Annotated in this window: 59 protein-coding genes (2 of these 59 running past the window's edge); 26 read left to right on the top strand and 33 right to left on the bottom strand. The window is 60.1% G+C overall.

The features are described from left to right. From KCG45_RS10775 to KCG45_RS10765, 3 genes are all read right to left on the bottom strand, one after another. Positions 1–249 carry the start of a GGDEF domain-containing protein gene (locus KCG45_RS10775; protein ID WP_218317230.1) on the bottom strand. It extends 888 nt beyond the left edge of the window, so 249 of the gene's 1,137 nt are visible here — the first part of the coding sequence; its start codon is at positions 247–249; its stop codon lies beyond the left edge, outside the window. Between the two features lie 96 nt (positions 250–345). Then, positions 346–1,719, bottom strand: a complete 1,374-nt coding sequence (locus KCG45_RS10770) for a class II 3-deoxy-7-phosphoheptulonate synthase (protein ID WP_218317229.1) — start codon at positions 1,717–1,719, stop codon at positions 346–348. 122 nt (positions 1,720–1,841) lie between these two features. Continuing rightward, the gene (locus KCG45_RS10765) at positions 1,842–4,847 is read right to left on the bottom strand and encodes a M16 family metallopeptidase (RefSeq protein WP_218317228.1); all 3,006 of its coding nucleotides are present in this window, start codon (positions 4,845–4,847) and stop codon (positions 1,842–1,844) included. A gap of 107 nt (positions 4,848–4,954) precedes the next feature. Between KCG45_RS10765 and KCG45_RS10760 the strand changes: the two genes are divergently transcribed. The 7 genes from KCG45_RS10760 (at position 4,955) to KCG45_RS10730 (ending at position 9,362) form a co-directional block, all read left to right on the top strand. Next, positions 4,955–5,536 carry a NifU family protein gene (locus tag KCG45_RS10760; protein ID WP_218317227.1) on the top strand — a complete coding sequence of 194 codons (582 nt, stop codon included), beginning with the start codon at positions 4,955–4,957 and terminating at the stop codon, positions 5,534–5,536. 26 nt (positions 5,537–5,562) lie between these two features. Further along, positions 5,563–6,171, top strand: coding sequence for a malonic semialdehyde reductase (locus KCG45_RS10755; RefSeq protein ID WP_218317226.1), 609 nt, complete (start codon positions 5,563–5,565; stop codon positions 6,169–6,171). 49 nt (positions 6,172–6,220) lie between these two features. Further along, positions 6,221–6,847: a tRNA (adenosine(37)-N6)-threonylcarbamoyltransferase complex dimerization subunit type 1 TsaB gene (gene tsaB, locus KCG45_RS10750; protein WP_218317225.1), complete on the top strand. Its 627-nt coding sequence runs from the start codon at positions 6,221–6,223 to the stop codon at positions 6,845–6,847. Continuing rightward, a complete protein-coding gene (locus tag KCG45_RS10745; protein WP_218317224.1) occupies positions 6,847–7,317 on the top strand; it encodes a GNAT family N-acetyltransferase in 471 nt (156 codons plus the stop codon). Before tsaB ends, KCG45_RS10745 begins: the two co-directional genes overlap by 1 nt. Before the next feature lie 124 nt (positions 7,318–7,441). After that, the gene (locus KCG45_RS10740) at positions 7,442–7,876 is read left to right on the top strand and encodes a Ros/MucR family transcriptional regulator (protein ID WP_218317223.1); all 435 of its coding nucleotides are present in this window, start codon (positions 7,442–7,444) and stop codon (positions 7,874–7,876) included. 150 nt (positions 7,877–8,026) lie between these two features. Continuing rightward, on the top strand, positions 8,027–8,449 hold the full coding sequence (locus KCG45_RS10735) for a Fur family transcriptional regulator (RefSeq protein WP_218317222.1): 423 nt from the start codon (positions 8,027–8,029) through the stop codon (positions 8,447–8,449). After that, positions 8,442–9,362: a lysophospholipid acyltransferase family protein gene (locus tag KCG45_RS10730; protein ID WP_218317221.1), complete on the top strand. Its 921-nt coding sequence runs from the start codon at positions 8,442–8,444 to the stop codon at positions 9,360–9,362. Before KCG45_RS10735 ends, KCG45_RS10730 begins: the two co-directional genes overlap by 8 nt. Before the next feature lie 2 nt (positions 9,363–9,364). Here KCG45_RS10730 and KCG45_RS10725 read toward each other — a convergent pair whose 3' ends face one another. The 3 genes from KCG45_RS10725 to ybeY all read right to left on the bottom strand — a co-directional run bounded on the left by KCG45_RS10725 (position 9,365) and on the right by ybeY (position 11,783). Beyond that, a complete protein-coding gene (locus KCG45_RS10725; protein WP_218317220.1) occupies positions 9,365–10,249 on the bottom strand; it encodes a LysR substrate-binding domain-containing protein in 885 nt (294 codons plus the stop codon). 94 nt (positions 10,250–10,343) lie between these two features. Then, the gene (locus KCG45_RS10720) at positions 10,344–11,276 is read right to left on the bottom strand and encodes a hemolysin family protein (RefSeq protein ID WP_218317219.1); all 933 of its coding nucleotides are present in this window, start codon (positions 11,274–11,276) and stop codon (positions 10,344–10,346) included. Between the two features lie 21 nt (positions 11,277–11,297). Then, positions 11,298–11,783: an rRNA maturation RNase YbeY gene (gene ybeY / locus KCG45_RS10715; RefSeq protein ID WP_218317218.1), complete on the bottom strand. Its 486-nt coding sequence runs from the start codon at positions 11,781–11,783 to the stop codon at positions 11,298–11,300. Positions 11,784–12,124: 341 nt separating this feature from the next. Between ybeY and KCG45_RS10710 the strand changes: the two genes are divergently transcribed. After that, positions 12,125–14,074: a histidine kinase dimerization/phosphoacceptor domain -containing protein gene (locus tag KCG45_RS10710; protein WP_218317217.1), complete on the top strand. Its 1,950-nt coding sequence runs from the start codon at positions 12,125–12,127 to the stop codon at positions 14,072–14,074. Between the two features lie 40 nt (positions 14,075–14,114). Here KCG45_RS10710 and KCG45_RS10705 read toward each other — a convergent pair whose 3' ends face one another. Next, on the bottom strand, positions 14,115–15,158 hold the full coding sequence (locus KCG45_RS10705) for a PhoH family protein (RefSeq protein ID WP_218317216.1): 1,044 nt from the start codon (positions 15,156–15,158) through the stop codon (positions 14,115–14,117). 183 nt (positions 15,159–15,341) lie between these two features. Here KCG45_RS10705 and KCG45_RS10700 point away from each other — a divergent pair, with 183 nt between their 5' ends. Beyond that, positions 15,342–16,295 (top strand): hypothetical protein, encoded by a 954-nt coding sequence (locus KCG45_RS10700; protein WP_218317215.1) that lies wholly within the window; start codon positions 15,342–15,344, stop codon positions 16,293–16,295. Here the strand turns inward: KCG45_RS10700 and miaB are convergent. Further along, positions 16,278–17,612 (bottom strand): tRNA (N6-isopentenyl adenosine(37)-C2)-methylthiotransferase MiaB, encoded by a 1,335-nt coding sequence (gene miaB / locus KCG45_RS10695; protein ID WP_218317214.1) that lies wholly within the window; start codon positions 17,610–17,612, stop codon positions 16,278–16,280. The genes KCG45_RS10700 and miaB overlap by 18 nt on opposite strands. A gap of 124 nt (positions 17,613–17,736) precedes the next feature. Here miaB and KCG45_RS10690 point away from each other — a divergent pair, with 124 nt between their 5' ends. Continuing rightward, complete coding sequence (locus tag KCG45_RS10690; protein ID WP_218317213.1) at positions 17,737–18,462, top strand: hypothetical protein; 726 nt, start codon at positions 17,737–17,739, stop codon at positions 18,460–18,462. A gap of 20 nt (positions 18,463–18,482) precedes the next feature. Here KCG45_RS10690 and KCG45_RS10685 read toward each other — a convergent pair whose 3' ends face one another. From KCG45_RS10685 to KCG45_RS10675, 3 genes are all read right to left on the bottom strand, one after another. Beyond that, a complete protein-coding gene (locus KCG45_RS10685) occupies positions 18,483–18,935 on the bottom strand; it encodes a hypothetical protein (protein ID WP_218317212.1) in 453 nt (150 codons plus the stop codon). After that, entirely contained in the window at positions 18,928–19,707 is a 780-nt protein-coding gene (locus KCG45_RS10680; RefSeq protein WP_218317211.1) for an alpha/beta hydrolase family protein, read from the bottom strand. Before KCG45_RS10680 ends, KCG45_RS10685 begins: the two co-directional genes overlap by 8 nt. A 160-nt stretch (positions 19,708–19,867) precedes the next feature. Next, positions 19,868–20,335: a peptidylprolyl isomerase gene (locus tag KCG45_RS10675; protein WP_218317210.1), complete on the bottom strand. Its 468-nt coding sequence runs from the start codon at positions 20,333–20,335 to the stop codon at positions 19,868–19,870. Positions 20,336–20,429: 94 nt separating this feature from the next. Here KCG45_RS10675 and mgtE point away from each other — a divergent pair, with 94 nt between their 5' ends. From mgtE to KCG45_RS10660, 3 genes are read left to right on the top strand one after another with little or no spacing between them, the layout of a single operon-like run. Then, positions 20,430–21,875, top strand: coding sequence for a magnesium transporter (mgtE, locus tag KCG45_RS10670; protein ID WP_218317209.1), 1,446 nt, complete (start codon positions 20,430–20,432; stop codon positions 21,873–21,875). Between the two features lie 37 nt (positions 21,876–21,912). Next, positions 21,913–22,674: a glucose 1-dehydrogenase gene (locus KCG45_RS10665; RefSeq protein ID WP_218317208.1), complete on the top strand. Its 762-nt coding sequence runs from the start codon at positions 21,913–21,915 to the stop codon at positions 22,672–22,674. A gap of 30 nt (positions 22,675–22,704) precedes the next feature. Next, positions 22,705–23,097 (top strand): DUF1489 family protein, encoded by a 393-nt coding sequence (locus KCG45_RS10660; protein ID WP_218317207.1) that lies wholly within the window; start codon positions 22,705–22,707, stop codon positions 23,095–23,097. A gap of 10 nt (positions 23,098–23,107) precedes the next feature. Here KCG45_RS10660 and KCG45_RS10655 read toward each other — a convergent pair whose 3' ends face one another. From KCG45_RS10655 to KCG45_RS10635, 5 genes are all read right to left on the bottom strand, one after another. Continuing rightward, positions 23,108–23,773: a cytochrome b/b6 domain-containing protein gene (locus KCG45_RS10655; protein ID WP_218317206.1), complete on the bottom strand. Its 666-nt coding sequence runs from the start codon at positions 23,771–23,773 to the stop codon at positions 23,108–23,110. An 18-nt stretch (positions 23,774–23,791) separates the two neighbouring features. Further along, complete coding sequence (locus tag KCG45_RS10650) at positions 23,792–24,292, bottom strand: c-type cytochrome (protein WP_218317205.1); 501 nt, start codon at positions 24,290–24,292, stop codon at positions 23,792–23,794. A gap of 125 nt (positions 24,293–24,417) precedes the next feature. Next, positions 24,418–25,104 carry a DsbA family oxidoreductase gene (locus KCG45_RS10645; RefSeq protein ID WP_218317204.1) on the bottom strand — a complete coding sequence of 229 codons (687 nt, stop codon included), beginning with the start codon at positions 25,102–25,104 and terminating at the stop codon, positions 24,418–24,420. Then, positions 25,101–26,030 carry an NAD(+) diphosphatase gene (nudC, locus tag KCG45_RS10640; RefSeq protein ID WP_218317203.1) on the bottom strand — a complete coding sequence of 310 codons (930 nt, stop codon included), beginning with the start codon at positions 26,028–26,030 and terminating at the stop codon, positions 25,101–25,103. Before nudC ends, KCG45_RS10645 begins: the two co-directional genes overlap by 4 nt. After that, positions 26,030–27,346 (bottom strand): serine hydrolase domain-containing protein, encoded by a 1,317-nt coding sequence (locus KCG45_RS10635; protein ID WP_218317202.1) that lies wholly within the window; start codon positions 27,344–27,346, stop codon positions 26,030–26,032. The genes nudC and KCG45_RS10635 overlap by 1 nt, the downstream gene beginning before the upstream one ends. Before the next feature lie 106 nt (positions 27,347–27,452). Here KCG45_RS10635 and KCG45_RS10630 point away from each other — a divergent pair, with 106 nt between their 5' ends. After that, on the top strand, positions 27,453–27,674 hold the full coding sequence (locus KCG45_RS10630) for a hypothetical protein (protein WP_218317201.1): 222 nt from the start codon (positions 27,453–27,455) through the stop codon (positions 27,672–27,674). Here the strand turns inward: KCG45_RS10630 and KCG45_RS10625 are convergent. Further along, complete coding sequence (locus KCG45_RS10625; RefSeq protein ID WP_255548134.1) at positions 27,671–28,708, bottom strand: A/G-specific adenine glycosylase; 1,038 nt, start codon at positions 28,706–28,708, stop codon at positions 27,671–27,673. The two genes, KCG45_RS10630 and KCG45_RS10625, sit on opposite strands and share 4 nt — an antisense overlap. Before the next feature lie 23 nt (positions 28,709–28,731). Here KCG45_RS10625 and KCG45_RS10620 point away from each other — a divergent pair, with 23 nt between their 5' ends. The 4 genes from KCG45_RS10620 to KCG45_RS10605 all read left to right on the top strand — a co-directional run bounded on the left by KCG45_RS10620 (position 28,732) and on the right by KCG45_RS10605 (position 34,399). Next, positions 28,732–29,298, top strand: coding sequence for a DUF721 domain-containing protein (locus tag KCG45_RS10620; RefSeq protein ID WP_218317199.1), 567 nt, complete (start codon positions 28,732–28,734; stop codon positions 29,296–29,298). An 8-nt stretch (positions 29,299–29,306) separates the two neighbouring features. Beyond that, positions 29,307–30,053 carry a DsbA family protein gene (locus tag KCG45_RS10615; RefSeq protein WP_218317198.1) on the top strand — a complete coding sequence of 249 codons (747 nt, stop codon included), beginning with the start codon at positions 29,307–29,309 and terminating at the stop codon, positions 30,051–30,053. 142 nt (positions 30,054–30,195) lie between these two features. Continuing rightward, entirely contained in the window at positions 30,196–30,957 is a 762-nt protein-coding gene (locus KCG45_RS10610) for a thioredoxin domain-containing protein (protein WP_218317197.1), read from the top strand. A gap of 19 nt (positions 30,958–30,976) precedes the next feature. Further along, a complete protein-coding gene (locus KCG45_RS10605) occupies positions 30,977–34,399 on the top strand; it encodes a chromosome segregation SMC family protein (protein ID WP_218317196.1) in 3,423 nt (1,140 codons plus the stop codon). Positions 34,400–34,412: 13 nt separating this feature from the next. Here KCG45_RS10605 and KCG45_RS10600 read toward each other — a convergent pair whose 3' ends face one another. From KCG45_RS10600 to rpmF, 5 genes are all read right to left on the bottom strand, one after another. Next, entirely contained in the window at positions 34,413–34,829 is a 417-nt protein-coding gene (locus tag KCG45_RS10600) for a MerR family transcriptional regulator (protein WP_218317195.1), read from the bottom strand. A 54-nt stretch (positions 34,830–34,883) separates the two neighbouring features. Further along, complete coding sequence (locus tag KCG45_RS10595; protein WP_218317194.1) at positions 34,884–35,186, bottom strand: integration host factor subunit alpha; 303 nt, start codon at positions 35,184–35,186, stop codon at positions 34,884–34,886. A 125-nt stretch (positions 35,187–35,311) separates the two neighbouring features. Further along, positions 35,312–36,289 (bottom strand): beta-ketoacyl-ACP synthase III, encoded by a 978-nt coding sequence (locus KCG45_RS10590; RefSeq protein ID WP_218317193.1) that lies wholly within the window; start codon positions 36,287–36,289, stop codon positions 35,312–35,314. After that, complete coding sequence (plsX, locus tag KCG45_RS10585) at positions 36,286–37,374, bottom strand: phosphate acyltransferase PlsX (protein WP_218317192.1); 1,089 nt, start codon at positions 37,372–37,374, stop codon at positions 36,286–36,288. The genes KCG45_RS10590 and plsX overlap by 4 nt, the downstream gene beginning before the upstream one ends. A 30-nt stretch (positions 37,375–37,404) precedes the next feature. Next, a complete protein-coding gene (rpmF, locus tag KCG45_RS10580; protein ID WP_152435052.1) occupies positions 37,405–37,584 on the bottom strand; it encodes a 50S ribosomal protein L32 in 180 nt (59 codons plus the stop codon). A 226-nt stretch (positions 37,585–37,810) separates the two neighbouring features. Between rpmF and KCG45_RS10575 the strand changes: the two genes are divergently transcribed. Continuing rightward, positions 37,811–38,206 (top strand): MAPEG family protein, encoded by a 396-nt coding sequence (locus tag KCG45_RS10575; protein ID WP_218317191.1) that lies wholly within the window; start codon positions 37,811–37,813, stop codon positions 38,204–38,206. 7 nt (positions 38,207–38,213) lie between these two features. Here KCG45_RS10575 and KCG45_RS10570 read toward each other — a convergent pair whose 3' ends face one another. Then, positions 38,214–38,882: an MBL fold metallo-hydrolase gene (locus tag KCG45_RS10570; protein WP_305040794.1), complete on the bottom strand. Its 669-nt coding sequence runs from the start codon at positions 38,880–38,882 to the stop codon at positions 38,214–38,216. Positions 38,883–39,096: 214 nt separating this feature from the next. Between KCG45_RS10570 and KCG45_RS10565 the strand changes: the two genes are divergently transcribed. Beyond that, positions 39,097–39,675 carry a DnaJ domain-containing protein gene (locus KCG45_RS10565; RefSeq protein ID WP_218317190.1) on the top strand — a complete coding sequence of 193 codons (579 nt, stop codon included), beginning with the start codon at positions 39,097–39,099 and terminating at the stop codon, positions 39,673–39,675. Between the two features lie 15 nt (positions 39,676–39,690). Here the strand turns inward: KCG45_RS10565 and KCG45_RS10560 are convergent, their stop codons facing one another. Further along, positions 39,691–40,350, bottom strand: coding sequence for a S24 family peptidase (locus KCG45_RS10560; RefSeq protein WP_218317189.1), 660 nt, complete (start codon positions 40,348–40,350; stop codon positions 39,691–39,693). Between the two features lie 140 nt (positions 40,351–40,490). Here KCG45_RS10560 and KCG45_RS10555 point away from each other — a divergent pair, with 140 nt between their 5' ends. Both KCG45_RS10555 and KCG45_RS10550 read left to right on the top strand, forming a co-directional pair. Continuing rightward, positions 40,491–40,709, top strand: coding sequence for a hypothetical protein (locus KCG45_RS10555; RefSeq protein ID WP_218317188.1), 219 nt, complete (start codon positions 40,491–40,493; stop codon positions 40,707–40,709). After that, entirely contained in the window at positions 40,703–41,116 is a 414-nt protein-coding gene (locus tag KCG45_RS10550; RefSeq protein WP_255548133.1) for a hypothetical protein, read from the top strand. The genes KCG45_RS10555 and KCG45_RS10550 overlap by 7 nt, the downstream gene beginning before the upstream one ends. A gap of 16 nt (positions 41,117–41,132) precedes the next feature. Here KCG45_RS10550 and KCG45_RS10545 read toward each other — a convergent pair whose 3' ends face one another. The 4 genes from KCG45_RS10545 to cysS all read right to left on the bottom strand — a co-directional run bounded on the left by KCG45_RS10545 (position 41,133) and on the right by cysS (position 46,808). Beyond that, positions 41,133–42,572 (bottom strand): aldehyde dehydrogenase family protein, encoded by a 1,440-nt coding sequence (locus KCG45_RS10545; protein WP_218317187.1) that lies wholly within the window; start codon positions 42,570–42,572, stop codon positions 41,133–41,135. A gap of 25 nt (positions 42,573–42,597) precedes the next feature. Further along, positions 42,598–44,256, bottom strand: coding sequence for an acetolactate synthase large subunit (locus KCG45_RS10540; protein ID WP_218317186.1), 1,659 nt, complete (start codon positions 44,254–44,256; stop codon positions 42,598–42,600). A gap of 189 nt (positions 44,257–44,445) precedes the next feature. Beyond that, positions 44,446–45,384 carry a D-2-hydroxyacid dehydrogenase gene (locus tag KCG45_RS10535; protein ID WP_218317185.1) on the bottom strand — a complete coding sequence of 313 codons (939 nt, stop codon included), beginning with the start codon at positions 45,382–45,384 and terminating at the stop codon, positions 44,446–44,448. Then, positions 45,381–46,808 (bottom strand): cysteine--tRNA ligase, encoded by a 1,428-nt coding sequence (gene cysS / locus KCG45_RS10530; RefSeq protein ID WP_218317647.1) that lies wholly within the window; start codon positions 46,806–46,808, stop codon positions 45,381–45,383. Before cysS ends, KCG45_RS10535 begins: the two co-directional genes overlap by 4 nt. Between cysS and KCG45_RS10525 the strand changes: the two genes are divergently transcribed. Beyond that, on the top strand, positions 46,797–47,513 hold the full coding sequence (locus KCG45_RS10525) for a DUF998 domain-containing protein (protein WP_255548132.1): 717 nt from the start codon (positions 46,797–46,799) through the stop codon (positions 47,511–47,513). The genes cysS and KCG45_RS10525 overlap by 12 nt on opposite strands. 20 nt (positions 47,514–47,533) lie before the next feature. Here the strand turns inward: KCG45_RS10525 and KCG45_RS10520 are convergent, their stop codons facing one another. The 4 genes from KCG45_RS10520 to fsa are packed head-to-tail and all read right to left on the bottom strand — an operon-like array spanning position 47,534 to position 50,987. Then, a complete protein-coding gene (locus KCG45_RS10520) occupies positions 47,534–48,196 on the bottom strand; it encodes a nitroreductase (protein WP_218317184.1) in 663 nt (220 codons plus the stop codon). Then, complete coding sequence (locus tag KCG45_RS10515; protein WP_218317183.1) at positions 48,196–48,468, bottom strand: hypothetical protein; 273 nt, start codon at positions 48,466–48,468, stop codon at positions 48,196–48,198. The genes KCG45_RS10520 and KCG45_RS10515 overlap by 1 nt, the downstream gene beginning before the upstream one ends. Positions 48,469–48,473: 5 nt before the next feature. Further along, positions 48,474–50,315 (bottom strand): cobaltochelatase subunit CobT, encoded by a 1,842-nt coding sequence (gene cobT, locus KCG45_RS10510; protein ID WP_218317182.1) that lies wholly within the window; start codon positions 50,313–50,315, stop codon positions 48,474–48,476. A gap of 18 nt (positions 50,316–50,333) precedes the next feature. After that, a complete protein-coding gene (gene fsa / locus KCG45_RS10505; protein WP_218317181.1) occupies positions 50,334–50,987 on the bottom strand; it encodes a fructose-6-phosphate aldolase in 654 nt (217 codons plus the stop codon). Positions 50,988–51,173: 186 nt separating this feature from the next. Between fsa and KCG45_RS10500 the strand changes: the two genes are divergently transcribed. Continuing rightward, complete coding sequence (locus KCG45_RS10500) at positions 51,174–51,848, top strand: DUF2490 domain-containing protein (RefSeq protein WP_218317180.1); 675 nt, start codon at positions 51,174–51,176, stop codon at positions 51,846–51,848. A 6-nt stretch (positions 51,849–51,854) separates the two neighbouring features. Here the strand turns inward: KCG45_RS10500 and KCG45_RS10495 are convergent, their stop codons facing one another. Next, entirely contained in the window at positions 51,855–52,559 is a 705-nt protein-coding gene (locus KCG45_RS10495; RefSeq protein ID WP_369410777.1) for a DUF4197 domain-containing protein, read from the bottom strand. A gap of 49 nt (positions 52,560–52,608) precedes the next feature. Here KCG45_RS10495 and KCG45_RS10490 point away from each other — a divergent pair, with 49 nt between their 5' ends. Both KCG45_RS10490 and KCG45_RS10485 read left to right on the top strand, forming a co-directional pair. Beyond that, positions 52,609–54,774, top strand: a complete 2,166-nt coding sequence (locus KCG45_RS10490; RefSeq protein WP_218317179.1) for a primosomal protein N' — start codon at positions 52,609–52,611, stop codon at positions 54,772–54,774. A gap of 40 nt (positions 54,775–54,814) precedes the next feature. Further along, positions 54,815–55,209: the 5' portion of a cryptochrome/photolyase family protein gene (locus KCG45_RS10485; protein ID WP_218317178.1), read on the top strand. The gene runs 1,174 nt beyond the window's last position; only the first 395 of its 1,569 coding nucleotides appear in the window; its start codon is at positions 54,815–54,817; its stop codon lies beyond the right edge, outside the window.

Here is a 55,209-nt window from a genome sequence, read left to right as displayed (position 1 = left end):
GCTAACGGTCTTCACCAGTTGATCCATGCGCTGCCCGCGCAGGCGCGCCAGTTGCGCGCTGAAACGCGCCTCTCGGCGTGCGATTCGCGTTGCGACAAGAGCGGCCACCGCGAGTAGGAGAAGCACGATGCAGGCAAGAAACAGGATGTCGCTGCCGATGACCCGGCCAAGAACGCTGCGATCCGTTTCGAACATGACCCGATCGAGATTGGGCGCGAGCGCGGACGGCGAGAGCAAGAGGTCGTGCATCTTGCCGATGCTGTAAACGCGGACGGTTTAATCAGGCGCACCGAGCGGTTGTGTAATGCTACGTACCGCCCGCAAAGCCGGAGAGGCTGATGCAGCCTAGGCTGCGTCTGCCTGCTGCTGGCTCATCTCCGAATTGAGTGTCTCGGCAATCAGGAATGCCAGTTCCAAAGATTGTTCAGCGTTCAGGCGCGGATCGCAGTGCGTGTGATAACGGTCGCCCAAACGCTCTTCAGTAATCGCAACGGCGCCGCCGACACATTCAGTCACATCCTGCCCCGTCATTTCGATATGGATGCCGCCGGGATGCGTGCCCTCTGCGCGGTGGACTTCGAAAAAGCCTTTCACCTCGGTCAGGATGCGGTCGAATGGCCGCGTCTTGAAGCCCGTATCAGACTTGACGACATTGCCATGCATCGGGTCGCAGCTCCAAACGACCGGATGCCCTTCGCGTTTGACCGCGCGGACTAGCTTGGGGAGCCCATCTTCTACCTTGTCATGCCCGAACCGACTGATCAGCGTGATCCGTCCAGGCTCGCGCGAGGGGTTGAGCACATCAAGCACCTCAAGCAGCGCATCGGGTTCCAGCGAAGGTCCGCACTTCATGCCAAGCGGATTACCGATCCCGCGCGCAAATTCGATGTGTGCGCTGCCCGGGAAGCGGGTGCGGTCGCCAATCCAAAGCATGTGTGCGCTGGTGGCGTACCAATCGCCGGTCAGCGAATCTTGCCGTGTCAGAGCCTCTTCGTAGGGCAGCAGAAGACCTTCGTGACTGGTGTAGAAACTCGTTCCCTGCAGCTGCGGAACAGTGGCTGGATCGACACCGCACGCTTCCATGAATTCAAGCGCCTCGCCGATTCGATCCGCCATTTGCGCAAACTTGTCCGTCCACGGGGTGCGGCCCATAAAATCGAGCGTCCATTGATGGACTTGCTGAAGGTTTGCGTAGCCGCCCCCTGCGAACGCGCGGAGCAAATTGAGCGTCGCGGCGGCCTGGCTGTATGCCCGGACCATCCGGTTCGGATCGTTGCGACGCTGCTCCGGATCGAACTCTATGCCATTGATATTATCGCCGAGATAACTCGGCAAAGTGACATCGCCTTTCGTTTCGGTCGGAGCGGAGCGCGGCTTGGCGAACTGGCCTGCCATCCGGCCGACTTTCACCACCGGAAGTTTGCTCGCAAATGTCAGAACGACCGCCATTTGCAGCAAGACGCGGAATGTGTCGCGAATGTTGTTCGGGTGAAATTCGGCAAAGCTTTCGGCGCAGTCGCCGCCTTGCAGCAGGAAGGCCTTGCCATTGGCAACATCGGCAAGATCCGATTTCAGCGCTCTCGCCTCGCCCGCGAATACCAGAGGCGGATATGCCGATAGGGTCTTTTCAGCCTGCGCAAGCTCCTGAGTATCTTCGTACTGCGGCAGGTGGCGCGCCTCGAAGGACTTCCAGCTTTGAGGGTTCCAGTTTTCGGCCATATTCATAATCTTCTAATCTGAACTGAGAGCGCGCCGCTATATTGCGCGCACATCATCTGTAAAGCGTGCCGGTCATTCGCGACAACATTATTTCGCGAAGAGCCTGATCGAGCTGGCCGATATCAGCGGCCTATAACGGGTGGCTGAACGTTTGCCGGACTCACCGCGCTCTTTGGTGAAAGCGCGTTGCTCTCCGAGACCTCGGCGAGCTGCTGCCCCTCGGGAATGACCGCCAGTTTGAGCGGGGCGCGCTGGCCGAAATACCGCTCGGCGAGAAACTGCATGATCTCAGGGGTCGTCTGAGAGAAATCGGAAAGCAGAGACCGCAATTTATCGACCCGCTGAGGGTCCGTGGTCGCGCCTTCGAGATTGAACAACCAGAACTGGTTTCCGGTGGAGGCGCGGCGGATCAGCTGGCCAAGAGGTTCGGTCACACGCGAAAGCTCGTCCGCTGTGGGCGGATTGGCTGCCAGGTCCTGAGCGATACGATCCGCCTCCGCGAAGAAGATCGGCACGAAATCGGGTTCAAGCTGAGCCAGCGCAGTGATCGTCCCACCGGCAGGCAAATCGGCCGGCCACTTGGAAAACACCTGCGGGGAATAGCTCGCGCCGGCGCGTTCACGCAGCGCCTCCAGCAGGCGATTGTTGAACAGCTGCGTAAGAATCTCGAGCTGGCGCGATTCCCGTATATTGGCCATACCGCCGCCGCTGCGCCATGCGATCACCGCTGCAGCCTGATTTGCGTCCCCGCGATGTTTGAGCACCATCGGGTCGCTTCCCACTTCGGGGAAATCGGGAACACGCGCAGCGATTTCGGCAGGGATCGGTTCGCGGTCGGGCAGAGCACCGAAAGTCTGGCGCAGCTTTTCGACGATTGCGTCGCGGTCGAATTCACCGAATACGAGCACTTCGACCGGACCCTGCTTGAGCAGGGGCTCCCACGCCGCTCGGAAACCCTCGGGCGTCACAGCCTCGAGCGCTTCTGGCGTTGGCGTCGCAAACCGCGGGTCCTTGTCCGTTACAAGATATTCCAGGTCGCGGTTGAGGATACCGCCAGGGCTGGTCGAGAAAGTGTTGTATGCCAGTTCGCCTGCGGCTTTCGCTCTGATGACCGGATCGGCATCCCAGCGCGGCATCCCCAATTTCGCTGCGAAAAGATACAGCTGGTCGGCTACGTCGCTTGAACGGGTCTGCGCCGTAAAAGTGAACACTGCGTCCTCGACCGCAAAATCAAAGCCGAGCTTGCGTCCTGTCGCGAGTCGATCGATCTCGTTCTGGCCAAGCTCACCCAGACCAGATCCGACCAGAGCCATCTCGCCAAGCGGGGCGTAGACGGCAGTGCTCTCGTCAAAAGCGCGGTAGCCTGCGCCAAACCGCACGCGGACTGTGACCCGGCCCGGCTCGGCATTGTTGGCCCACAAGAGCGCACGCACACCATTGGCGAAATCGACCTGCTCCACCTCGAGCACACCGAGCGGTCGCTCGCTCACGATCGTACCCGGTTCGCCGATGGCAGGCAGCTCATCAAAGGAAATGGTTTCGGCGGCCAGACGCGCCGTTGCATCGACGGCGACCTCGCTGGCCAGGGCCAGCTTCAGCTCTTCGGATGTGGCCTCTCCGATTGCGGGCGTGACATAGACGGAGCGTACAACGTCACCTTCGAAAAGTTTTTTCGTCCGCTCCAGCACTTCTGCCGGGTTCAGACGATCCTTCATTCCGCGAAACACGTCGAGGACAGTCTGCGACGACGCCACGGTCTCTCGAATATCGACGGCATTGACGAGATTATCGGCAAGGCGGCTCCCCGCCTCTACGCTCGCCTGCTCCACCTGATTGACGAACACGACGTCGAATTCTGCGGCTTCGCGGTCGATCTCTTCCTGCGTCGGCGGATTGGTGATGGCGTCCTGAATAACGCTGCGCACATCTGCGAGGGCGGCTTCCCAGTCTTCGGTGAGTGGGGCGAAGGTCACAAAGGTCGCATCGGTCGAACGAGAGACATCGTCCTGCTGGACCTGAGCGTAGAGATACGAGCCGCCCGCTCTCGCGCGCTGCTCAAGCCGGCGATTGATGAGCGCCTGCGCAACGGCATCGAGAAGCAGACCTTCGTTGTAGACGATCGTGTCCTCGACCTTGCGCCATGGACGCATCACTGCATAGGTCAGACTGCGCGGAAGATCGGGTTCCACACCCACCGACAATTCGCCAATCGGCCAGCCGCTACCGGCTGCAGTGATCGTTCCATCAGGAGCGACAGGGTCGCCGAAATCCGGGGCTTCTGCAGCCTCGCCGGTCCCTTCCCAATCACCAAACCATTGCTCGACCAGTCCAGCAAGTATCAGGGGATCGGCATCGCCCGCGACGACGATCACCGTGTTTTCAGGTCGATACCAGCGGTCGTAGAAGTCCTGGATCTGGGGCGCGTTGGCCCCTTCCAGCGTTTCGATGGTGCCGATGGGATTGCGAGTGGCGAGGCGCTGCCCTGCAAAAAATGTACGGCGCGTCAGATCTGCCACGCGCTGCGATGCTCCGCCGCGCTCGCGTTTTTCGGCAAGAACGATCGGGCGTTCGGCTGCCACGTTTTCGTCGCTCAGAACCGGTTCGCGGATCATGCCCGAAAGCAGTTTGAAGCTTTCGGCCAATTTGGCGCGATCGATGTTGGGAATGTCCAGCTTGTATGCAGTGTGCGTCGGGCTGGTTTCGGCATTGGCATCGCTGCCAAAGGTCGCTCCCAGCCGCTGCCACGCTGCAATCGCCTCTGCCTGGCCCAGATATTTACTCTCGCGGAACAGCAAGTGTTCGAGCAAGTGGGCATAGCCCTGTTCCCATTCACGTTCGTGCAGCGAACCTGCATCTACGCGCACTCTGATCGAAACCTGTTGCGGAGGCACGCCGTTGCGGCGCACCGCATAACGCAGGCCGTTATCCATTTTTCCGAACAGCCATTGCTCATCGACGGGGACATCGCTGCCCTCGTAAAGCCACGGCACTTCGCCGCCTGTTTGTAGCGCCTGAGGTGCCGGGATGGCGGGCTGCGCGTCCACCTCCTGAGCGGCGGCGGGGGACAGGAGCGCTGCAGGCGCGGTCAGGAATGAAAGGGTGGCTGCGACCCGGAAAAGAACGTTCATGCACCCTTTATAGGGCGGCAAGGTCTGAAGGGATAGTGAATGTGTGCTGACAGGCGGCCTAGTAAAGCTTGCTTGCCGCGCGCCTGCCCGCACCCTATTTAGCAGATATGTTCATCGAGACCGAGACGACGCCCAACCCGTCGAGCCTGAAATTCCTACCCGGCCAGACCGTGATGCCCAGCGGCACACGCGAATTTGCCTCGCCCGAGGCGGCAGAGGCCAGCCCGCTTGCGCAGGCAATTTTCGATACCGGAGAGGTCGTGAATGTCTTCTTCGGATGGGATTTCGTGACGGTCACCGCCGCTCCGGGTACGCAGTGGTCGGCGTTGAAACCGCAAGTTGTTTCAATCCTGCTCGATCACTTCGTGTCAGAGGCACCGCTTTTCGCAGGCGGCAGCGCCGACGGAATCAGCGTCCCGGCCGAAGATGCTGAAATGGCGGTCGAGGATAAGGAAGAAGACGCCGAAACGATTGCAGCGATTCATGAATTGCTGGAAACCCGCGTACGTCCCGCCGTTGCGGGCGATGGCGGCGACATCGCCTATCGCGGGTTTTCAGAAGGCGTCGTCTACCTGACCCTGCAAGGCGCGTGCGCTGGCTGCCCGTCGAGCACCGCGACGCTCAAACACGGGATAGAAAGCCTGCTGAAACATTATGTCCCTGAAGTCGTTGAGGTGAGAGCAGCATAGATCTCTCACGTTTTTCAGGGACTTTCATGACGAAACAATATCACGACCATGTCCTGTCCGACGCAGTGCTCGGACAGCTTTTCAACGACGCGCGCACCTATAATGGCTGGCTCGACAAAGGTGTTTCGGACGATCAGATCCACGCGATCTGGGACCTCATGAAGATGGCCCCCACGTCGGCCAACATGCAGCCGGTGCGAATTGTCTGGGTGAAGTCCGACGAGCAGAAAGCCAAGCTGGCCGAATGCGCTTCCGAAGGCAATCAGGACAAGATCAAGGCCGCGCCCGTGACCGCCGTGATCGGATACGACATCGATTTCCACGAAGAGCTTCCCTGGCTGTTCCCTCACGCCGACGCCAAGAGTTGGTTCGAGGGAGACGAGGAAGGCCGGAAGCAAGGCGCGTTCCGCAATTCCTCGCTTCAGGGTGCCTACCTCATCCTTGCCGCCCGCGCAGTCGGTCTTGATTGCGGCCCCATGTCAGGCTTCGACGAAGACAAGGTCAACGATACTTTCTTCGCCGACCAGCCGCGCCACCGCGTCAATTTCATCTGCTCGGTCGGCTACGGCGATCCGGAGACAATTTTCGATCGCAGCCCGCGGCCCGACTTTGACAAATTCAATTCGATAGCCTGATCAAAAACGCAGACTTGCAGGGCGGCGCTGCCTGAGGCAGTGCCGCCGCATGCGCACGCTCGCGATTGAAACTGCTACGGAGGCCTGTTCTGTCGCCTTGTTCGAGGACGACAGTCTCATCGCGCACGACCATCAAGTGCTCGGCCGCGGTCATGCCGAACGGCTTGTCCCGATGATCGCCAATCTCCCGGAAAACGGAAAATCCCAACGCATTCTCGTATCTCTCGGTCCGGGCAGCTTTACCGGCGTGCGAATCGGAATTGCAACCGCGCGCGCGCTGGCGTTTGCGTGGGGCGCGGATGTTCTCGGTTATCCCACTCTGGCATTGGTTGCTGGTATGGCCCAGAGCGAACGTCCCGAGCCGGTGACCGTCTGCATGAATGGCGGGCATGGCGAATGGTTTGTCGCTGACTACGACGTCGGTGCGGAGCCTTTGGGAGCGACCGTTTCGCTCTCCCCGGAAGCGGCCCATGCTCGCGGAGCTCAAGCAAATATCGCTGGCAACAGAGCGGCGGAGTTCGGCGAACTGCTCGGCCTCGATCCTTCTCACATTCAGTTTCTGCTACCCGATGCCTGGTTCGCGCTGGCGCTTCCTTCCCCACTCTTGAGCGCTTCGCTCGCCCCGACATATGGCCGCGGGCCCGACGCCGTCCCTCAGGCAGCGAGCCGGACCTGATGAACGAGAGCCTCTGCCTCGTCGACCCGATCATGGCGGTGATGGAAAGCGCTTTCGATCCGGCTTTCGGCGAAGCCTGGAACCGCCGCCAGATTGCCGATGCACTCGCAATGCCCAGCACACATGCCTTGGTGATCGACGAGGGCGGACGGATCGTGGGCCGCGATAACGAGGGCTCGCCCGCAGGCTTCGTTCTCACTCGTCACGCCGCGGACGAGGAAGAGCTGCTGCTCATCGCGGTCATGCCGGAATACCGAAAGCGGGGATTGGGTAAGCTTCTCATCGACCAATTCTTTGCCGCGGCCAAAGCGCGCGGAACCACTCGGGTCTTTCTTGAAATGCGCCGGGGAAATCCCGCGATCGAACTTTATCGCAAGACCGGCTTCGAACCGATTGGTGAGCGGCCAAACTATTATCGACTTGCAAATGGCAGCCGGGTGGATGCGATTACTTTCGGCTGTTCGATATAGTCGATGTTATATTATATCAAGATCGAACAGCAGGCAGTCGCTGCTCTTGCAATGATTTGTTTGTTACGCCATGAGCCGGAGATCGGAAAACAATATTCCGAAATAAAACAAAATCGAGGAACTCATGGAAGACTTGGAAATCGAAATGAAAGAGACGCTGATCACCTTGACCAGCGATATCGTAGCCGCACATGTCAGTAACAACAGCGTCGCGGTCGACGATGTGCCTTCGCTGATTACGAATGTGTATTCTGCACTCTCCGGTCTGGGGGAAGAGAGCAAGGCAGAGGAACCGCGGCCAGAACCGGCCGTAACGATCCGATCTTCTATCAAGAAAGATCACATCGTCTGCCTCGACTGCGGCAAGAAAATGAAAATGCTCAAGCGGCACCTTTCTACCGAACACGGTATGACACCCGAAGAGTATAAAGCGCGCTGGGAACTGTCCTCGGATTATCCGTTGGTCGCTCCGAACTACGCCGAAACCCGCCGCGACCTTGCCAAGAAAATCGGCCTCGGCCGGAAACCTGGCAGCGGACGTGGGCGCAAGAAAAAGTAAGTTGTGGCTGGCGCGTCACCAACCGGCTGGGGGTGAGGTGCCACGCCAACTTGAGCAAGGCACCCTGTCTCGTCTAAGAGACGGGGTGCTTTCCTTTCGGGCTGCGGAACACAGAAACGCGATGCAGCCCCTGCGGCGACGGAGCTTTGCTTGAACCAAAGAATCGATCTTGAACAATTGTGCGCCGAAAAAGGCCTACGGATTACCGAGCAGCGACGGGTAATCGCGAAAGTCTTGTCCGAAAGCGACGATCACCCGGATGTCGAGCTTTTGCATGAGCGCGCATCGGCGATCGATCCCAAGATATCGATTGCCACCGTGTATCGCACCGTGCGCCTGTTCGAAGAAGCGGGTATCCTGGATCGGCACGATTTCGGCGATGGCCGTTCGCGCTATGAACCTGTGCCAGAAGCGCATCACGACCACCTCATCGATGTGGAAACCGGCAAGGTTGTCGAATTCGTCGATCCGGAAGTCGAATCTCTCCAACGCCAGATTGCCGAACGCCTGGGATATCGGCTCGTCGATCACAGGATGGAGCTCTACGGCGTCAGGCTTTCACGGGATGGCTGACAACCCGGCTGATCACGGGGTCGATGCTACCAATACCAAGGTCTGGGATCTCAGAGTGGGCGCGGCCCGCGGAGAGACGACACCGATATCGGCGGGCGGATGGCTGCGGATCGCAATCAGGTCGCTTGGCTTGGCGGTCTTGCTGCTGATCTTCGTGCCGCTGCATTACCTCTATCGCATCTTCGCCTACGGTTCGCCCTTCCCCATGCTGTTCCTGCGTCTCGCCGCGCGCATCTCGGGCGCGAAGGTTCAGACGCACGGCACCCATCTCAAACGTGATGTTTTCTACATCGCTAACCATGTGTCCTGGCTCGACATACTGGCGCTTGCCGGCGCGAGCGGGACCGCATTCGTTGCCAAGGCGGAACTGGCGTCTGCGCCGCTCGTCGGCTGGCTCGCCTCACTCAACCGTACGGTCTTCGTAAAGCGGGAAAACCGCCTGGGCGTCGCTGAACAGATCAATGCGCTGAAAGAGGCGCTTTCCGACAATTGGTCGGTAACGGTATTTCCGGAAGGGACAACGACCGATGGGCATTCACTGCTTCCATTCAAGACGAGCATGCTTTCGGTGCTCGAACCTCCGCCGCCCGGCGTGATGGTGCAGCCAGTCTTCCTCGACTACGGACCGGTCGCGGAATGGATTGGCTGGGTGGGTCAGGAAACCGGCCTCAACAACGCCAAACGCGTTTTGGCACGCAGAGGCACGTTTCCGCTGCACATTCACTTCCTCGATCCGTTCAGTCCCGAAGAATATCGCGGGCGCAAGGAGATCGGCGCGGAATCGCGGCGCCGGATAGAGGACGCCTTGTGCGAAGCACTCGGAAAACCGCTACGCACTTTCGAGCACGACGTTCCGCCAATTCGGTACTCGGCCAGCAGCGCGGCGAAGTTCCCCAGCGAAACCGACCTCTGAACCTAAAGACCCGCGCGCACCAGCCAATCGTGGAATAGACGCACGGGGCGTGCCTCCAGAGCGGTCGGCTTGCACACGAACCAATAACTGTAAGGGCTCTCGACCGAATTCGAGGACAGGTCGGTGAGGCGATTGTCCGCCGCTCTGCGCATGTGATCGTCATGCATGATCGCGATGCCCAGCCCTTGCGCCGCAGCTTCGAGCATCAGCTGACCCGAATCGTAATGATCGATCGCTGCGGGCTCCAGATCGCCGACATCGTGCGCTTTCTTCCAGGCCTCAAAGCTTTCAGGCAATTCATTGTGAATCAGGAACGTTTGCTTCGACAGCGTCTCGGCGCTGACTTCTTCCCCGACCGTTCGGGCAATTTCCTTGCTGCAGATTGCGTGGACCAGATTGTGATCGAGCCGAACCGCATGAAGGCCCGATGCCGGACCGCGGGAGAGAATGATTGCGGCGTCCAGCGTGTCGCCTACGCGGTCCTCCAGATGTGGGCCCGTATCGATATCGATATGGAGCAGCGGATGCCGTTTCCGCAGCTCTCCAAGGCGCGGAAACAGGCGCTGACTGCCAAACAAGGGCAGCACGCCGAGCCGCAAACGAAGCAGTGATATGTTGTCAGACTGGCTCTCGACAGCGCGTGCGAGCGATTCAAGGTGCGGATTGACGGCTTCGTAAAAAGCCTGACCTTCATCGGTCAGCTGCATGGATTGGCGCGCGCGCGTGAACAGCTTTTTGCCGACGAACTCCTCAAGATTCGTGATGCGGCGCGAAAGCGCAGACGGGCTGAGACCGATTTCTTCGGCAGCCGCGCGCGCCGATCCAAGACGGACCGTGCGCATGAACGCTTCCAGCGCGCGAAGAGGGGGCAAACGACGTGACGGCATTCAAGATTCTCCAGATTTACAGGAGATACGCAGCGCGGCGCATTTGGATGCAAAAAATCGAAGGATAATCGAAAACCAATCCGGGCGCGTGCGTTTATTGCACTTCGTTCGCATCTAGGGTGGGAGCGGGCGCGTGAAGGCGCAGACGTTTCACATGCGTTTCATCCGCCGCTGTCACTTCAATTCGCCAACCACTCGGATGTTCCACGACCGTACCGACTGGCGGGACCTGCTCGGCCAACACGAACGCGAGGCCCCCGAGCGTATCGACTGATTCCTCGACTTCGGCGAGGCGCGGATCGACCGTCTCGGCAACATCATCCAGCTCGGCGCGAGCATCGCAATCCCACATGCCGTCCCCGATAGGAACGATCAGCGCTTCCGGCGTTTCGTCGTGCTCATCTTCGATCTCGCCAACGATCTCCTCGACCAGATCTTCGATCGTGATGATGCCGTCAGTGCCGGAAAACTCGTCGAGAACTATCGCAAGGTGCACACGCCGCGCGCGCATGTCAGCGAGTACATCGAGTGCGCCGCGCGATTGCGGTACATAGAGCGGCTGACGCATCAGGACCGTCCAGTCGCGCGGCGGTTTCTTGCCGTTGGCGAGATAGGGGAAGACGTCCTTGATATGGATCATGCCGATCACGTCGTCGAGCTTGTCACGGTACACCGGCAAACGCGAATGACCGTTCTCGCTGAACGCATCGACCAGCTCTTCCCATCTTATCGAGGCATCCACACCGACGATCTCGCCGCGCGGCACCGCCACGTCATCCGCATCGTGCTCGCTGAAGTGGAGCAGGTTGCGCAGCATCTGACGCTCGACCGGCGACAGGTCGCCATTGCCGGCCGTGGTTTCGGCCGAAGCTTCGCCTTCGTTCTCGTCTTCATGCTCGTCGATTGCCTCTTCGAGCTGCGCGCGAAGGCTGCGTTCGCCGTCTCCGGCACCGACTATCTTCTTGAGAGCGAGCCACAGCCCGCTGCTACTCTCCGCGTCTCCGGCGGGGGATTGGGAATCGGGCATGGCCCTATCAACGCACTCCGTTCAATTGCGATCCCCATATGGGTCCGATATGCCCATTTTTGCAAGAGCGGCTGTTTCCAGAGCCTCCATCGCTTCGGCCTGGGTGTCCGAATGCACATGATCATGCCCGGCGAGGTGCAACAGGCCATGCACGATGAGATGCGCTGCATGGGTGTCGAGATTGACGCCCTTTTCCTCCGCTTCGCGCGCGCAGGTTTCATGCGCGAGCGCAATATCGCCCAGCATGACAGGCGGTCCTTCGGGATCGAGATCGAGTAATTCGCCGCGTTCCAGCATTGGAAAGCTCAGCACGTTTGTAGGCTTGTTGCGCTCACGCCATTCCCGATTGAGTGCGTGAACCTCGGCATCGGTGGTGAACAGCAGGCTCGCGCTTAGGCGCGGATTGACGAGCGCAGGCTCAACTACAGCGCAAGCCCGCACAGCGCCTTCGGCGAGTGCTTCCCACCCACCTCTTGGCCAGCCCTCAATGTCGAGATCAAGTTGCAAGCGAACCCTCGCAATTCCAATGGCTTACCTGAGACATGGACCGCATGTTACACGGTCTTGGGATGAAACAATCGACTATGTCGGGATAAGGGCGTTCGAATTGATCGGAACGAGGAGCGTTATCATGCATGGACCCGCGCATAGCGTGAAAATCGCAAAGTAGGAAAGGACGGCGACACGTTCACAGTGGTCGCTGACTTGCAATCGAATGCGGCGTGTAGTGCCCAGGTGAGTCGCCACCCAGTTTCGCCCCGCGGCCCTTCGCCGTTCTCGCCAATTAGTCAGTTTGCCTGCTTAGTGGAGGCCGGATAAGGTGTCCCTCGCTCAAAGGGGATGGTTTCATGGTGACCGGTGCACGGATGATTGCGATTGCGCTGCTGTTGGCCACCACCACCGCGACCGGAATCTCAAGCGCGCAAGAGGCGGATTCCACAGCGCCAGCTTCGATTGCGGGCGACATCTTCGATCAGGATGAAATGTGGGACGCCATCAATGCCGATCCAGCATCGGGACGGGCGAGGGCCATGGCCTTTCTTGAAGCCGACCCTCCGCTCTCGCCCGACAACAAACGGCGCGCCCTCAACATCATCGGCGTGAGCTTTGCCATGCAGGGCCGAATGGACGAAGCGCTGGTCTATGCGCATCGGGCGCTGGACATGGCGATAGACCAGAACGATTACGTTTCAGCCTCGCGAGGTTGGACCAATATCGGAGCGATGGAACAAGCTCGCGGCGAACTGTCTGCCGCAGTCGAAGCCTTTGGCTACGCCGTCGAACTGTCCAAACAAGCCGACCAGGATGCTGTTGCCCACGATCATACTTTGTCGAATTTCGGGAGTTTGTTGCTCGAATTCGGTCGGCCCGGCGACGCGATCGAAATGCTAGAAGAAGCGCGCCCCCTTCTCTTGGCCGACGAAAGGCCGACCGATCGCGCGGGCGGCTTTCTGCCCCTCGCGCGGGCGTATCGAACTGTCGGGCGGCTGGACGATGCCGGCATCTTACTCGAAGAGATCAGGGGCTTTCTCGATCTCGATGAAAGCGCCGAACTCACGGCCGCATTGCACTGCGAGGAAGCACAGCTGTCGCTAGCGAGGAACCAATCTGCCCAAGCGCGTTCAGCCGCACAGCGGTGCCTCAGTGTTGCGCAGAATTCGGACCTGCTTTTGCCCCAAGTGGATGCCCTTGCGGTTTTGGGAACAACCGCCGTGTCGGCGAACGATATCGGAGGTGCCAAAGCGAACCTCGCGCAGTTGACTTCGGTGCTCAACCAAGCGGAAAACGCAGTCTCGTCGGGAGGTGATCCTGCGCCGTCTATCCTGAGAAGACGGCTAGAGGCCAATCGTATCGCGGCAGACATTGCGATCCAGGAAGGGCGGCTTAGCGATGCGCTGGAAAACCTCAGGATGCGCATCGCCTACGACGAGACCCTGGACGCGATCGCTGAGAAGGCGGGGAGTACGCTCGATACCTTGCGGTACCGGCAAGAGCTCGACACGCTGAACGTTCGGCTTCTCGAAAGCGAGGCAGAGGCGCTGCAATCACGCAATGCACAGCAGCAGCAATTCATCCTGGGTGCCCTGGTGCTGGCAGCGTTGCTCGCACTACTCGTATGGGTTTTGTTTCGGAGCGATCGCGAAAAGCGGCGACTAAACGCGGCCCTGCAGCGCTCGCTTAGCGGTCAACGCTTATTGAACCTGGACATGCAGCATCGGGTGAAGAACAATTTGCAGCTGCTGCTGTCGCTGTTGAACTTGCAATTGCAAAGCGCCTCGATCGAAAGCGCCTCTGCCGTGAAGAGCGTGAAGAACCGCATCCTTTCAATGGCCGCGCTCTATAACAATCTCTACACGGACGAAGAATCCGATATCGGTGCGACAGTGAGCGCTCAGGAAATGCTGCCCGAGTTAATCGATCGAATTGCAGGCACCTACGATGCTGCCGATCGGATCGGGACCATCGCGATCGGGGACGTTCATTTCGACAAGGCAACTGCCTCACCACTTGGCCTTCTCGTGGCCGAATTGGTGTCAAATGTTTTCAAGCACACGCAAGACAGTTTCGATCTGTCTCTCGTTTCCCGGGACGATGACGGTCTCATCCTCACCATTAGCGATAACGGAGCGCACTTTTCCGTTAGCAACAATTTCAGAAGCGGCGGGGGACTGGATATCATCAACGAGCTGGCGCAACAGATCGGTGGAACGCTGCAGCATGAAACCGTGCCACAAGCGGGCAACAGATGGACGCTGGAGTTTGCCAACAGGGCGGCAGCGGCCAAGAGCCAGACGTAAAGCCAAACCTAGAGCAGTTACTACCGGGCCGCCAAAGAATTTACTCGCCCTTCCCCTCGTACGCTTCGACGATCCGGCCCACGATCGGGTGGCGTACCACGTCGGCAGCGGTGAAGCGGATCGTGCCGAAGCCGTCGACATCCTCCAGCTTTCCTACCGCATCGGCAAGACCTGACATCGAATCGCCGCCGGGAATGTCCACCTGCCGCGGGTCGCCGCAGACCACCATTCTGCTGTTCTGGCCAAAGCGGGTCAGGAACATCTTCATCTGCTCGCGCGTGGTGTTTTGCGCTTCGTCCAGGATGACGAATGCATCGGCAAGCGTGCGTCCACGCATGAAGGCGATGGGAGCGATTTCGATCTCGCCGCTCTCAATCCGCCGCTCGACCTGTTCCGGCGGCATACAATCGTACAGTGCGTCGTAAAGCGGGCGCAGGTACGGATCGACCTTGTCCTTCATGTCGCCCGGCAGGAAGCCGAGCTTTTCTCCTGCTTCAACAGCAGGGCGGGAAAGGATCAGACGCTGGACGCTGCCGGTGATGAGCTGACTGACCGCCTGTGCGACAGCGAGGTACGTCTTGCCAGTCCCCGCCGGGCCGAGGGCAAAGATGATATCGTCGCGTGCGAGGCTGCGCATGTAGGTGACCTGCGTCGCGCTGCGCGGCACAATTGTCTTGCGCCGGGTGCGGATCATGATCGGCGGAGATTCCTTCTCGCCCGAAATGATCCCTTCAAGAGTGGGCTCGTTCGACATCGCGATCAGCGCCTCGATCGCGCCCGCATCGAGATCCTGTCCCATGGCCAGCCGGTCGTACATGGTGTTGAGCGTCTCGCGCGCCCGCGCCACATTGTCCTCCGGCCCTTCGATAACGATCTCGTCACCGCGGGCATGGATCATCACCGAAAGCCGGTTTTCCACTTGCACGAGGTTTGCGTCGAATTGCCCGAACAGCGGACCGAGCAATGATTGGTCTTCGAAACTGAGCTCGGCACGAGCGCGGCGCGGTTCGCGGATCGGGGTCGGATCGGGCGAAAGCTCAGGCTCTCGCTGACGATCGGCTGTGCGGGTTGGTCTACGGCCCATAAATTCCTTTGCATCGCGGCGGAATACGACCCGCCCTACGAGTCGGAAAGGTAAGCGTCGCCCAGCGCAAAGCAAGTTGGCAACCCTCATCGAACAGTGGAAAGTCATTGTTCGTTCACATCGAAACCGCGATCATCTAAGATGCAATTTCAGGCGACTCACCAGGTTCAAGGAGTGCGCGGCTTGCAGATTTCGTACCTGTTTTTGGTGTTCGCTACCTTGGTGGACCAACCGGAGGCCGGATCGGCGCCATCCGAACAATCGGTTGTCAACGATCCCGTTCCGGAAGCACAACGTTCCGAGAGCGATAGCGCGATCGTGGTCGAAGGTCCGCCCACAGTACTCGAACGTAGGCGCGAGCTGCGCAATATGGTTGCAAAAGTCGTGAATGAGCCGCGCCCCGGTCGTACCGTGGCCACTTATTTCGATGCGATCTGCCCGCAGGTCAGGGGTTTACCGGAAAAGGAATCGCGCGTGATCGAGGCGCGCATTCGCGAGAATGCCGAAACGCTCGGCGCCAATCGCAGAAACCCGTCGCGCGGTTGCACACCGAACGTCAAAGTCATCTTCGTCCCATCTAGCAAAGGACCGGCTGACCAGTGGGTAACGGCCGACAACGATATGCTCGATCATCTGCGCAGCTATCAACGCACGGAGGTGCTCAACGACCCGGATCCGGCGCGCGCGTGGACCTATGTGGCCGATCGCACGGCCGATGGTGGCGAATTTCCGAAGGCTCTCCGCCAGAGAATAGACGGCCCGCTGGATTGGAGCAATTCGCTGCGAATGGTCTCGCGCCTTACGGTCGCATCGACGGTCGAGATCACTCAGGCAGTGGTGATGATCGAAATGGCGGCGGCGCAGGACAAGACCCTTGGGCAGTTGGCCGATTATGCATCCATGCGCACCTTCGGCAACACCCGGAGCATCGATCCCGAGACGACGCCAGCGGCGCCGACCATTTTGAAGTTGTTTCAGGATGATAACCCGCCAGAGGAACTGACCACTTTCGACCGAGCGCTCGTCGCAAAGCTCTACTCAACGTCGCGCAACTCGCCGCAATGGCGTTATCTCAGCAATATAGCGGATCGGGCGCTGACGATGGAACAGACGCAACAATCAGCGGGAACCGAGTAATTCGCCCCGCAGCGAATTGGGCCCAGCCTCAACAAGGTCGACTTCGACCATGTCGCCGATGCGCACATCCCCTTCGATCCAGACCGATTGCAGCCACGGGGATTTGCCGAGCCATTGGCCCGGATGCTTGCCCTTGCGCTCGACCAGCACAGAGCATGTCTCGCCCGCTTTCGACTTGTTGAACGCGAACTGATCTCTATCGATCCGGGCCTGTAGCCGCTGGAGCCGATCGTCCATCACCTCTTTGGCGATCTGATTGTCCATTGTCGCCGCCGGAGTGCCTGGGCGCGGCGAATACTTGAAGCTGTATGCCTGCGCATAACGAACTTCATCGACGAGTTTCAGAGTGTCTTCGAACTCTGTCTCGGTCTCGCCCGGAAAGCCGACTATGAAATCCCCTGAAAGCGCGATATCGGGCCGCACTTCTCGAAAGCGTTCGAGCAGTCGCAAATAGCCTTCCGCGGTGTGCGAACGGTTCATCGCTTTCAGCACGCGATCATTGCCCGATTGAACCGGCAGATGGAGATACGGCATCAGCTTGTCGATCTCGCCGTGCGCCGCGATGAGCGCATCGTCCATGTCATTGGGGTGGCTGGTCGTGTACCGGATGCGCTCCAATCCATCGAACCGCGCAAGCGCGCGGATCAGGCCGGCCAGCCCGACCGCCCTGCCCGCCTCGTCTTCACCGCTCCACGCATTCACATTCTGACCCAACAAGGTGATCTCGCGCGCTCCAGTTTCGATGAGCTTGTGAGCCTCGCCCAGCAAATCGCTGAAAGGACGCGATATTTCCGCCCCGCGCGTATAGGGCACAACACAATAGGTGCAAAACTTGTCGCACCCTTCCTGCACGGTGAGGAACGCGGTTGGGGAGCGCCGTTTACGTTCGGGCAGGCTGTCGAACTTAGCGATCGCGGGCATATCCGTGTCGGTCGCGCGCTCACCCTTCACCGCCTTGTCCAGCATCTCCGGCAAGCGGTGATAGGCCTGCGGACCGACGACCATCGACACGGCCGGGGCACGGTTCATGATCTCTTCGCCCTCAGCCTGTGCGACGCACCCCGCGACCGCGATCATCGGCGCCTTTTGCTGGGTCTTTCCCTTGGTCAGTCGGCCAATATCGGAGTAGATTTTCTCCGCCGCCTTTTCGCGAATGTGGCAGGTGTTGAGCACGACCAGATCCGCATCCTCGCCGTCCGGAGCCTTCGACAGGCCCTGCTCGCTCAGCAGTTCTCCCATACGCTCGCCATCATAGACGTTCATCTGGCAGCCGAAGCTTTTGACCCGGTAGGTCTTGGGAGAGATTTGCGGTTTCATCTGGGGGCCTGTAGTTGATACGCTCATACCGAGCAATTGACGATCTCGTAGAACCGGCCGGAAATCAAATGATCCGATCAACTCAATCTGAGCATTTCAGTACCGAGGCCGGTAGGTTCTAATAATGCTGCTGTCGACACTAGCGCTAATGGCCAGCCCGGCGATCGCACTGCAAGCTGCCCAGCAGGGCGAACAGCCCTCGATTATTGTTCGAGGGGACGCTAAAACATCCACGTCTTTGACCGACCCAGCGACGTATTTCCAGCGCCATTGCTTTGATCGGCAGAGATTGCGCCAGGCGCACACGTTGATCGATGATGATTACGACTGGCAACTTCTCCCGCCGGAATTGCGCGAACAGTGGGACGTCGAGCAAGGCGTCCCGGCTTATATCATGCATTATCCGGAAACCGATCAGATACTGCTCCTCAAATTCGAGTCGATTGCGCACGATGACGGCCTATTTGACCAGGTTTGTACGATGATCGTTTATGGCGGCAAGAGCCACGCACATTTTCGGCATGGCTTGGGGAGAATGATGCGCGGCAACCCGGCCACTAACCATCTCGGACGACTGGACGGATTTGAGACCATTCCCGGCTGGAATCAATGGATTTGGACCGGCAAGTTCGCCCGCAGGAGCGAGCAGTGGAAGGCATATCAAAAGTCCCGAAATCAGCCCACCTTCCTAGTGGTGGTGCATGCATCGTATTATCAGCGCAGCGACTATCTTGTGCTCGACCTGAAAACGCGCGACGACGAAGAAGCGCGCCTGAGTGTTGCGCGCTTGATGCACCGTTCGCGAGATGTCCCGGCGACGCCTCTCGGTATCGTTGCGGATGACAAGTAATTCTCTCGGAAAGTATCATCTCACCCGTTGAGTGCTGCGGCGCGAGCGATGTCCTTCTCTCGGTCGAATCGGCGCAGGATGGTGATCAATTCCGCTTTCTCCGGTACATAAAGCGCATGGCTATCGATGACCACTTCCTGTCGGGTTTGCGGCAGTACCTGAACCCAGCGCCTGCCCGTTTTCACTTCAAGGTCGGCCATGAATTCGACAGGCAATGCCGGATGCGACCATAACCCGAAAGCGCTCGAGCGAAACTTGACCTTCGACGGGTCTCTCCGATCCGCCAGACGAAGTTCTCGCTTGAGCCGTTCAAGATCGCCTTTTGCCAGCAGCACATCGACGTCATTAATGTCGCCAGCATCGGCTCCATGCAAAGCCACTGCCGCGCTGCCGATTATCCACCAGGGTTCATCGGCAGAGGACATCACCGCGGCAAGCTTGACAAGTGTGCTGCGCAGCGCGGCCTCAATCATCGCTCTCGGTCCGGGACTGATGCACGCAAGGGGCGATGGGCCTGTATCCGGTGCCGGGATGCGGCTTGTCCGGCTCGCCGCATTCAACCGCTGGCTTCGCCACGCCGTTGGACGCGACAACCGCGCCAGCGTCGTCGCTTTCGTAAGCAGCGATCCAGGTGATGCAGTCAGCCAGAGGCCGCACCTTGTGCTTGGTGAAGCGGTCGGCTTCCGGAGCGCAATTTATCACGTATTCGTCGGCTGCCGGGACGAGGCTGAATTTCGAGACGCGCCGAAGAAATTCGCCGCGTTCGTTGATCACCGTGCGGCGCACATCGTTGGTCATCGCGTCGCCATTGTAGAACGGGGAGGTGTTGAAAATGTACGCTTTCACCTCGGGGTACTTGATCGACACCTCCGTCGCGAGCGCGCCGCCGAGTGAGTGGCCGGTGACGATCCAGCCGGGCTCATCGCCCCAACGCTCACGTTCAAGTTCGAAATATTTGAGCGCGATCTCGATCTGGTCATCGCGTAGTGTGCCATAGAAAATATCGGTGAACCCATCGAAATCGGTTCCGCGAAACGCGAGAATCCGGGCCACGGGCGTACGCTCACCCTTGTTATCGGGCTGCCCGAGCTGCTCGAATATCTGGTAGCCGAAGCCTTTGCCCGTATCCTCTTCCGCAATGTCGAGGCGCTCGAGCCGTCTCAGCCCGGGGCCAAGGTCGCTATAAAGATCATCATCGCCGACATAGGCGTTGGTCGCGGCAATCGCGAACGGGTAGGCCTCCACGGCCGCTTCCCGCACAAACGCGCACCACCCGCCGGGTTCTGTCCGGCAGGGGGAACGCGATTGTGTGATATCGGGGTAGGTGACGCAGCCGCTCAAGATAAGAAGCAACAGCGAGGCAAAGGCGCATCGCAGCATCACCTGTTCGATTCCCTTAGTAGGGTCAGGCGACAGTCGCCTTCACGATTTTGCCTGGGCTTGCGGGTGGTTCACCCTTGGGCAGTGCATCGATGTGGTCCATGCCTTCGGTAACCTGGCCCCAGACGGTGTATTGTCCGTCGAGAAATTCGGCATCGTCGAAGCAGATGAAGAACTGCGAGTTCGCGCTGTCCGGAACCTGAGTGCGGGCCATCGAGCAAGTGCCACGCGTGTGCGGTTCGCTGTTGAATTCGGCCTTCAGATCCGGCTTGTCGCTGCCGCCCATACCGGTCCCGGTCGGGTCGCCGCCCTGCGCCATGAAGCCGGGGATCACGCGGTGGAAGACGACGCCGTCGTAAAATCCGTCACCGGCAAGTTCGGTGATGCGTTCGACGTGACCCGGGGCCAGATCGGGGCGAAGCTTGATAACGACATCTTTGTTCTCGCCATCGCCGGTGTCGAGGGTGAGTGTGAGTGTGAGTGTGTCGGCCATGAATAGATCTCCTTTGATTTTGTGCGCGGTATAATCAGTTGCGCGCCAGAGTCACCCGCTTGCTTTTCAAAGAACCGACTCTAAACCCGCAACCATGGTCGAACCGGGCACCTATGACGACGAAACCCTTGTGGCTGAGGCTGCAGAGGACGAAGTGCGCCCCGACGACCGGATCGATGACGAGCGTCATGACGAGGAAAACCGGCTGAAACCGGAATATGTCCGGGGCGTGCGGGATGCGCTGGATCAGGGCGATAAGACTGCGGTTTACGACCTCGTCGAACCGCTCCATCCTGCCGATATCGCCGACCTGATCGAACTGCTCGATACCGAGGAGCGCGCGGCGCTGGCCTCGTCGATCACGGACCTGATGACCAGCGAGGTGGTCGCTGAGCTGAACGATCACGTCCGCGAGGTCATGATGGAGGCTTTGGAACCGGGAGCGGTTGCGACCATTGCCGAGCAGCTGGAAACCGACGACGCGGTCCAGCTTCTGGAAGATCTCGACGAAGATGACCAGAAGGCGATCATCGCCGAGTTGGAGCCGGAAACGCAGGCGGCGGTCGAAAGCGCTCTTGCATATCCGGAAGAAACCGCCGGACGTCTGATGAGCCGCCGGGTGATGGCTGTGCCGGAGCACCTTACCATCGGTGACCTCATCGATTTCCTGCGCGAAAACGGCGATCTCGAACACGATTTCCATGAGGTTTTCGTAATCGATGCCGCGCACCATCCGGTTGGCACTTGTGCGCTCAACTGGATCCTCACGACACCGCGTTCGGTCAAGCTGACCGATGTGATGAAACGCGACCAGACGCTGATCCCGGTGACGATGGATCAGGAAGAGGTGGCGCTCATGTTCCAGAAATATGCGCTTATCTCCGCTGCCGTGGTGGACGATAGCGGGCGTCTGGTCGGACAGATGACGGTGGATGACATCGTCCACATCATTTCCGAAGAGGCGGGCGAAGATGCGCTGCTGCTGTCGGGTGCGGGCGATGGCGACATCAACGAACCGATCCGGGAAGCCTATTCCAGCCGCGTGCGCTGGCTGATCGCGAATCTTGGCACCGCGGTCGTCGCCTCCGCGATCATCGCGTTTTTCGGCGCTGCCATCGAAAAGCTTGTCGCCCTCGCCGTACTGATGCCGATCGTTGCGAGTATCGGCGGCAATGCTGGCACCCAGACCATGGCGGTCGCGGTGCGCGCCATTGCGACCAACCAGCTGACCCGGGCCAATACTCGGCGCATCCTGTGGAAGGAACTGCGCGTCGCGGTCCTTAATGGGGCGACGGTTGCAGTGCTGATCGGGATCGCGGCAGGCGTGCTGTTCTCTCCGATGATGGGCGTGGTCATCGCTGCAGCCATGATCATCAATATTGCGGTTGCAGGTCTTGCAGGGGTTCTCGTGCCTGTGATCTTCGAGCGGCTCAATCAGGATCCGGCGGTCGCATCGTCAGTCTTCGTCACGATGATCACCGATTCCATGGGCTTCTTCGCCTTCCTAGGTTTGGCAGTGGCGAGCGGGTTGACCGCCTGATAGCCCCTCCCCTCGAATGCAATCGAGGGAGACGGATATGGGCCGGGTTTCGGACAAGGTGGTGCTGCTGACGGGCGGCGCGATGGGATTGGGCAAAGCGGCGGCGAAGGCGCTTCTCGCGGAAGGTGCGCGGGTCATCATAACCGATATCGATGATGCCGCCGGCGCGGCAACCGCCGAAGAGCTCGGCCCGGATTGTTCTTTCCTCCCCCAGGACGTCACCGATTGGGACCGCTGGCAGGCGCTCATTGCCGAGGTCGAGACCAATCACGGACGGCTCGATGCGCTGGTAAACAATGCGGCGATAACGGTCTTTGGCTCGATCGCCGACATCTCGCCTGAGGATTTCCGGCGCTGTTACACCATAGACGTCGATTCGATCTTCATGGGCTGCAAGGCTGCGATCCCGCTAATGGCGAAATCCGGAGGCGGATCAATCGTAAATTTCTCCAGCGCGGCGGCCAACAAACCTAACGCCGATCTTGCCGCATATAACAGCGCCAAGGCAGCGGTGCCGATGCTGACCAAATCGATCGCGCTCTATTGCGCGCGTGAGCAAAACAATGTCCGGGTGAATTCGGTTCAGCCCGGCACAATCCTTACGCCCAACGTCGAAAGCGTCATCGCCGGAACTCCCGATCCAGACGCTACTCGCGAGGCCTTCTCCATCGCCCAGCCGATCGGCCGTATGGGAGAACCCGAAGATATCGCGCATCTCGTCGTCTATCTCGTCAGCGACGAAAGCAAATTCGCGACCGGTGCGCCCTTCATTGTGGATGGCGGGCTCAGCATCGCTTGAACGGGCAGGAGAACGTACCAAATTAAACCAATGCCGCTCCACATGACCAAGATCGCGTTCGGCGCGAAGAGCTGGAACGACCTTGCCGGGTGGTACAAGAACCGCGGCGAAATCGCGCTCACCACGCGCAATCGCCCGACCCGTCACGCGGAGATGGTCGGCGGGTCGCTGTACTGGATCCTCAACCATTCGCTTGTCGCGCGGTCTGAAATCCTGAGCTTCACCGAAACCGCCGACGGGCGCTGGAACATCAATCTCAAGCCTGAGCTGATCCGCGTTCATCAGAAAAGCAAACGTGCGCATCAGGGCTGGCGGTATCTCAAGGACGATGACGCTCCGCGCGACCTGGCCGAGGGTGAAGAAGTGGGCGATGTCCTGCCGGGAAAAATGGCGGCGAAGCTTGAACGGCTCGGGCTGATATAGGGACGACTCTCTAGCTTAAGGGTGGCGCTCCGAACCACACCCAGAGCGCGATCCCCGCTGCCACCACGAACGCGATCGCTACCCGGCCCCAGTCTGCGGATGCGATCCCTTCGACCGATTCCTGCGCTTCGCGTTTGCCAGTCACCATTGGGCCGACAATGTCGTCCATCCGAATGAAGGCGTAAACGCCGATGGCGGTGATGTGCAATCCGATCATTCCAAGAACGACGTAGAAGAAAATCTCGTGCCATTCCGTCAGCATGTCGGCGGTCAGAACTCCGACGAAACCATTTAGCGGGCCGGTAGCCCCGTCATAGGGGTCGCCTGCGAAAAGTCCCATGCCCACCTGAACGAGCATGACCGAGAGCAGCGCGATCACGGCCAGTGCGCCAAGCGGGTTGTGCCCGATATTCGCATCCTTGGAATGCTGGCCGCGAAGATAAGCGATTATGTGCGAGGGCCCGCGAACGAAATTTGCAAACCGCGCCGTGCGAGTGCCGATGATGCCCCACACTATCCGAAATATCAGAACACCCAGCAGTACTACGCCAAGCCGTGTGTGCCACCACCACAGGGAGTTTTCGCTGGTGTACCACATTGCAAACACCAGTCCGACAAAGCTCCAATGGCTCAATCGGACCGGAAGGTCCCACACCTTGACCGGCCTTGTCGTCATACAAGCCGTCCCGGCAAATCAGTCGGTATCGAGACGGAACTTGTCATGGCAGGCTTTGCAGGTGCCGCCCATCTCCTTGGCCTGCTCACCGACGGCAGCGGCGTCGCCGCTCGCCGCGGCCGTGACCAGTGCGGCGCTCGCATCGACGAAGTTCTGAGCCGCTGTTTCGAATTCGGCAGGCTCCTCCCAAATCGTCATCAGCGCTTCGGTATCATAGCCGGCGTCAACGCTGGTGCCCGACGGAAAATACCCGGTGATACGCTGTGCGCGCGCATTGATGTCGGTCGCCTGCGCTTCGATCTCCGCAAAGTCGGGTTCGCCGCTTTCCATCTGACCCCGGATCGCCTTGAAAGCATCGCCGATCGCTTCGTAATTTTCCTGACGCTCTTCGATGACGGCCGGTTCCGCTTCAGCAGCGGCAGTCTCTTCCGGCTCTGTCCCGGCTTCCCCGCCGCAAGCGGCAAGCAACACGAGCGATGCCGTTATGGCGGACAGTCGGACAGTATGGAAACGGTTCATCGATGCGCTCCTAGATGCGGGAAAGGCCTTGCAAGTCCTTGTCTATTTTGAACCAGGCGGATTGGCAATCCTTCGTTTCCGTAACGTCAGACAAGCGGCCTAGGCCTGTGATTTTGGCAAGGCTCCTATTGCGCCCTGCTCTTTTCAGCCACCCGCCGCAGCGCGTTCACATAAGTTTCGGGAGGCTGCGCTCCGGGGATCATGAACTTGCCGTTCACGATCATCGCGGGAACGCCGGAGATGTTCAGGTCCCACGCCTGCCGTTCCTCCGCGACAACCCGCGCTTCGAGATCGGCGTCATCCAGCGCCGCCTTGGCAGTTTCGCGGTGGAGGCCGACACTCGCGGCGATATCGAGCAACACTTCGCGATCACCGATCCGCCTGCGCTCATTGAAATGAGCCTTGAAAAGCGCGAGTTTAAGCTCCGTCTGCACGATGGGTCCGGCCTGTTCCAGCGCAAAGCCGAGCAGCTTGTGTGCGTCGCGGGTGTTCCACATCATGGCGGGCGGCGCTTCGCCCTCGCCCTCATAGGTCAGCGAGACGCCGGCGCTTTCCGCGATGTCTTTCATCTGGCTGCGGACCGCTGCACCCTCTTCGGCAGAGCGGCGATATTTGCGCTGGAGGTGCGCTTCCTGCTCCTCGCCGTCTGCGGGCATATCGGGATTCAGTTCGAAGGGGCGCCAGCGGATTTCCGCGTCGATCTCGCCATCGAGCTGATCCAGCGCTTTGGTCAGCTGGCCGTAACCGATGGCGCACCACGGGCACATGACATCGGAATAGATGTCGATCGTCAGCTTGTCCGGCGCGCTCATTTCGTTTTCTCCAGCCACCAATGCATCAGGCTATAGGCGATGGCAGTCGGCGGAGGCGCAGTGAACGCCGTTTCTACTCCGTCGTCTTCATACCCACGCGCATGGGAAACCGCATGCTCTACCTCATCTCTGGTGAACCAGCGCGCCTCTTCCAACTCCTCGACATCGAGCGTGATTTCGGTCTCGTCGGTTTGCGAATAGCAGCCGATCATCAGCTGGCTGGGAAACGGCCAGGGCTGCGTCGCAATATATTCGACATCGCGAACGCGCAGACCAGCCTCCTCCCAGACCTCGCGAGCAACCGCCTCTTCGATGGTTTCGCCGGGTTCGACGAACCCTGCGAGCGCCGAAAAGCTGCGCGGCGGGAAGCGCGGCTGGCGGCCGAGCAGCAGACGTCCTTCGTTCTCGACCAGCATGATCGTTACCGGATCGGTGCGAGGGAAATGCTGCGCTTGGCAATTGTCGCAATTGCGCTGCCACCCGCCTTTTGCGGGCTTTGTCGCAGAGCCGCAGCGGGCGCAGAACCGGTGCCGCGCATGCCAATCAACGAGGCTGCGCGCACCGCCATAGATCGCCAGATCGGGCGGGCTGAGCTGCTGGATCGCCGCCCATGCCCGCGGCATGGCGTAGGCAGGGCCGGTCGCGCCATCGTCCGGCACCGCAGCGAAGCACGCCTTCTCTTCTAGCAGGCCGAGAAACACCAGCTCCGCTTCCGGATCGACGTCGGCGAGCGTACCCCATTGGAGCATACCGTCCTCGCCAATTTGCGGCAGCAGGCCGTCCAGCAACAGGACTTTCGCGCGCCAATCCATCCGAGCAGCGAGCGCTTCGGGATCGACCCGGATCAGGTCAGCGCGGTCTATTGGAGAACCGGCAAACGCTATCGGTCCGGTCCGGGCGAGCTCTGGATGCGCCGGGTGGCTCATCAAGCGGCCTTGGCGGCACGCATGGCCGTAAGGTCCGTCTCCAAGGCTTTCAGGAACTCATCGCGCATCGGATAGGCTTCGGTGGGCATGTATTGTGTCCAGAGCGCAGAGCGCAGGCCGAGATTGTAATCGACCGCCGCTATAGTGCCCGCTGCGCCGCCCCAGCCGAATGTGCCATTCAGCACCCGGCCGCCCGCGCCATGCCCCTGGCCTGCGATCCACGAGGTGGAGGTATCCACGGTGTCGGGAAGCAGGTTCGACGTTCCCACACGCACTGCGGTCTCTCCCATCACCTCGGTTCCATCGATAGTGCCGTAACCCAGCAGCATGCGCAGGAAGCGGTCGTAATCCTTGGGCGAAGAGACCAGTCCGCCGCCGCCCGAAGGCACTTTGGGCGCATCCGTGTAGATCGTCGCCGCCGCCAGATCGAGCGGCAGAGGAAAGCCGCCGAGGATGCCGTAATTGTCGGTCATGCGATCAAGCTCGCTTTCCGGGACGGTCATCCAGGTGCTGTTCATGCCGCAAGGCTCGAATATGCGTGTCTGCAGGAAGCTTTCGAAATCCATTCCGGATGCTACCTCGATCACGCGGCCCAGCAAGTCGATACTGGCAGAATAGCTCCACTGCGTCGCGGGCTGGTACATCAGCGGCAATTCGGCAAGCCGATCGGCCCAGACCTCGAGTCCCGGAGCCGGCGTCACATCGGGAAAGCCGGGGATCGGCATGCGGCTGACGCGCCCCCCGACGATGCCGTTTTCATTATAGGCGTCCCGCAATGGCCCCTTGCTGACGATATTGTATCCCAGACCAGCCGTGTGCGTAAGCAGATGGCGGATGGTAATCGGCGTCTCTGCTGGGACAGTGTTATCGAGCGGCCCGTTCGGGTCGACGAGCACCTGCATGTCCCGGAATGCAGGAAGCACTTCATGCAGCGGTTGATCGAGAGCCAGTTCGCCATCGTCGATCAGCATCATGGTCGCCATTCCGGTGACCGGCTTCGTCATCGAATAGATGCGGTAGAGCGAGTTCTCATCTACAGCGCCCGCGCGGGTAAAGCCGAGCTGTCCTCCGCCGACCGTGTGGGCGTGATCTTCCTGACCCCAGCCGAATGTGAGAAACAGGTTTGCGACCTTTCCCTCGGACAAATAGCGTTCGACCAGGGATGCAACCGACGGCCATGCCTGGCTTACATCATGCGCAAGCAGCGATCGCCCGAATGGAAGCGCGGCCAGCGCCGCGCCTGCTGCGAGGTAGCCCCCTCCGCGAAACAGCGAACGGCGTGAAAGATCGGATGGTGCGATAGCGCTAAATGTCATGGAATATTCTCTCCGGGCGGGACTCGATTTGCGACTGTTTGAGCGAGTTGAAACCAGTGGTCAATCAGGACTTGCTTTTGCATGGTGTGGTACCCATATAACACACATGTTCAATCTACTTTCATGGCTTATCGGCCTTCTTTCACTCGTCATCGTCATTCCGGCGCAAATCCCGCTTTTGGGATGGGCCAACTGGATCGCCCTCCCCTTTATCGTGGTGGGCATCGTGATCGGCGCGCTTTCGTCGAGCGACAGCGGGCGCAATTTCTGCCTCGTCGTCCTGCTTATTGCAGCAGTCCGGCTCACGCTTGGCGGCGGGATTCTCTAACCCCGCGAAAGCACGGTCCGGGCAGCCTTCGCGAAGAGCGTAGGCAGGCCCGCCGCTTCGATCTCGCTGACCGGCCACCAATCGCCTTTGCCATCCGGCACGGAAACGGTCCGACCATATTTGACCGTGAGCGCTAAATGCGCGTGCGTGAACGTGTGCCGAACGGTGCCCGCGTCCTGCCAATCCGCGGCGATCGGCGGCTTGCCCGAACCGTCCTCGCGCGCAGACCAGCCATCATCCGGCAGCGCGCGCATCCCTCCCAGCATCCCGGTGCCTTCACGCGTCACAAGCCAGACGTGCTCATCGCGCTCGATCCAATAGGCCGTGCCCTTGCGTTCTGGCTTGGCTTTCTTCGGAGGTTTGACCGGCAGGCGTTCCGGCTCTCCGGCCCGCAAGCCTTCGCAGTTTACCTGAAGCGGGCAAAGGAGGCATCGCGGCGATTTGCTGGTGCAGATGCTCGAGCCGAGGTCCATCATCGCCTGCGCAAAATCACCCGAACGGTCTTCGGGTGTGACGGTTGCCGCTTTTTCCTTGATCGCCTTGCGCGACGCCGGAAGCGGATCGGTAATGTTGAACAACCGCGAAACGACACGCTCAACATTGGCATCCACCACGACCGCGCGACTATCGAACGCGATCGCCGCGATTGCCGCTGCGGTATAGGTGCCCAGTCCTGGAAGTTCGCGCAGCTCCGCCTCGGTCTTCGGGAATCCGCCTCGCCGTGCAACCTCCCGCGCGCATTTCACGAGATTGCGCGCCCGCGAATAATAACCGAGCCCCGCCCACGCCGCCATCACCTCGTGTTCAGGCGCAGTGGCAAGATCTTTGACGCTCGGCCAGATGCGGGTGAATTTCTCGAAATAGGGCTTCACCGCGGCGACGGTCGTTTGTTGCAGCATCACTTCCGACAGCCATACGCGGTAGGGCCAAGCGTCGTCATCTGGCAGCGCTTCACCCGGCGGGCTTCGCCAGGGAAGTGCGCGCGCATGCTTGTCGTACCAGTCGAGCAGAGTGGAAGAGATTGCGTCGCCCATGGAAGTCACGCGCGCCGTATGGCATGGCATTTCGTGAAATGGGAAGCGACAACTCGAAGAAGCCTGGGAAACCGGCGAAGAAAGGCGTGAAGCCGTATCAGCGCGCTCGCGGTGGTGGCGCCAAGGCCATCGGCGACCTCATGCCGGAAATCGGGCGGACGGCGTTCCGACGCTTCGGCTTCGTACAAAGCTCGGTCGTAACCCGCTGGCCCGAAATCGTCGGCCCCAATCACGCCCGCGTGTGCAGCCCCGAGGCAATCCGTTTTCCCCCCGGCGAAAAATCCGAAGGTATCCTGCAGCTCGTCGTCAGCCCCGCCCACGCACCATTGATCCAGCAAGTCACGCCGGAAATCATGGAGCGGGTGAACCGGTTTTTCGGATACAACGCCGTTGCGCGGGTCAAAATCCGGCAAGGCGTGGTTAAGCCAACACATGCTCAAAAGCCTGCCAAGGCGCCGCCTTCGCTCAAGCCGATTCCGATGGAACTCGGGGACAGCCTGCGCGATATCGGCGATCCGGAACTGCGCACCGTGCTGGAATCGCTGGCCCGCAGCTTCGACGACACAAAAAGCAATGGGGACAAGGGATGAGAGCTTTTATGAGCGCCGGCGCGCTGTTGGCTCTCTGCCTTGCGCCGTCCCTGTCGGCACAAAGTCTCGAGGAGGAACAGAGCGCGTTCAAGGATCTCACCAGCAAAAAGGCTTGGCATGCCACGGTCGAGCGGACCGATCGCGGCCACCTTATCGGCAATCCCGACGCCGAAGAACGCCTCATCATGTTTGTCAGCTACGGCTGCGAAGGATGCTACGATTTCGCCTTTCGTGGCGATCCCGAACTCGACATTGCATTGCTCGCGCCGGGTCTGCTCAACCTGGAAATCCGTCAACGTTTCAATCATCCCGTCGATTTGCCGCTCAGCCTGCTTGCACAGTGCGGGGAGCCTGCAAAGTTCAAGGTCAATCACGCGATGCTGATGCGCGCGCAGGCCCGCTGGGTAGAACGCTGGGATAGCGCCTCCGCTTTCAACCGCGCGAACTGGTCCCGCGAGACCCTGCCCGCCCGGCGCAGCCTCGTCTCCGCGCTCGATTTCGACGACATGATGGCTCGGCGGCGCGGATATTCGCGGATGGACCTCGGCACCTGCCTGTCCGATCGCAAGGCGACCGCAAAACTCATCTCCAACAGTCGGGCAGATGCCGAGGAATTCGGCTTACCGTCTGACGCGGCAGCCTTCGCAAAACCGTATTTCGCGCTGAATGGCGAGATGCTTAACGGCGTACATTCCTGGGATGCTCTCTACGAGCTGCTCTCGGAACGCTTCAAGCCTGATCCCGAGGACAGCTGACGCTGCGACATGCTGCGGCTTGTCCCAAATTGATCCAGCGGCGCAGTTATGCCGTATTTTTGCACAGGACGTGTCTCCGCGCTATTGGCGCTCGCGAAACCACCCGTTTATTCTCTCAAATCCGACTGAAGGTAGCACTCACATGATTTCGACCCGCAAACGCAATATCCGCTCGGCTCTTTCGCTCGGCCTGATCGCGCCGTTCATGCTGGCAGCGTGCAACAGCGCCGCTGAAGATGGCGGTACGGAAGCCGGTGAAGCCATTGCCGCAATCCCCGCACCGGAAGGTGCGAGCTGGACGGAAACGGTGACCGTTTCTCCAGAAGACGGCTACGTTCTGGGCAACCCGGATGCGCCGATCAAATTGCTCGAGTTCGCCTCGCACACCTGCGGCGCGTGCGCCAATTTCTCGCAAAACGGGAAGGCACCGCTCAAGGAATATGTCGAAACAGGAGTGGTGAGTTTCGAACAGCGCAATCTCGTGCGCGACCCGATCGATCTCACCATCGCGACGCTGGTTCGCTGCGGCCAGAAAGAGAACATGCAGGTTCTCTCGGATCAGGCATGGGGATCGCTCAACGACATCTTCGGAAGCGTGCAGCAGAACGCCGCGCAGTATGAAGCCTCGGGCGAACTGCCGATCGAACAGCGCTTTGTCGCGATTGCCGAAGCCGCCGGGCTGATCGAATTTTTCTCGGCGCGCGGTCTCTCTGCCGATCAGGCGCGGGCGTGCCTGTCGGACACGGCAACGATCGAAACCATCGCCAACAATTCCGCCGAGCAGGCGAACGAATTGAATGTTTCGGGAACACCAACCTTCTTCCTTAACGGCAACCGGATCGAGGGGATCACCTGGAACGACATCGAACCTGCCCTGCAGCGCGCCGGCGCACGGCAAGAGTAAGCGGGGAACACGCGAACCCATGCAGATCAGCCGGCTCAAGCTCAGCGGTTTCAAGAGCTTTGTCGAGCCGGCTGAATTGCGCATCGAACCCGGGCTGACCGGCGTTGTCGGGCCGAATGGCTGCGGCAAATCCAATCTTCTCGAAGCGATCCGGTGGGTCATGGGGGAAACCTCGGCCAAGTCGATGCGCTCCGGCGGTATGGAAGACGTCATCTTTGCAGGGACGTCTACGCGGCCCGAACGCGCTTTTGCCGAGGTCGTGCTCCATGCCGAGGATGATGACGGCGAAGAGCTGGTCGTCACCCGCCGCATCGAACGCGGTGCAGGCAGCGCCTACCGCGTCAACGGAGGCGATGTTCGGGCGAAAGACGTCGCGCTGACTTTCGCCGATGCAGCCACCGGTGCGCACTCCCCCGCGCTTGTGAGCCAGGGCAAGATTGCGCAGGTTATTGCCGCCAAGCCAGCCGAACGGCGCAAGATGCTCGAAGAGGCGGCAGGTATTTCCGGGCTGCACGTGCGGCGCAAGGATGCGGAGAGCAAGCTTCGCTCGACCGAATCGAACCTCGCCCGGCTCGAAGACCTGATGGCAGGTCTGGATTCGCAGATGGCCTCGCTCAAGCGGCAAGCCAAGCAGGCCGAGCGCTACAAGAAGCTCACCGACGAAATCACAACGGCGGAGGCGCGGCTGCTTTTTGCCCGCTGGCGCGACGCGGCCAAAGCGGCGAAGGAAGCCCGTGCCGCGGCAGAGGGCGCAGAAGCGCGCGTGAACGAGGCCAAGGCGGCAACCGAAACCGCACAGAAGGATCAGGCCGAGGCAGCCGCGAAGCTGGCCGACGCGCGCGATGAGCTGACGGATCGGCGCGACGATGCCAGCGCGCACGGGCACCGCATGTCGGCCCTGTCCGAAAAGCTGGAAAGTGCCGAAGCACGGCTCGCCGATCTCGATCGCCAGCGCAATCGTCTCGAGGAAGACCGTGTCGCAGCCGACCGCATGACGTCGGACGCCGCGAAAGCGCTGCAGAAGCTCGCGCGGGAGCTGGATGCGAGCCGCACTGCGGTTACTGATGCAGAAGGCAAGCGCCCCGCCCTTGCCGACAAGTCAGAGAATTCCGAGCGGGCGAGCCGCGCTGCCGAACTCGCTTTGGCAAAAGCCACCGCAGACCATGCCGGGGTCGAGGCCGAATGGCGTGTTGCCGAAGCCGCAATAGAGCAGGCTGAGGCGCGGCTGTCGCGACTTGAGCGCGAAGGCGAGCGTATCGAAGCATCGCGCGCCAGCCTTTCCAACGGAGTGGACCCCGAGGACGCCGTCATCCAGGCGCGCGTGGCATCCGAAGAGGCGGAACGCCAAGTCGCTAGGCTGAAAGCCAAGCTTGAGGCAGATCAGGCGCGCAAGGGCGAATTGCAGGCAGCGCGCGACGAGGCCGCCGCTGCGTTTGCGACCGCGAAAGCCGAACTTGCCGGGATCGAGCGTGAACATTCGGCCTTGGCGCGTGACCGCGATGCCCGCGACAAGCGCGCGAAGGGCCGCGCAGGCCTGCCTGCCGCGATGGACCGGATCTCCGTCGCAAAGGGTTACGAAAGAGCGCTCGCCGCGGTCCTGGGCCGCGATGCCAAATCTCCTTTGGGAACACCGGCAGAATTCGGCGATGGGCGTTATTGGACCGGCAGCGCGGCACCGTCGCAGGTCGCCGACAGCCTGCTCGACCATATTACCGATTGCCCCGAAGAACTTCGCGCGCGCCTCGCGCTTGTCCATGTGGCAGACGAAGACGATGGTCGCAGCCTTAGCCCCGGCGAATGGCTGGTCACCAAGCCGGGACATTTGCGCCGTTGGGATGGCTTTATCGCGCGCGGCGAAGGATCGGCGGAGGCCGCACGGCTCGAGGCCGCCAACAGGCTTGCCGAACTGGAGGCGCAGCTCCCCGATCTGCGGGGAGCAGCCCAACTGGCCGAGGCCGAGGAGCGCGCCGCGCGTGAGGAGCTGGCGGCGCTGCAAACGGGGCTGATTGCGCAAGAGCGAGATGTCGCGGGCGCTGTCGAGGCTGAGCGTCAAGCCTTGCGCGCACTGGATACAGCGGAGGCCGCGAAAGAGCGGATCGCCGCCCGGCTCGAAGAGCTGAAGGAAAACGAGGCCGATCTCACCGACCAGGTTGGTGCGGCCAAGGCCGAGCTAGCCGCGGCAAAATCGCAGCGCGATACCTTGCCTTCACCCGATGCGGGGCGAGCCTCGCTCGAGGCGGCGCAGGCAAAGCACGAAGCGGCGAAATCCGCTGTGCAAGCCGCCATGGCCGAACTTGCCGCGCACGATCAGGGCCTTGCCGTGTTACGCGAGCGATTGGCGGCCCAGCAGGCCGATCATGCGAGCTGGCAGGCACGCTCCGGGGAGGCGGCGCAGCGTATGGCTGAAACCGCCCGCAGGCTCGAGGAAATCGAGGAAGAACGCGCTGTCATCGCTGCCAAGCCAGCCGCGCTTATGGCCGAAATCGAACAAGGCGACGCAATGCGCGAACGCCTGACCCGCGAATTGACCGAGGCCGAGCGTGTCAGAGATGAGGCGCAAGAGCTGGTAACAAATGCGGACCGTGCTCTGGCGGATCTGACCGAAAAACTCGCCCAGGCGCGCGAGGCGCGCGCGACCCTGGCGGCGCGAGCAGAAAGCGAAGAAGAGCGCCGCGGCGAGATGTCGCGGCTATCGGGTGAGCGCTTCCAATGCCCGCCCCCGCTTTTGGCCGAACGGTTCGCCTTCGCCGAGGAGGACGTGAAGCATTCTTCTGCCGAGTCCGAAGAGATGGATCGACTTACAGCCAGCCGCGAACGGATCGGGCCAGTCAACCTTGTCGCCGCCGAAGAGCTCGCGCGGATCGAGGAAGAGCACGGCACGAATGCAACCGAACAGGCGGAGCTCGCCGAAGCGGTCAACCGCCTCCGCGGTTCGATCGGCAATCTCAATCGCGAAGGCCGCGAGCGGCTGCGGACGGCTTTCGATGAGGTCAACGAACATTTTCAGGAGCTTTACCCGCGCCTGTTCCAGGGTGGTCAGGCGCATCTCGCGCTGGTCGACAGCGACGATCCACTCGAAGCGGGACTCGAAATCTACGCTCAACCGCCCGGCAAGCGGTTGCAATCGCTCTCGCTCTTGTCGGGCGGTGAGCAGGCCTTGACCGCTACGGCGCTGATCTTCGCGCTGTTCCTGACCAATCCGGCGCCGATCTGCGTGCTCGACGAAGTCGACGCGCCGCTGGACGATGCCAATGTCGAACGCTTCTGCGACCTGCTCGATTCGATGGTCCGAACCACAAACACCCGCTATCTGATTGTCACGCACAACGCTGTCACCATGAGCCGTATGCACCGGCTTTTCGGTGTGACGATGGCAGAAAAAGGTGTGTCGCGCCTGGTAAGCGTGGACCTCGGCGAGGCAGCGCTGATGGCCGCCGAGTAGGCTGGCGTTCGGCCTAACTATCGAGCGCCTTTGCCAGGCGCCCCCTGATCGATTTGAGCGTAATGATCGCGGCGTCGACATTTGCTGTGCTTGTAGAAATAGCCTCCGCGCCGGGATCGCTCGCACTTTTGCCGCCCGATCTGCGATCGCTCATGCGCCTGTCCGCACCATCGCCACCCGATGACCGAAGGACAGCTTCGGCACCCTTGAGTGTGTAGCCCTCTTGATTCACGAGACGATCAATCGTTTCGACCATCGCCACGTCTTCTTCACGATAATACCGTCGGCCTCCGCTTCGCTTGAGCGGCTTCAGCAGTGTAAACTGCTGCTCCCAATATCGCAGGACATGCGGTTTGATATCGAGCGCTTCGCTCACTTCACCAATGGTGCGAAGTGCTCCGTCTTCTTTTCCGTCGTCGAAATCAGCCATAAGCCCCGCTCACTCCCGTCTGGGCCGAATAAGGTCCATCTTGGGCAGCCGGTTTCACTCGCCGTTCGCGATCCGCTCTTTGAGCAATTGGCTTGCCCGAAATGTCATCACTCGGCGCGGTGTAATCGGCACTTCAATCCCGGTCTTGGGATTCCGCCCAATCCGTTCATTCTTGTCCCGCAGCACGAAGCTGCCAAACCCGGAAATCTTCACATTCTCGCCCTTAGCAAGAGAGTCAGACATCTTGTCGAGAATCGATTCCACCATATCGAGCGATTCTGCGCGGCTAAATCCCAATTTGCGATTGATAGTTTCAGCCAGATCAGCCCGGGTCAAAGTCCCTACTGAACGCATCATACGCTATTCTCCTTCTCAGGTGCGACCCTGCACGAAGCGTATGAAGAGTAACGGTTTTTGCGCAATCTCGCAACTTGCACATTGTGCAATGGCCGTGTTTTGCACAAATCTTAGCCGCTATTGGACTAGATTCGCATCAAGGTCGCGCCCCAGGTGAACCCGCCACCCATCGCTTCGAACATGACGAGATCGCCAGCCTTTATACGGCCGTCGCGCCGCGCGGCGTCGAATGCGAGCGGCACCGAAGCAGCCGACGTATTCGCGTGTCTATCGACGGTGACGACCACTTTTTCCGGCGGAATGCCGAGTTTGCGAGCAGTCGCGTCGAGGATCCGCGCATTGGCTTGATGCGGGACGACCCAGTCGATATCCGCTGATGAAACCCCTGCGTCTTCAAGGACTTCGTTGAGAACGGTGGCAAGATTGACGACCGCGTGACGAAAAACCTCGCGTCCTTTCATACGCAAATGGCCGACTGTCTGAGTCGTCGAAGGCCCGCCATCGACATAGAGTAGATCGTGCTGGGCTCCGTCGGCATGCAACCGGCTCGCCAGAATACCGGCACTGGCTGTATCGGAGCGCGTACCGCCATCCTGCGCTTCGAGTACAACGGCCCCTGCCCCATCGCCGAAAAGAACGCAGGTCGTGCGATCTTCCCAATCCAGTATTCGGCTGAACGTCTCCGCGCCGATCACCAGGGCACGCTTGCCCATGCCGGTCTTGAGCAGCGAATCGGTCGTGGCGAGCGCGTAAAGGAAACCAGAGCAGACTGCCGCGACATCGAACGCGACGCAGCCATTGCAGCCGAGTGCGTCCTGAACCTTCGTGGCAGTCGCCGGAAACGTGTTGTCCGGGGTCGCGGTGGCGAGCACGATCAGATCGATCGTATCCGCTTCAATACCGGCATCGGCGAGTGCGGACCGCGCCGCTTCTATGGCCAGCGAAGACGTCGTCTCGTCATCGCCCGCAATATAGCGTTGGCGAATGCCTGTGCGCTCGACGATCCATTCGTCACTGGTGTCTATCTGTTCGGCAAGTTCGGCGTTGGTAACCACTCGTTTCGGCAATGCAGAGCCGGACCCGAGCAATCGCGCACCTGTCACGCCAGAGCCTCGCTGCCGGATGACGTTCCGTTACCGTTTTCCTTAAGCGCGGCGGTGCCCAATTCGTTCAGGTCGTGTGCGATCCTCTGGGTCAGCTTGTCCTCAAGCAGACGGGCCGCAACGGTCACCGCATGCGCGACGCCCTTGGCATTGGCGCTACCGTGGCTTTTGACGACGACGCCATTCAGGCCGAGAAAAACCGCACCATTGTGATTGTTCGGGTCCAGATGATGTCGCAGCAATTCCGTCGCTGGGCGGGAAACCAGGAAGCCGATCTTGGATCGCAGCGAGCTTGTGAATGCCTGTTTGAGCAGGTCGGTCACGAACCGGGCCGAACCCTCTATCGCCTTGAGCGCGATGTTGCCCGAGAAACCATCCGTCACAACCACATGGGTTTCCCCGCGGTTGATTTTGTCGGACTCGACGAAGCCATCGAACTTAAGCGCAAGGCCGCCTTCATTCTTGGCGCTTGCAGCCGTCAGGCAAGCGGCCGCATCGCGCAGGGCATCGGTGCCCTTAATCTCTTCTGTCCCGATATTGAGCAGGCGCACGACGGGTTTCTCAAAACCGTTCACGATCCGTGAGTAGGCTGCGCCCATGACGGCGAACTGGAGAAGATTGCGCGCATCAGCCTCAGTATTGGCGCCGAGATCGAGCATTACCACGTCATGCGCTTCAAGCGTGGGCATCAACGCGGCCAGAGCAGGCCTGTCGATCCCGGGCAGGGTCCGCAGCGCTATCTTGCTCATCGCCATCAGCGCGCCGGTGTTTCCAGCGCTGATGGCCGCGCCAGCAGCGCCTTCTTTTACGGCGTTTACAGCGAGGCCCATCGATGTCGTCTTGGCCCGGCGGATCGCACGGCTCGGCTGTTCGTCGCCGCTGATCACATCCTCGCAATGGAGGATTTCGGACGCGCCGCGCATGTTGGGATGATCTTCAAGCGCAGCTTCGATCCGCGCCTGGTCACCCACCAGCAGGAAGTTGAACTTGTCGTGAGAACGCCGAGCGAGCGCCGCGCCTTCGACCATGACGCGCACGCCTTCATCACCGCCCATCGCATCAACAGCGATACGCGGTAGGCTCATATCCGTCTCCGATCTCATCGCTTGTCGGCCTTATAGCCCGACTGCGACGACCTCACGCCCGTTATAGTATCCGCAATGCGGGCAAAGATTGTGCGGGCGTTTCAGTTCGCCGCAATTGCTGCATTCGTGATGCGCTTCGACTTTCAGCGAATCGTGCGCGCGGCGATTGCCACGGCGATGCGGGGATACTTTTCTCTTTGGAACAGCCATGGCGGCACCATTTCCTCAAATAAATTCGTGTGTTCAGATCTAATGACGTTACGTCTTGGAGCCGCCTGTAAGCCAAGGTCACCGTTCGCACAAGCGCATAAGGCTGGCGAGCATCCTTGCCGAAAGCTGGCGGGAAGCCGCGCGCTATAGCGAAAAATTCGCGCGTTGCAAGCGGAGTAGCACCCGCCTAGCAGGGCAATCGACACTTCTCGAGGGGATTAGGTTGATGGCATTGCTTCCTGTGACGCTGACGGCTGCGGCTGCGGCGGCCATTCTGAATATCTGGCTGATGGTACGGGTTGGACGGGTCCGCGCGGCTGAAAAGGTGTTTGTCGGCGACGACGGCAACGAAAATGTCATCCGGCGCATGCGTGCGCACGCAAACTTCACCGAAAACGCGCCTTTCGTCCTGATCCTGATCGCGGCGATCGAGCTCACGGGGAAAGGCGAGCCGTGGCTGGCCTATGTCGCCGGCTTGTTCATAATCGGGCGCGTCATGCACGGTTTCGGAATGGATGGCGGCTCCTTCGCGAAAGGCCGCATGATCGGCACCATCATCTCGATGCTGACGCTTATCGGCCTTGCGGTGGTGGCAGTTCTGATCGCCGCCGGAGTGATGTAGAGCCGCGTTAGGCCAGTGCCTGATCGCTGACGAAGGCGTTGGTCTTGCGCTCTCTGCCGAACGTGCTTGTCGGGCCATGGCCGGGGATGAACATGACGTCGTCGCCCAGCGGCCAGAGGCGCTGGGTGATCGCGTCGATCAGATCCTGGTGATTGCCGCGCGGGAAATCAGTGCGTCCGATGCTTCCTTGAAACAGGACGTCTCCGACAATGGCAAACCGGCTTGGCTCGTGGAAAAACACGACATGGCCGGGCGTGTGGCCGGGGCAATGAATGACGTCGAGGGTCAGCTCTCCGACAGTGACCTGGTCGCCGTTTTCGAGCCAGCGCGTCGGCTCGAAACTCGCAGCCTTCATGCCGTAACGCGCGCCGTCCGAATCGAGCTGATCGATCCAGAAACGGTCGTCCTCGTGCGGCCCTTCAATCGGCAGGCCAAGTTCCTCGGCAAGCATACCTGCCTGCCCGCAATGATCGAGATGGCCGTGCGTGATCAGGATCTTCTCCAAATCGACGCCAGCCTTTGCCACGCCCTCTTTCAGACGGTCGAGATCCCCACCCGGATCGACCAGCGCCGCCTTCATCGTTTTGGTGCACCAGATCAACGAGCAGTTCTGCTGCAGTGGAGTGACAGGAATGATAGCGGCTTTCAGCGGCGGAGTAGGCTTTGCGTCAGTCATGCGCGCTATGTGGCGGCTCACCCCCCGCTCGGCAAGACGTTTGGAGGAGAAGGGCACGCTCAGGAATGGGACGACCCGCCGATTGAGGTCGAGTTTTTCTTTGACATCTCGCAGAGCCGAAGTGACTTTGCGATCAACCAAATAACGGTCGCCAACCGATATTACGTGCCAGGGAATAGATTGGGATCTGCGAAGATTGCCGGGGGTAACCGAAATGGAAAATGGCCAGCTCTTTACCGATTATTACGCGTTGCTGCAGGTCAATTCGACTTGCGATGCCAAGATGCTGGAAAAGGCATACCGGCACTTCGCCCAGATGTACCATCCGGATCATGCAGATACCGCAGATGTCGAGAAATTCCAGGAAATCATAGAGGCTTACAAGGTTCTAAGAGACCCCGAATTGCGTGCGGAATATGACGCGGCGTACAAGGCGCGGCGAAAAGACAATTTTTTCGAGTTCGTGAATACCGACGATTTCCGCGTCGAGGAAAGCTCGGCCATCGACGATGCCGAAGCCCACCAGAAAATCCTGTACCTTCTCTACAAACGCAGGAGGGAACACGCCGACGACCCCGGCATACTCGGTTTCTACCTGCAGGAATCGCTTGGCTGCTCGGATGAGACTTTCGAATTTCACAGCTGGTATCTGAAATCGAAAGGCTTCATCGAAAGAACAGAAGCAGGGACTCTGGCAATCACGATCGAAGGTGTCGATCACGTCATTTCCTTCACCAAAGCAAACGAAGCAGCAAAACTGCTCACGTCGGAAGCGTCGCGCTCTGCGAATTGAGCGGTCGCTGCCAGGTCACATTCGTCCGCTTTTCCATACGACCCGGCCCACGATCTCGACATCCTCGACCGAAACCGTGACCGGCGGATAGGCCAGATTCTGGCTAAGTAGGGATAACCGCCCTCCCCCGGCACTGGCCACGCGTTTTACCATCAACGTATCACCAAGACGGATGACATGGATGCCGTCCCGAAACGGTCGCTGAGTGCGGTCGACCAGTATCTCGTCCTTGTCGTTGAGCAGAGGCTCCATCGAGTCGCCTTGCACCCTGATGAGCGACAACTGCGCGTTCTCGAGCCCCTGTTCCGCCAGCCACCGGCGGGAAAACCGAAGAACATCGAACTCGGATTCGCCAGCCGGCATCGCGCCCGGCCCCGCGGAGGCCCCGATGTCGAGCCGTGGAACGCTGGCAAAATCGGCCGTGCGACCGGCATTCACATTTGTGTAGGATTTTTCCCCATCAGCACCCAATTCTCCCTCGAATATACCGAAGAACTGCGCGAGTTTTCGCCGATCGCCCTCTTCGAGCTTCCGAGGTGTACCACGCTTGATGAACTGTTGCAGATAGGCCGCGTTACGACCCAGCATTTCGGAGAGTTTGCTTAGGCTTACGTTCCGATCGCGCGACAGTTCGAGCAACCTCTTACGCTCCGGCGACATTTCCAATTCGGCCATTTCCACGCCTTTCCTTGCGTTCGACCCCTTCATTTTTCCTATAGCATAGGTTTTTTCCTAGACAAGTAGGATTTGGATTGGAACATTTGAGGAACACAAGCCGAATCGCCTGTTCGTCAAATGCCATCACGGGGACCCCAATGCTGATCCGCAAAGTCGAAAAATTCCTGCGAGCCCACGACATGCCTGCCACGAAATTCGGAAGGCTCGCTGCGCATGATCCGCGCTTCGTGCTCGACCTGCGCATGGGCCGGATCCCGCGTACCGCCACGGAACAGCGCACCCTGCGGTGGATGCAGGCTTACGAAACCAGTGCAGCCGCTACCGAAATCGAAACGAAGGAACTCGCCTCATGCTGATCGAAGAACTCACCCTGCCAGACGATCTCGAAAACAAGTCCACAGACGCCGCCCCAGCCCCCACTCTGCGAGCGCGGCGCTACCGCCCTCGCCGCACCACGGGCGACCGTGTTCGCGAGGCCCTGCTGACGCTTGCCCAGGGACAAGCCAGCCTGCTGTCGCATGAGGACACGCCATGGGCGTCGATCACCTTTTCCGGTGCGCGGCACGAAGTGATGCTCGATTTCGACGGGAAGCTCGCCGTCGCCGTCGGGGAGGACTTCATTGCCAACTTGCCCGATCACGAATTCCGCATTCCCGGCCAATTGGTCGCCGAGGCTACGGTGCGTGAAGTCGATCACCGCTTTGGCGGCGAGGACGAACGCATGGTGGTGACCGCAGTGCTGCTGTTGCTCGAGGAGAGTTGACGGGCTGCGAAGCCCATCATGTTCTCCGAACGACGAGGTTCCGGATTTCGCTCATGTCCTCCATGGCGAACCGGATACCCTCGCGGCCCAGGCCTGAATCCTTCAACCCGCCATAGGGCATGTTGTCGACGCGGTAACTGGGGACATCGTTGATGACGATCCCGCCGACCTCCAGCTTGTCCCAGGCGTCGTACATCTTGAACAGGTCGCGCGTGAAGATACCCGCCTGAAGCCCGAATTCGCTGCGGTTCACTTCGTCGAGGGCCGCATCGAAATCGCTGAAGCTCTGCAGGATTGCGAGCGGACCGAATGCCTCGTCATTCATCGCCCGCGCATCCTTATCGACATTTTCCAGCAGGGTGGCCTCGAGCATGTTGCCATTCGAAAGGCCGCCGCCGGTGAGCAGCGTTGCCCCGCCTTCGACAGCTTCATCGATCCAGCCTTTCAGCCGCGTGGCTTCGCCTTCGGAGATCATCGGGCCGACAAAGGTATCACGATCCTTGGGGTCGCCAGCAATGAGCGTCCTGGTCTTTTCGACCAGCATGTCCTTGAACCGGTCGTAGACGTCTTGATGAATGATGATGCGCTGAACGCCGATGCAGGATTGACCCGACTGGTAGAATGCGCCGAACACAACCCGCTCCAACGCATCGTCCAGATCGGCATCGTGATCGATGATGACCGCGGCATTTCCGCCAAGCTCGAGAACGACTTTCTTCTTGCCCGACTTCGCCTTGAGAGCCCAGCCAACAGCCGGGGAGCCGGTGAAGGAGAGGAGCTTCAATCGCTCGTCTTCAGTGAACAGGTCCGCTCCGTCACGGCTCGCCGGAAGCACGGAAAACGCCCCTTCGGGCAGGATGTCGCACTCGGAGAGTATCTCACCAATGATGATGGTGCCGAGCGGGGTTTTGGACGCCGGTTTGATGATGAACGGACACCCGACAGCGAGCGCCGGTGCGATCTTGTGCGCGGCAAGATTGAGCGGGAAATTGAATGGAGAGATAAAGCTGCACGGCCCGATGGGATAGCGTTTCCACATCGATTGATAACCCTTGGCGCGCTCCGATATGTCGAGCGGCATGACCTCACCGTAATTGCGCACAGCCTCTTCTGCAGCGATCCGGAAGGTGTCGATCAGCCGGGTGACTTCGCCTTCACTGTCCTTGATCGGCTTGCCTGCCTCCACGCACAGCGCATAGGCGAGCTCGTCAAACCGCTCCTTGAACCGATTGACGCAGTGCATCAGCACGTCCTGCTTTTCGTAAGAGGCAAGCTTAGCCGTCGGCTCTGCCGCCGCAACTGCGCCCACAATTGCCTTGTCGATGGTTTCGGGGTCGGCCAGCGCCACGCGGAATGCGACTTCGCCGGTGAACTTGTCGGTCACCTCCAGATCGGTGTTCGGTTGTTGCGCCTTGTTGTTGAGATAGAGCGGGTAGGTGTCTTTCAGCATCGACATTATCGTTCTCCTTTCCCTATCAATCTCAAAGCTTTGCACTCAGTTCCTTGATATCGTGGTTCAATATCTGATCGTTCTCGGTGTAGTCGACCGGACAGTCGATCAGGTGCACGCCTGGCGTATCGCGGCACTCGGCGAGCAAGTCGGTGAGATGCTCGCTGCTGGTTACCCTGTGTCCCGATGCGCCGTAGCTTTCGGCGTACTTCACGAAGTCAGGATTGCCGTAGGTCAGCCCGTAATCGTCGAAGCCCATGTTCGCCTGCTTCCAGCGGATCATGCCATACGCATCATCGCGCAGGATGAGGACCGTCAGATTGAGACCCAGGCGAACCGCCGTTTCCATCTCCTGACTGTTCATCATGAAGCCGCCATCGCCGCAAATCGCCATGACCTTGCGATCGGGATAAAGCATAGCGCTCATCATTGCGCTCGGCAGACCTGCACCCATGGATGCAAGCGCATTGTCGAGCAAAACGGTATTCGGCAGGTAAGCGGTGTAGCAGCGCGCGAACCAGATCTTGTACACCCCGTTGTCGAGGCAAATGATCCCGTCGTGCGGCATGCAATCGCGCACCTGTTTCACGAGATGCGGGGGAAAGATCGGGAACCGCGTGTCGCCCGCCAGTGCGGTCGTATGCTCTATTTCTGCGTCATGATAGGCGAGCAGATGATCCAAGTCCCAGCTGCGATTGGGTGATATGTCTTCCTTGATCTGCCAGATCGCGTTAGCGGTATCGCCGATCACCTCGATCTGCGGGAAGTAAACCGGATCCACCTCCGCCGTCTTGGTTGAAACGTGAATGACGGTGACGCCGTTATCCTTCATGAAGAAGGGCGGTTTTTCGATCACGTCATGGCCGACATTGATGATGCAGTCGGACGCTTCGACCGCCCGGTGCACGAAGTCGCCTGACGAAAGCGCCGCGCAGCCCAGGAATTTCGGATGGCGTTCGTCGATGACGCCTTTTCCCATCTGTGTGGTCAGGAACGGAATGCCGGTTTTCTCGACCAATTGTTCCAGCATCCGCCCGCATAGCTTGCGATTGGCCCCTGCGCCGATGACCAGAACAGGGTTCTTTGCACCTTCAATCGCCTTCACCGCCTGACGCACCGCCTTCGCTTCCGCAGACGGACGACGAGCGACGCTTTTCGGCAGCGGTTTATAGTCGCTGGTGGGTTCCTCGGCGATGTCTTCGGGCAGTTCGATCAGGGTTGCGCCGGGTTTCTCCTCCTCGGCAAGCCGATACGCTTCGCGCACCCGGCTGGGCAGATTATCGCCCGCCGCGATCTGCACCGCATATTTCGTGATCGGCTCCATCATCGAAACGACGTCAAGAATCTGGAAACGCCCTTGCTTCGATTTCTTGATCGGTTTCTGGCCCGTGATCATCAGAACCGGCATGCCGCCAAGTTGCGCGTACGCTGCGGAGGTAACTAAATTGGTGGCGCCAGGCCCCAATGTCGCCAGGCAGACGCCGGTCTTGCCCGTGTGGCGGCCGTAGGTTGCGGCCATGAAGCCCGCACCTTGTTCGTGCCGGGTCAGGATGAGTTTGATCTTGTCCGAACGACCTAGGGAATCCAGAAAATCGAGGTTCTCTTCGCCCGGAACGCCGAAAATATATTCGCACCCTTCTGCCTCCAGACAATCGATGAATACGTCGGAAGCTTTTTTGGTGTCGGTCATTCGAAAATCCCCATTGGCGAAAATGCAGGTGCGCCGATGATATGAGCGCCTGTCTCCGGCTATTCGTTCGAAACAGTCCGCGCGTTACACGCGCGCGGAGCTTCTGGTGAATTTCAGGTACAGCATCGGGGTTCTATGCCTCAATAGCACGAAAGCGCAAAAGGTTTGGACCTGCGAGAGACGTGCCGCTCAATAACCCCGTGCCGGATCAAAGATCGGGGCAACCGGCTCGCCGCGCCTGTATTTCGCCAGATTTTCCAGAAATCGCTCCGCGCTCCGCACGAACATCTTGTCTTGCGCGCGCCCTGAAAGGTGCATGCTTATATGCGCGTTATCGAGTGACCAGAGCGGGTGATCCTCCGGCAGCGGCTCAGGTGTCGTCACATCGAGGAACGCGCCGCCGATTTGCTTTTGCTGCAGCGCGCTGACCAGTGCAGGCTGATCGATCACTGCGCCGCGCGCGATGTTCACGATGACCGTGTTCGGTTTCATCTGCGCGAACTCCTCCGCGCCGATCAGCCCATCGGTCTCCGGCGTCGCCGGCACTGCGAGGATGACCCAATCAAATTCGCTCAGTTTGCCGCGCCATTCATCCGGACCAAGGGCACCCTCCACGCTCGAACGCCGAACGACTGTAACGTCGACGTCGAAGGCCTCGAGCCGTGGCTTGACCAACTTACCGATCGCACCGTAGCCCAATAGCAAGGCCTTCGATCCGGCCAGTTCGCGTTTGCCGGGGCTGTCGGTCAGCCATTCGCGCCGGTCCTGCGCGCGCACGACATCGCGGTATCCCTTGGCGATATTGAGCATTCCCATCACGACATATTCGGCGATGGTAATCGCGTTGATACCGGCACCATTGGTGACGGTAATGCCGCGTTCGATCAGGACGTCCATGGGCAGGAAATCGAGACCGGCATAGATCGAATTGAGCCACTTTAGGCTTGTCGCCGCGAGCAATGTCTCCGCCATGGCTGCCTGATCGTTCATGTCGAACCAGCCGATTTCGGCGTCAGGTACCGCGTCGAGCGCCTCTTCCTTGGTCAGGAACCAGCGCACATCGAGATCGTCGGGAAGCTGCGGTTCGAGCAAGGGACGGATCAAGCCGGAAATTGCGACGATGGTCATAGCTTCCACTCCCAGCCAAGCGGATCTCCGTCCATAACCTCGACGCCTTTGGCCGCGAGTTCATCGCGGATCGCATCGGAGGTCGCAAAGTCCTTCTCGGCGCGCGCAGCCTTGCGCCGAGCAAGCGCATCTTCGATCTCGTTTTCGGTAATCTCGGCGGATTCGGGTCGGATGCGCAGATCTGCACGGGTGAGATCAAACAAGCTGAGACCGAGCACTTCATCCATTGCTTGAACAACGGCGCGCTTGATCCCTACATCGACTTTCTTGACCGCCAACGCGTCTTCCAGCGCGGTCAGCGCGATCGGTGTGTTGAGATCGTCCGAAATAGCAGTTTCGAATTTTTCGAGGGGCTGAGCGAATTTGGGGTGCTCTGCTTCTGGTTGAGGAAGTGCATCGCCCAGCCGCTCGGCCAGAATCACCATCCGTTTGAGCCGGGTGAGCGCTGCATCAAGCCCTTCCCAGCTGAACTCCAGCTCGCTGCGATAATGCGCTTGCAAGCACATCATGCGGTAGGCGAGTGGGTGGTATCCACGATCGACCAACGTTTGCAGCACCAGAAACTCGCCGGTCGATTTCGACATCTTGCCGCGGCGATCGATCAGGAAGTTGTTGTGCATCCAGATCGAAGCCGCACTGTCCGCCGAACAATTGTGCGCCTGGTTCTGCGCGATCTCGTTCGGGTGATGGATTTCGCGGTGGTCGATCCCGCCGGTGTGAATATCGAACGGGTGGCCGAGCAATTCCGCGCTCATCACCGAGCATTCCAAATGCCAACCGGGCGCGCCCTTGCCCCACGGGCTGTCCCATTCCATCTGCCGCGTTTCGCCCGGCGGGGTCTTGCGCCAGATTGCGAAATCGGCGGCATTACGCTTGCCCTCGACAGTGTCGATGCGGCCTTCCCCGTCATCGGTGACAGCACGGGCAAGTCGCCCGTATTCCGGCACAGTCGAGACATCGAAATACAGCCCACTTTCCAGTTCATAGCAGTGCTTTTCCTGCATCTGCTTGCCCCATTCGATCATGCTTTCGACGTAATCGGTCGCGCGTGGATGGGCGGGTTTGCGCACGTTCAGCCGGTCGAGGTCAGCCTCGAAGACTTCCTGATAATACCGCGCGATGTCCCACGCGCTCTTGCCAGCGGCAGCCGCGGCTTTCTCCATCTTGTCATCGCCCGCATCCGCATCCGAGGTGAGATGGCCGACATCGGTGATATTGATGACGTGGGACAGCTTGAGTCCCCTATGGCTCAAGGTCCGACCCAGCGTGTCGGCAAACACATAAGCGCGCATATTCCCGATATGCTGATAGTTGTAGACTGTCGGCCCGCACGTATATACGCGCGCTTCGCCTTCGCGGATGGGAACGAAGTCCTCTATCTTGCGGTTCAGACTGTTGAAGAGCTTTAGCGGTTGGTCGGCCATGGCTTTGCCCATGCGACAATCCTCAGCGCTGCGCAACAGGAGGCAGGCATCAGCAAGGATTCGGGTACGGACAGGACGTCACGCGTGCTGGGTGGGATCGCTATTGCAGGATGCGTCATCTCGGTTGTCCTGGACTTCATCGGAACGGGCATTTCGGACCGCGTGGGCATGATCCAGGATACGATCAGCGACCTCGCCGCCTCGAGGACGGAAAACACTGCAGCCGACGAGCTTGCCGATATCGGCATTTATGCATTCGTGCTGTCGGTCATCGCCACGACCTATGGTCTGCTCCGCTGGCGCATCGATCGGCTGGACTGGAAGATCGGATCGTGGCTGCTCGTAATCGTGGCAATCTGCGTCGTGCTGATCGCGGGATACGAAGCCTACACCACAGGCGAAGGACCGGTGATTCATTACCGTCTCGTATACGTGCTGGGCGTCGCTTTCCCGCTTACTGTTCTGCTTACCGCGGGACAGTTCTGGGAAATCAGCAAACGGCTTGGGATCGCGCTTTATACGGGTGGCGCTTTATGGGCGGTGCTGGGCCCACTCTTCTTCTTTGTGCCGACCGATTATGACGGAGCCTATGAGCGCATGCTCGCCGGGCTGATGCTCGCCTGGTTCATCACCATGGGCGTGATGATCTGGCGTGACCCGGATGTGGTCGAGCAAGTCTCCGAGGACCAGCGCGGTCACGCCTGAGCCGCGCCCTTTTCAGGCCCTCAGTCGAAGCCGAGAAACTTCACAGTGTCATCCAGCGGTTCGCGCTCGCGCTCGAAATTGTTGAGCGGCGCGTCTGGATCGCGGTAGCCAATCGCCATGCCGCAAAAGAGCATGTAGCGATCATGGTCGATGCCGATGTGATCGCGGATGACATTGGCATAAAGCGCCATGTATTCTTGAAAACAGCTGTCGAGCCCTTCCTCGCGCAGCAGCAGTGCGATGGTCTGGAGCCACATGCCGGTGTCAGACCATTGCGCCTCTTTCATGAATCGCGGGAAGTAGCAGAACAGTACGACCGGCGCGTCAAAACTGGTGGTGTTGCGCGCCATCGCCTTCATCCGGCCCTCGCCATCATCGCGCGCAATGCCCATCGAGCTGAACATGCCTTTCGAAACTGCGTTGAGTCGCTCTTTGTAACCCTCTTCCTGTGCCGGCGCGGTCCAATCATATTCGGCCTGTTGCGGCGGGGTGGTTTTCATCTTCTCTTGAAGCTGAGCAAGCGGCTCGCCCGTCAGGATCGTCGCCTCCCACGGCTGGTAATTGCAACCCGAGGCCGCCCAGCGGGCCTTGTCCATGACGCGTCTGAGCGTTTCGAGATCGACAGGCTTATCGAGAAACTCGCGCACGGATCGGCGGCTGGTTACGGCTTCGGTTACGTCCATCAAAAAATACCTTCAAAAACGGCGGCGCCGCCAAGGATGGCGGCGACACCGCCAAGTTTGCGAATAGTTTTGTCACTCAAATCAAACCGGGGTCGATAGGCTTCAAGCTCGCGCTTTTCTTCCAAATAGGCTTCAGGCGCACCTTCTTTCAATTCCTTCAATCGGCGGGCGTGGTTGCGCTCGGATTCTCGCACCATAGCGTGCGGCGCAATAATGACACCAAGGCCCATGCCGATGAGCGTGATGCCCAACCCGATAACACCGCCATCCATGTCGCCTACCGCCCCCGCTTCACGCCTTTCTCATCCTCGAACAACTCTGCCAGCTGCTCCATGATCGTACCGCCCAGTTGCTCGACGTCCATGATGGTCACCGCGCGGCGGTAGTACCGCGTCACATCGTGGCCAATGCCGATGGCTACCAATTGTACCGGCGAGACTTTTTCGATCCAGTCAATTACACCGCGCAGGTGCGCTTCGAGATAGCCTGCGCTGTTCACGCTCAAAGTGCTGTCATCGACCGGTGCGCCGTCCGAGATGACCATCAGGATGCGGCGTTCTTCGGGGCGATAGACCAAGCGTGAATGCGCCCAAAGCAGCGCTTCTCCATCGATGTTTTCCTTCAGCAGCCCCTCACGCATCATCAGCCCGAGATTGCGGCGCGCGCGGCGCCAGGGCTCATCGGCCTGCTTGTAGATGATGTGGCGCAAATCATTGAGCCTGCCCGGCTGCTGCGGTTTGCCATCGGCAAGCCAGGATTCGCGCGCCTGCCCGCCCTTCCATGCGCGGGTGGTGAATCCGAGAATCTCGGTCTTGACCCCGCAGCGTTCCAGCGTGCGCGCAAGGATATCGGCGCTGATGGCCGCGATGGAGATCGGCCTCCCGCGCATCGAACCCGAATTGTCGATCAGGAGCGTTACGATCGTATCCTTGAAGTCGATATCACGCTCGACCTTGTAGGTCAGCGCGGTGCCCGGCGAGACGACGACGCGTGAAAGGCGCGCTGCGTCGAGCACGCCTTCCTCCTGGTCGAAATCCCAGCTGCGGTTCTGCTGCGCCATCAGCCGCCGCTGGAGCCGGTTGGCGAGCCGCGTGACGACGCCCTGAAGACCGGTCAGCTGGCTGTCGAGATAGGCGCGCAGCCGGTCCAGCTCCTCCGCATCGCACAACTCGGGCGCTTCGATCTCCTCGTCGAAACGCGTCGTGAAAGCCTTGTAATCGAGGCCATCGGGAATATCGGCTTGCGGACGGTTCGGGCGGACTGGTGCATTGGAAGCATCGCCGTCCTCGCCCGGTTCACCTTCCTCCATTTCATCCTCGGCGGACATGTCCGACTCGGCGTCGCCATCGCCCTCGCCTTCGGCCATTTCGCCGGCCATCTCCGCGCTCTGCGGATCGGCGTCGCCTTCATCCTGATCGTCGCCGGTCTGATCGTCGTCGGAGCCGTCTTCGTCTTCCCCGTCGTCGTTGTCGGTGTCTTCGGGAGCGTCGGTCGGCCGCGTCAGATCGAGCTCACGGAGCATGTCGAGTGCAAGTCGCTGGAATGCTTCCTGGTCCGCGAGCTGCTGCGACAGGGCATCGAAATCCTTGCTGACCTTGTCTTCGATGAATTCGCGCACCAGCCCGACGCCTGCCCGCGCGCGTTCGGGAATGGGATCGCCGGTAAGCTGCTCGCGCAGCATCAGCGAAAGTGCGGTCTGGAGCGGAACCTCGCTGGAATTCTGCGCGCGGACAATGTCGTCGCTGGCGGTGCGCAGCTCGGTTGCCGCGCCGAGATTGGCCTTGATGCCGCCAAACCGGTTTGCGCCGAGGGCTTCGTACCGGACCTGTTCGATCGCGTCATAGCACGCCCGCGCGACCGGCTCCGGCGGAGCGTTGACGGCATGCAGGCTGGAATTGTGATGGCGCAGTTTGAGCGCGAAGCTATCGGCAAATCCGCGCGCTTCGGTCACCTGGTCGCCGGGCAGATCGCGCGCTGGCAATGGCACGCGAAAACGGTTTCCCGATGCGCCGGGCACATCGGCGCTCCACGCGACTTCGACTTCGGCATCTTTAGCAACCGCGCGGGCTGCGCCGGTCAGTGCGTGTTTGAACCTGTCGAGAGGGGATTCTTCAGCCATCGCGCAACGAGATAGGGATCAGAGGATGCTCTGTCCCGTTTTTTCCCAGTCGGCCAGAAACCCTTCGATCCCCTGGTCGGTCAGGAAATGCTTGAACAGGCCATGGATCACCTTGGGCGGTGCGGTCATCACATCCGCCCCGATTTTTGCGCTCTCCAGCACATGGGTCACATGGCGGACGCTCGCGACAAGGATTTCGGTCTGGAAATCATAATTGTCGTAGATCAGGCGAATGTCTTCGATCAGGTCCATCCCGTCGAACCCGTTGTCGTCGTGGCGACCGACGAAAGGCGAAATGAAACTCGCGCCCGCCTTCGCTGCGAGCAGCGCCTGATTGGCTGAGAAACACAGCGTTACATTCACCAGGGTGCCGTCCCCGGTCAGCGCCTTGCAGGATTTCAGCCCGTCGACAGTCAGCGGCACCTTGATGCAAACATTGTCCGCAATCTTGCGCAGCTTTTCGGCCTCTTTCATCATCGTATCGTGATCGAGCGCGACAACCTCGGCGGAGACAGGTCCATCGACCAATCCGCAGATTTCCTTCGTCACCTCCATGAAATCGCGTCCGGATTTCGCGATCAGTGAAGGGTTGGTCGTCACACCGTCGAGCAGGCCGGTCGCGGCCAGTTCCTTGATGTCGTCAATTTCAGCGGTGTCGACGAAAAATTTCATGCCATTCTTCTCCAGGACGCGGGTGCGATTCGTTGCATGCGGGGATGGCACAGCCTTTGTTGCGAGGCCAGATGCGAGGATTTTTGGCCCCCTCATTTTTGACCGGGAACCAGCACGATCCGATCATGTTTGTGTTATCGTGTCACCGCGATAGCGGTATCTGGGGTCAGGACGGACGAAACTACCATGCGTGCACTATCTTTCCTATGCGCCGCCTGCGCTGCGCTTTGCGCAGCTCCCGCTGCGGCAAGCGAAGAAGATTTCAATGTCTGGACGGGCCAGTTCATATTTTTCAACCTCGATGAGGACAAGAAATGGTATGCCCGGCTCGAAGCGCAGGAACGTTTCACCGACGACGCCGATCGGTTGGGCCAACTGCTGCTTCGCTCGTTCGTGGGCTACCGGATCAGTGATGCGGTCAATGTGGGCGGCGGATACGCTTATATCCTGACCGATCCGGTCGGGCCGGTCGAAGTGAATGAGCACCGGATTTATCAAGAACTGAACGTGACGCTCTTCGACAACGGAAACGGCGTCCGGCTGACATCGAGAAACCGGCTGGAGCAGCGGTTCTACGAAGAAAGCGATGCAACCGGCTGGCGCTATCGCAACCTCGTGCAATTCATTGCGCCGATCAGCGAGCATAACAGCATCGTGCTCTACACGGAGCCATTCATCGGGTTGAATGACGTACCCTTCAATCGCGATGGCGTGGCAAACTGGCGCAATTTTGCCGGCGTTTCATTCCCGATAAGCAGCGAATTTTCCTTCACACCCGGCTACCTCAATCAGTATGTCGTGCGCGACGGAGAGGACCGGATCGATCATATCGTCAACCTGGCGGTCTTCGGCCGGTTCTGAATTCTATCAGATCGCAGCGCCTGCGCCGAACACACCGATCAGCAGCGGATCACCGGTCTCCCGCGGATTCTCACGAATCGCGGCTTCTTCGATACCGATCTCATTCCAGATCGCATCATCAATATTGCCCGAAAGACGCCGTGCAATTCCGCTGATATCGGTGCCAGTAGCGGCATCGATCAATTGGCCCACGAGCGGATCGGACGCGATGCGGATCGCCTCGCCAAGTTCCGGCACCAACGCGTCGAGCAGCCTTCCGCCGAGCTCTCCGCGCAGGGCCTGTGTCGCGGCAGTCGGTCCGCCGCGGACAAGATCGACGGCGTTTGCGAAACCTATGGTGCGAACCGCCTCTGTCACAATCGGAGCGGCCCGGTAAGACCCCTCAATCGCGATATCCGCGAACGCTTCTTCCAGCCTGCTTTTGAACAGGGTCGAAGTGAGGATGCGTGACAGCACATCGCCGCGCGTCCCGAGCAGGTTACCCAGGCCCAGTTGCGCGACTTGCTGATCCCAATATCCATCGGGTGATGTAAGCCGTGCGAAAGCGCGTTCACTCGACAAAAGCAGCATCCGCCGGATCGCTTCGGTCATGCTGAAGCCGGGGATGGTCGAACATGCGGGGAGCGCCATTACGAGCGCCGCGCCTGCACTACCCTTTAGCAAAGCCCTGCGTCCCAGCCGCGATTGTTCAAGCCCGTTCATATCCATCATCCGCTTCCTTGTCGTTTGCCACGTATCGCCCCCATATTGGGCGTCACACATGAACCGCGTCCGTCTCCTCGTTCTCAATGCCGCACTCGGCCCGCTCGATTACAGCGTGCCAGAGGGAATGCGTGTCCAGCCGGGAAGCGTTGTCATCGCGCCGCTCGGCCCGCGAACAGTCACGGGGATTGTCTGGGAAACCGAACGGCTTCCGGGCAATGATGTTCCGGCGGAGAAACTGCGCCCCCTGCGCGAGCTGGTTTCCGTGCCGCCGCTGCGCGCGCCGCTGCGCCGACTGATCGAATGGACAGCCGATTATTACTGCGCTGCGCTCGCCAGCGTTGCCCGCATGGTGCTTTCGAGTGGCGGGGCGCTGGGCGGGCCAACCACAATGACGGAATATCGCCTGAGCGGCGGCACCCCCGAACGCATGACGCCGCAGCGCCGAGCAGCGATCGAAGGGCTGGAAGGTCAACAGGGTACAATCCGCGAGCTTGCCGGGATCGCCGGAGTTTCCGAAGGCGTGCTTCGCGGCCTCGTCAATCAGGGGGTGATCGAGCCAGTTGCAGTCGCAATCGACCGGCCCTTTCCGCCAGCCGATCCCGATTACCATCAACCCGCCCTGTCCGGCGATCAGCTTGCAGTGGCAAACACACTGGTCACCGCTGTTGAGGAACGAAAATTCGCGCCCGTCCTGCTCGACGGGGTGACCGGCTCAGGCAAGACCGAGACCTATTTCGAACCCGTCGCCGAAGCGATTCGTCTCGGCCGGCAAGTGCTGGTCCTGCTCCCCGAAATCGCGCTCACCGAAAACTTCCTCGTGCGGTTCGAACAGCGCTTCGGCACACCGCCAGTGCTGTGGCATTCATCGCTCAAGTCGACCGAACGCAGGCGCGCATGGCGGGCGATCAGCGAAGGGTCCGCCCAGGTCATCGTCGGCGCGCGTTCGGCGCTATTCCTGCCGTATGCGAATCTTGGCCTCATTGTCGTCGACGAAGCGCACGAGGTGAGTTTCAAGCAGGATGACGGGGTGCGGTACAACGCGCGCGACGTATCGGTCATGCGCGCCCGGTTCGAAGATATTCCCGTCGTCCTGGCAAGCGCGACGCCCGCTCTGGAAAGCCTGCACATGGCGCAGACCGGGACGTATCAGCTTTTGGAACTGCCCAGCCGGTTTGGCGGCGCGCAGCTGCCCGAGATCAAGCTCGTCGATCTCACCGAAGAAAAGCCTGCGAGCGGCAGATGGCTTTCCGCCCCGATTATTCACGCGCTAGAAGAGCGGCTTTCGCGCGGCGAGCAATCGCTGCTGTTCCTCAACCGGCGTGGGTATGCACCGCTGACGCTGTGCCGCAATTGCGGTCACCGCTTTCAATGCCCCAATTGCAGCGCCTGGCTGGTCGAACACCGCCTTTCCGCGCGCCTCGCTTGCCATCATTGCGGACTCGAGACGAAAGTCCCCGATGCGTGCCCCGAGTGCGGCGAAGGTGACTGTCTCGTCGCGTGCGGTCCCGGCGTCGAGCGCATAGCCGATGAAGTCGGCGAGTTGTTCCCGGATGCGCGCATCGCCGTGGCAACCTCTGACACGCTCGGTAATCCTGAGCGCGCGGCGGAATTCATAGCCCAAGCAGAGAGCAAGGCCATCGACGTCATCGTGGGCACGCAGCTTGTCACAAAAGGCTTCCATTTTCCCGAACTGACGCTGGTTGGCGTGGTCGATGCGGATCTCGGTCTTGAAGGCGGAGACCTGCGCGCCGCCGAGCGCACCTACCAGCAGGTCGCGCAGGTCGCGGGACGTGCAGGCCGTGGGGCCAAGCCCGGCGAAGTGCTGATACAAACCCGCCATCCCGATGCACCGGTGATTGCGGCACTCGCCAATGGCGACCGCGACGCGTTCTACGCCGCAGAAACAGAAGCGCGGCGTGATGCGGGCGCTCCGCCGTTCGGCAGGTGGGCGGCTATCATCCTGTCATCCGAAGATGAGAAAGAAGCCCGCGAAGCCGCGATCCGGCTGGGAGATACCCGGCCGCAGCTTGATGATCTCTACATCCTTGGCCCCGCCCCTGCCCCGCTCGCTTTATTGCGCGGTCGATACCGCTACCGTTTCCTCGTGAACGCACGGCGCAGTGCCAGCCTGCAGGAGGTCCTGCGAAACTGGATCGACGCGCACACTTTCTCGCCGGGGGTGCGCGTCGGCGTCGACATTGATCCCTACAGCTTCGTCTGAATAATTGGGACCGGTCAATGGGTTGGCGCGTTGCGAACCCATGGCTTGCGAGAATCCAATACTTGTACCCATTCTGGGCGATCAACTGACGCGCACGCTTCCCTCGCTGCGTGGCCGGACCAAGGACGATACCGTCATCCTGATGATGGAGGTCTGGGATGAAGCGACCTACGTCAAACATCACAAGCAGAAGATCGTACTGCTGTTTTCTGCGATGCGGCACTTTGCTGCCGATCTGTGCTACGCGGGCTGGAGCGTCGACTACATCAAGCTCGACGATGATGGCAATTCCGGCAGCTTCACCGGCGAAGTCGCCCGCGCCGTCGAACGCCGCGATCCGCGCGCAATCCAGATCACCGAAGCGAGTGAATGGCGCGTGCAGCAAGCGATCGAGGAATGGCCAGACAAATTCGCATGCGATGTCGAGATCCTGCC

Origin of the sequence: Erythrobacter ani (genome assembly GCF_019204025.1) — a bacterium.
Lineage (GTDB): Bacteria > Pseudomonadota > Alphaproteobacteria > Sphingomonadales > Sphingomonadaceae > Erythrobacter > Erythrobacter ani.
The sequence above is the reverse complement of the archived record's forward strand: the minus strand, read 5'-3'. Positions and strand labels throughout refer to the sequence as shown.

Coding starts and splice junctions, on each gene's coding strand:
- KCG45_RS10490 (WP_218317179.1), top strand. CDS start 52,609: ATGAACCGCGTCCGTCTCCTCGTTCTCAATGCCGCACTCGGCCCGCTC.
- KCG45_RS10710 (WP_218317217.1), top strand. CDS start 12,125: ATGGTGACCGGTGCACGGATGATTGCGATTGCGCTGCTGTTGGCCACC.
- KCG45_RS10705 (WP_218317216.1), bottom strand. CDS start 15,158: ATGGGCCGTAGACCAACCCGCACAGCCGATCGTCAGCGAGAGCCTGAG.
- cysS (WP_218317647.1), bottom strand. CDS start 46,808: ATGGCCGACCAACCGCTAAAGCTCTTCAACAGTCTGAACCGCAAGATA.
- rpmF (WP_152435052.1), bottom strand. CDS start 37,584: ATGGCTGTTCCAAAGAGAAAAGTATCCCCGCATCGCCGTGGCAATCGC.
- KCG45_RS10550 (WP_255548133.1), top strand. CDS start 40,703: ATGCTGATCGAAGAACTCACCCTGCCAGACGATCTCGAAAACAAGTCC.
- KCG45_RS10665 (WP_218317208.1), top strand. CDS start 21,913: ATGGGCCGGGTTTCGGACAAGGTGGTGCTGCTGACGGGCGGCGCGATG.
- KCG45_RS10685 (WP_218317212.1), bottom strand. CDS start 18,935: ATGATTGAGGCCGCGCTGCGCAGCACACTTGTCAAGCTTGCCGCGGTG.
- KCG45_RS10595 (WP_218317194.1), bottom strand. CDS start 35,186: ATGATGCGTTCAGTAGGGACTTTGACCCGGGCTGATCTGGCTGAAACT.
- cobT (WP_218317182.1), bottom strand. CDS start 50,315: ATGGCTGAAGAATCCCCTCTCGACAGGTTCAAACACGCACTGACCGGC.
- KCG45_RS10535 (WP_218317185.1), bottom strand. CDS start 45,384: ATGACCATCGTCGCAATTTCCGGCTTGATCCGTCCCTTGCTCGAACCG.
- KCG45_RS10725 (WP_218317220.1), bottom strand. CDS start 10,249: ATGCCGTCACGTCGTTTGCCCCCTCTTCGCGCGCTGGAAGCGTTCATG.
- KCG45_RS10645 (WP_218317204.1), bottom strand. CDS start 25,104: ATGAGCGCGCCGGACAAGCTGACGATCGACATCTATTCCGATGTCATG.
- KCG45_RS10755 (WP_218317226.1), top strand. CDS start 5,563: ATGACGAAACAATATCACGACCATGTCCTGTCCGACGCAGTGCTCGGA.
- fsa (WP_218317181.1), bottom strand. CDS start 50,987: ATGAAATTTTTCGTCGACACCGCTGAAATTGACGACATCAAGGAACTG.
- KCG45_RS10740 (WP_218317223.1), top strand. CDS start 7,442: ATGGAAGACTTGGAAATCGAAATGAAAGAGACGCTGATCACCTTGACC.
- KCG45_RS10515 (WP_218317183.1), bottom strand. CDS start 48,468: ATGGATGGCGGTGTTATCGGGTTGGGCATCACGCTCATCGGCATGGGC.
- KCG45_RS10570 (WP_305040794.1), bottom strand. CDS start 38,882: ATGACTGACGCAAAGCCTACTCCGCCGCTGAAAGCCGCTATCATTCCT.
- KCG45_RS10675 (WP_218317210.1), bottom strand. CDS start 20,335: ATGGCCGACACACTCACACTCACACTCACCCTCGACACCGGCGATGGC.
- KCG45_RS10605 (WP_218317196.1), top strand. CDS start 30,977: ATGCAGATCAGCCGGCTCAAGCTCAGCGGTTTCAAGAGCTTTGTCGAG.
- nudC (WP_218317203.1), bottom strand. CDS start 26,030: ATGAGCCACCCGGCGCATCCAGAGCTCGCCCGGACCGGACCGATAGCG.
- KCG45_RS10720 (WP_218317219.1), bottom strand. CDS start 11,276: ATGCCCGATTCCCAATCCCCCGCCGGAGACGCGGAGAGTAGCAGCGGG.
- KCG45_RS10610 (WP_218317197.1), top strand. CDS start 30,196: ATGATTTCGACCCGCAAACGCAATATCCGCTCGGCTCTTTCGCTCGGC.
- KCG45_RS10630 (WP_218317201.1), top strand. CDS start 27,453: ATGTTCAATCTACTTTCATGGCTTATCGGCCTTCTTTCACTCGTCATC.
- tsaB (WP_218317225.1), top strand. CDS start 6,221: ATGCGCACGCTCGCGATTGAAACTGCTACGGAGGCCTGTTCTGTCGCC.
- KCG45_RS10555 (WP_218317188.1), top strand. CDS start 40,491: ATGCTGATCCGCAAAGTCGAAAAATTCCTGCGAGCCCACGACATGCCT.
- KCG45_RS10765 (WP_218317228.1), bottom strand. CDS start 4,847: ATGAACGTTCTTTTCCGGGTCGCAGCCACCCTTTCATTCCTGACCGCG.
- KCG45_RS10660 (WP_218317207.1), top strand. CDS start 22,705: ATGCCGCTCCACATGACCAAGATCGCGTTCGGCGCGAAGAGCTGGAAC.
- KCG45_RS10625 (WP_255548134.1), bottom strand. CDS start 28,708: ATGGGCGACGCAATCTCTTCCACTCTGCTCGACTGGTACGACAAGCAT.
- plsX (WP_218317192.1), bottom strand. CDS start 37,374: ATGAGCCTACCGCGTATCGCTGTTGATGCGATGGGCGGTGATGAAGGC.
- mgtE (WP_218317209.1), top strand. CDS start 20,430: ATGGTCGAACCGGGCACCTATGACGACGAAACCCTTGTGGCTGAGGCT.
- KCG45_RS10690 (WP_218317213.1), top strand. CDS start 17,737: ATGCTGCTGTCGACACTAGCGCTAATGGCCAGCCCGGCGATCGCACTG.
- KCG45_RS10560 (WP_218317189.1), bottom strand. CDS start 40,350: ATGGCCGAATTGGAAATGTCGCCGGAGCGTAAGAGGTTGCTCGAACTG.
- KCG45_RS10540 (WP_218317186.1), bottom strand. CDS start 44,256: ATGACCGACACCAAAAAAGCTTCCGACGTATTCATCGATTGTCTGGAG.
- KCG45_RS10520 (WP_218317184.1), bottom strand. CDS start 48,196: ATGGACGTAACCGAAGCCGTAACCAGCCGCCGATCCGTGCGCGAGTTT.
- KCG45_RS10615 (WP_218317198.1), top strand. CDS start 29,307: ATGAGCGCCGGCGCGCTGTTGGCTCTCTGCCTTGCGCCGTCCCTGTCG.
- KCG45_RS10620 (WP_218317199.1), top strand. CDS start 28,732: ATGGCATTTCGTGAAATGGGAAGCGACAACTCGAAGAAGCCTGGGAAA.
- KCG45_RS10760 (WP_218317227.1), top strand. CDS start 4,955: ATGTTCATCGAGACCGAGACGACGCCCAACCCGTCGAGCCTGAAATTC.
- KCG45_RS10650 (WP_218317205.1), bottom strand. CDS start 24,292: ATGAACCGTTTCCATACTGTCCGACTGTCCGCCATAACGGCATCGCTC.
- KCG45_RS10600 (WP_218317195.1), bottom strand. CDS start 34,829: ATGGCTGATTTCGACGACGGAAAAGAAGACGGAGCACTTCGCACCATT.
- KCG45_RS10635 (WP_218317202.1), bottom strand. CDS start 27,346: ATGACATTTAGCGCTATCGCACCATCCGATCTTTCACGCCGTTCGCTG.
- KCG45_RS10565 (WP_218317190.1), top strand. CDS start 39,097: ATGGAAAATGGCCAGCTCTTTACCGATTATTACGCGTTGCTGCAGGTC.
- KCG45_RS10575 (WP_218317191.1), top strand. CDS start 37,811: ATGGCATTGCTTCCTGTGACGCTGACGGCTGCGGCTGCGGCGGCCATT.
- KCG45_RS10745 (WP_218317224.1), top strand. CDS start 6,847: ATGAACGAGAGCCTCTGCCTCGTCGACCCGATCATGGCGGTGATGGAA.
- KCG45_RS10545 (WP_218317187.1), bottom strand. CDS start 42,572: ATGTCGATGCTGAAAGACACCTACCCGCTCTATCTCAACAACAAGGCG.
- miaB (WP_218317214.1), bottom strand. CDS start 17,612: ATGAAACCGCAAATCTCTCCCAAGACCTACCGGGTCAAAAGCTTCGGC.
- KCG45_RS10730 (WP_218317221.1), top strand. CDS start 8,442: ATGGCTGACAACCCGGCTGATCACGGGGTCGATGCTACCAATACCAAG.
- KCG45_RS10655 (WP_218317206.1), bottom strand. CDS start 23,773: ATGACGACAAGGCCGGTCAAGGTGTGGGACCTTCCGGTCCGATTGAGC.
- KCG45_RS10500 (WP_218317180.1), top strand. CDS start 51,174: ATGCGTGCACTATCTTTCCTATGCGCCGCCTGCGCTGCGCTTTGCGCA.
- KCG45_RS10770 (WP_218317229.1), bottom strand. CDS start 1,719: ATGGCCGAAAACTGGAACCCTCAAAGCTGGAAGTCCTTCGAGGCGCGC.
- KCG45_RS10495 (WP_369410777.1), bottom strand. CDS start 52,559: ATGATGGATATGAACGGGCTTGAACAATCGCGGCTGGGACGCAGGGCT.